The sequence below is a fragment of the Pontibacter virosus genome, from assembly GCF_003096355.1.
Taxonomy (GTDB): domain Bacteria; phylum Bacteroidota; class Bacteroidia; order Cytophagales; family Hymenobacteraceae; genus Pontibacter; species Pontibacter virosus.
On the sequence record NZ_QEKI01000014.1, the window covers coordinates 57,672 to 115,342 of the forward strand.

The following is a 57,671-nucleotide window of genomic DNA, read 5'->3' on the forward strand; positions in this document are numbered from 1 at the left end:
TTCGATCGATTTCTGGCGTGTACTGGCAGTTGACCACAAGGGCGAGCGCCTGCTACTTTACGCTGAAATGAAACTTCCCGGCGAAGCTTGGCTGCAATTTAAAATTTGCCGCGAAGCCGATGGCAACTACCTCGAGCAGTTGGCAGCCTTCCGTCCGGATGGGCTGGCAGGCAGGCTTTACTGGTATGCAATGCTACCATTTCATTTTATCATTTTTAAAGGAATGGCGCATAACATCATACACTACCAAGAGTCGCTAAAAAATAAAACTTTGCCTCCGGTACAACATTCTCAATAATGTACAAACAATAGATTTCATAATATAAAACTATCGCTATACTTAAGAGTATACTGCAATGTCCAGACTCAGATGACTATCCTTTCTGCGAAGACATTTTACATTTATACCTTTGCCTTATAACTCTCAGCGACAAAAATATTTTAACTTTGCCCCTCTCTAACCAAACAGACCTAATGGAGGCCATAAAAGAAACGAATTTCTCCTTCGCCGGGCAGACCGGTTTTTATAGAGGCAAGGTACGCGACGTTTACTATTTTGAGGACCGCTTAGCGGTAGTAGCCACCGACCGTATTTCGGCTTTCGATGTGGTGTTACCGCGGGCTATACCTTACAAAGGGCAGGTACTGAATCAAATAGCAAGCATAAACCTTAAATCTACTGCTGATCTGGTACCAAATTGGGTACTGTCGACGCCAGACCCGAACGTAACCATTGGATACCGTTGCGAGCCTTACAAAGTGGAGATGGTGATCAGGGGTTATCTGGCAGGCCATGCATGGCGCGAATACAAAGCTGGCAAACGCAGCGTTTGCGGTGTAGGGCTGCCAGAAGGGCTGCGCGAAAACGACAGATTGCCGGAGCCTATCATCACCCCAACGACCAAGGCCGACCAAGGGCACGACGAAGACATCTCGCGTGAAGAAATTTTATCAAAAGGCATTGTATCTGAGCAAGAATATATTAAATTAGAAGCTTATACCCGGGCGCTCTATGCGAGAGGCACGGAACTTGCCGCACAGCGCGGACTGATACTGGTGGACACCAAGTATGAGTTCGGCAGCTACAACGACGAGGTATACCTGATTGACGAGATCCACACGCCGGACTCATCGCGCTATTTTTATCTGGAAGGATACGAGGCGCGTCAGCAGAACGGCGAGTCGCAGAAGCAGCTGTCAAAAGAGTTTGTGCGTCAGTGGCTGATCGACAACAATTTTCAGGGCAAAGAAGGGCAAACCGTGCCTGAAATGACCGATGAAGTGGTGCACAGTATTTCTGACCGCTACATTGAGCTTTACGAGGTTTTCACGGGACAGCCTTTTCACAAAGAAAGTTACGATAATGTGCTCTCACGCATAGAGAATCACATCGTAGAAAACATTTTTAACGAGAAAAATTAGAATTATTAACGTGGATTTTGGTACATTCGCGTTTAAATCCTTTACTGGTAGATCTATGAAGTACACGATTGATAAGAAAGAAAACTACACGATTATCACGATAGACGAGAAGAAACTGGATACTTCAATCGCTCCGGATTTAAAATCTGAGTTCGTGAAATTGAATGCTGAAGGGATCACCAACCTGATTCTTGACCTCAATAACGTAAAATATACCGACTCTTCAGGTCTGAGCTCTATCCTGATTGCGAACAGACTTTGCAACTCGTCTAACGGTTTGCTGATTCTGACTAGCCTGCAGGACCACGTGATGAAACTGATCACAATCTCTAAACTGGAGTCTGTGCTTAACATCCTTCCAACGGTGGAAGAGGCGATCGACCGCGTGTTTCTGCACGAGATCGAGCAGGACCTGACCAACAAGGAAGACTAGCAAAACCTACTTTGTGGATTTCGAACTCAGGATACTTGGCAGTTCGTCGGCCACACCCTCGGCAAACCGGCACCATACCGCCCAATTGCTGACCATCGACAATCAGCTTCATCTGATTGATTGCGGAGAAGGAACACAAATGCAGCTGATGCTTTACAAGATAAAGCATCAGCGCATTTCTAACATCTACATTAGCCACCTGCACGGCGACCATTACTTTGGTCTGGCAGGTCTGCTTTCTACCATGCACTTGCAGGGCCGCCCACAGCCACTGCATCTCTTCGGCCCTCCTGGCCTCTCCGAAATTCTCAGTCTTCAGCTTAAGTACTCCGGCACTAATCTATGCTACAAGCTCGTTTTCCACGAGCTGGACACCGGCCTTTACCGCAAAATCTATGAAGATAAGAAAATCACAGTGCACACCATCCCCATGGAGCACCGTATCCCCTGCTGTGGTTTTCTGTTCCGCGAAAAGCCCAAGCCGCGTCCGCTCATCAAAGAAAACCTCCCCGGCTTCCTGACGCCGCCACAACTCGTGCGTTTGAAATGGGGGGAGGACGTACGCGACGAGCAGGGAAATGTACTGGTGCGCAACTCCGTGGTAACACTGGAGCCCAAGCGCAGCCGCAGTTATGCCTATTGCGCCGACAGCAGGTATAAGCCCGACCTGCTCCCCTACTTGCGCGGCGTTGATCTGCTTTACCACGAAGCCACCTTTACGGATGAGCTGCGTGAGCGGGCACACTATACTTTCCACAGCACTGCCCGACAGGCCGCCGAAATGGCCGCCGCCGCACAGGTACGCCACTTGCTGCTCGGTCACTTTTCAGTACGCTACAAAGACCTCACGCCCCTGCTCGATGAGGCTAGGGAGATCTTTGCGAAAACCGATCTGGCAGTAGAGGGTAGTATTTTCTGCGTGCAGGAGTAAGTCCAGTTACTCCCATCGTCTGCGGAATTGTTAATCGCAAAAATTCCTATCTTGCTGCACCATTTCTATACCTATGGCGGCAACCCCATCCCTCGAGAAAAAACGCACCAACCTGTTCCTCGTCCTGAGCGGCATCTTTCTGGCCAATGCCCTGCTGGCGGAATTGATCGGTGTGAAGATCTTTTCGGCCGAAGCACTGTTTGGTTTACAGGGAGCCCAGATCGGGATCATGGGCGAGAAGTTCGACTTTAACCTCACAGCTGGCGTCATCATCTGGCCTGTCGTGTTTGTGACCACCGACATTATCAACGAGTATTTTGGCAAGTCGGGTGTGAAGAAAGTCAGCATCCTGACGGTGGTTCTGATACTCTATGCCTTCCTGGTCATTACGATCGTGACAGGTCTGCCGCCTGCCGCTTTCTGGCTGGATCTTAACAACCAGGATGCAGCCGGCAATCCCTTCAACATCGACTATGCCTTTAACTCCATTTACCGGCAAGGGCTGGGCATCATCATTGGTTCGGTAGTGGCCTTTCTGATCTCGCAGTTTCTGGATGCCACTGTCTTTCATTGGCTGCGTGGCTTTACGGGCAGCAGTAAGATCTGGCTGCGGGCCACAGGCTCAACGCTGGTATCACAGCTGATCGACAGTGTTGTGGTGCTATTTGTAGCCTTCTATATTTTCGGAAACTGGCCGCTTTCGCTGGTGATGTCAGTGGCGGCAATCAATTATATTTACAAATTTTTCATCGCCCTCGCCCTCACACCGGTGCTATACCTAGCACACTATCTAATAGACGGTTACCTCGGCCGCCGAACCGCCGAAACCTTGATAGAGACAGCCGCCGAGGAAAGCAAAGAATAGCCTATGTTATTTAATATTTGCTTTTAAATTGAATACAGCCGTATCTTTGCAGTCTTGCAATACAAAATGGCTGCACACTTAGCACATACACAGATTTTCATAACGGGGTACGTCCTGCACGACCTCTAACAGTCGCCATTTCCGAAACCGGACCTGTGTAAGTCCACCCTATACCTTATTTTTTTCTACTTAATTTCAAAGGGACATCTATGTTCAGAGGCATCCTTTTGGTATTCCTCGGAGCGTGTAGCTTCGGCATACTATCCACATTCGTAAAACTAGCCTACCAAGAAGGCTATACTCTGGGTGACGTTACAGGCACGCAGGTCTTCTTTGGCTTTGTTATACTTTGGAGCATCGTACTGGTACGTCACCTCATGGGCCGCCGCAATTTGGGTGTGTCAGCGATGAACAAACTAAAACTGGTAGCTATGGGTACCAGCACGGGTTTGGTGAGCATCTTCTATTACAAATGTGTGCAGGCCGTGCCGGCCTCTATCGCGATCCTGCTGCTGATGCAGTTTACCTGGATCAGCCTGCTGCTGGAGGCGGTGATCAAACGCAAAATGCCCCAGTTCTCGCAGGTCATCATGGTGCTGCTGGTGCTGCTGGGCACAGCCATGGCAGGTAGACTTTTCTCAGGCGCTATACCTGATTTTGACCTGGCGGGTGTCGGCTACGGACTGCTGGCGGCTGCCTGTTATTCGGTTTTCCTGATGATCAACGGAGCAGCTGGTAACAACCTGCACCCGACTACCAAAAGTGCCCTTCTATTGACGGGTGCCACCATATTGGTGTTGAGTATTTTCCCTCCCATGTTCCTGGTTAATGGGGCTTTGGGAGATGGCCTGTTTAAATGGGGGCTGCTGCTGGGTGTATTTGGCACAGTCATTCCGCCACTGTTCTTCGCCTACGGTATACCTCGAACCGGTTTAGCGCTAAGTGCCATCCTGAGCTCAGCGGAATTACCGGTGGCGGTAGCTATGTCCTACCTGGTGCTGCAGGAAGAGGTATGGACGGTGCAATGGCTGGGTGTGGCGCTGATTCTTGTAGCCATCATCGCGAGCAACCTGAACAGGTTATACCAGAAACAGAAAAATAAAAAGTTGGCAACAGCTTAACCGATACAAGATTGATTGATTGTTTTTTTTACTTAACCCGAGCAAGCCTATGATGTAATTGACTTTGAACAATAAGATTTGATTTGATTTTTTTGAATGGCTGGGTGCCCGCTCTCACGTGATGCGCCTGGTCATTTGCTTTTATATCGGAACAGGTAGCGAATGGCCAGCCAAGTGGTGCAATTTACACGTGTCCTTTACTTTGTCCCAACTCCTACGCCCTACTTTCGTATCTCACATCCTGGCACCAAGCCATGCGATTGACATCCCTGCGTTGCCTTCGCTACAGCACAATAAATTATATTTTCAACAGTTAAAACAGAAATAGCCCGGTCGAAAACGCGCTTCTGAAAAACTGGTATATTTTCTGATAGGATCAGCCCGAACGACAAACACGAAACGACATGAAAGCAATAATCGCACTTTTCGTCCTATTCTCCCTCACCCTGGGTTTGCAGCAAGTACAGGCACAGTCTGGCAAAAGCTACAAGGAGTGGCTGGAGGAAAACCGTGCCGGCGGTAAGAAAACAACAGCGAAAGCTCCGGCGAAAGGCAAAGCCAAACCAGCCAAAGCCGAGGCAAAGCAGCCTATAGAAGAGGCACCTGCTCCTGCACTCGCATCGCCTAATGGCACCTTCAGAGGGACATTGGCCTGCAAGGACTGCCAAGGCATTAAAACGGAACTTACGCTGAATGGCGACTCCAAAGGTTCGTTTACAATGAAGCAGGTATACATGGGCAAACCGGCAGAGAAAAGTGTGGTGAACAGCAGCGGCAAGTGGTTCCTGGCCAAAGGCAACAAGCAAAACCCTGATGCAGTGGTGCTACAGCTTATCCCTACCGCCGGCGACATCGATCCGATGTATTTTCTGCAGGTGAGTGACACGGAAGTCAAGCTGCTCACCAAAACACAGGACGAGATAGAAAGCTCAAAAAACCACTCCCTCAAGAAACTTTAAAGTGCCAGGTATAGAATTGTAGTAGTCGGGCTAGGCGTGTTATCAGCAATTTGCGTTATTTTGCAGCTGTAAACCATTATCCCGACTATGGCACGATACCTTACGGGCATTCAGAGCACAGGCCGTCCGCACTTGGGCAACCTGCTGGGTGCTATCCTCCCAGCCATCGAGCTTTCGAAGGCTTCGCAGGAGCAGGCGCTTTACTTTATAGCCGACCTGCACTCCCTTACCACCATCCGCGACCCGCAGGTGTTGCGTCACAACACCTACTCGGTCGCCGCCGCCTGGCTGGCCTGTGGCTTCGACACTGATAAACACATCTTATATCGCCAGTCGGACGTGCCGATGGTGACTGAGCTCAACTGGTACCTCAACTGCTTCGCTCCTTTCCCGATGCTGGCCAATGCGCACTCGTTTAAGGACAAGTCGAGCCGCAGAGGATTAGCTGATGTGAATGCCGGTCTGTTCACCTACCCGGTGTTGATGGCCGCTGACATCCTCATGTATGACGCCAACATTGTGCCGGTAGGCAAAGACCAGGTGCAGCATCTCGAGATCACCCGCGACATTGCCAGTTCGTTCAACCACATCTACGGTGAGACTTTCGTGCTGCCGGAGGCGAAGACCGACGAAACCGTGATGACCGTGCCGGGCATTAATGGAGAGAAGATGAGTAAGTCTTACGGCAACATCATCGATATATTTGAAGCCGACAAGCCGCTGCGCAAAACGATCATGAGTATTGTGACGGATAGCACCCCGCTCGAAGACCCAAAAGATCCGGACGAGGATACCACCTTCAAGCTTTACAGTCTCCTGGCCTCTCCGGAAGAAATTCTGCAGATGCGCCACAACTACCAGAATGGTGGTTATGGCTACGGCCATGCCAAGCAGGCGCTCTATGAACTGATTGTGCGCAAATTTGCCAAAGAACGTGAGCTGTTCAACTACTACATGAACAACCTAGCTGAAATCGATAAAAAACTGCTGGAAGGCGCTTCAAAAGCAAAAGCCATTGCCACGCCGGTATTGGAGCGCGTGCGCCAGAAACTGGGCTACTAAGCGCTATACCTGTCAAAAATAAAAGCGGCTGCTGAAATTGATTCAGCAGCCGCTCTTCGTTTATACCTATACCTTAGGCTCCTATGCCGATCGGGCGGTCGTTGCGCGACCACTCGCTCCAGGAACCCACATAGAGCGTCGGTATACCCAGGCCGGCATAGTCCATGGCCAGTGCTGTGTGGCAGGCTGTGACGCCAGACCCGCAGTGCACCACCACATGTTCCATATCGCGACCGTCCAATGCAGCTTCGTATTTCTCCCGCAGCCTTTCAGGGGATAAATAGGTGCCATCCGCAGCGAGGTTTTGCTGAAAAGGGATGTTCACAGCCCCCGGAATATGCCCGGCCACCAGATCAATCGGTTCAGTCTCCCCACGGAAGCGAGCAGCATCGCGCACATCCACCACCAGGTAGTTCGGGTCCTTGACAGCCTTTGCGACTTCCTCCATTGTGATGGTTGGCAGTTCCCAGGCCTTGAATGGGTATGGCTCAGCTGGCTTTGCTTGCTCACTTGTACTGCTGACAGGTATACCGGCTGCCACAGCGGCCTGATAGCCACCATCGAGCACCTGCACTTGTGCATGTCCGGCAGCCCGCAGCATCCACCAGAATCGGGAAGCAGCGTTTGCCCCGTTCATGTCATCATACACCACCACGTGGCTGCTATGAGCTATACCTAGGTGGCCAAGCAGCTTTGCAAATTTTTCCGGTTCAGGCAAAGGGTGCCGTCCACCCTGGGCTGCGTCAGGTTTGATGTCCGCCAGGTCTTTGTCCAGGTCAATATGCAGGGCCCCTGCCAGGTGCTCCTGTTCGTATTTGGTGCGGCCATTGGGACCGGAGCGGGCATCAATTAAAATCAGGTTACCTTTATGCAATAGTTCAGATAGTTCTTGTGCAGTGATGAGTGGGGACATAGTGAATTGATTTAAGAGGATAATACTCCTGTATTTATATTACTAAAGATAAGTAAGTCGTGTTCGATTTACACACCAAATTGACTCAGATGATGATCAGCGTATTTATATTCCAAAATACCAATTCGCTCCTTCGTCATTTTTCCCAAACGCTAATTCGCCTTATACTTTACCTAAAAAACCTTGTTTATAGGCTGGCTATCCTTCCCCAAAATCCATCCGTTCCAATAGGTGTGGTGGTCAACCATTTGGTTAACATTCATTTTCCCCCATTAGGCGCTACCGTCAGCAGTTACGGAAGCTATTCTGTCAATGATCTTGTCCCGGGAGCGCTTATTAAAAATTGATTTCACTTTCTGCTCGATTTCATGGCTTTTACTTTCTTCAGGTTTGGGTCGGCTACAAATTTCCCGTATTCTGCTGTTTCCGCTCCGTAGATGGCAATTTTTCCTTCGTTGTTGCAATGGACGCCGAAACCGTAAGTTTTTGTCAAAGGCGAAGCTCTGAAACAGGCTTGCCCTTTCGAGAAGAATTGTGCTCTTGCCTGCTCATATTTAGCTTCGGCCAAATCATTTCTGTCAGCAAAAACCTGAAATAATATATCGTCAGAAGTATAATGGTACGGATGCTTAGTAAGCAAATCATACTGCATTTCGGCGACAGTCTTCTTCTCGCCTTTTGATGCAGGTCTTATTCCACAAACCGTTTTGGTGTCTTCCGCCACTTCAATAAAAGTGTCAAAGTAATTTGTGGTATGTACTTTCATTTTAGTTTGATGTGGGTGTTTGGAGGCCTCTTGTAAGCGGCGGCCGAGTCTGATGTTTACAAAATGCCAACCACTGGCATTTTTATTTTTCTTGTTTTTTGCAGGTTATGAACCAGAACTTTTGTGAGGCCCTGTTTCCTTTATGCTTGGCGGGTTCATCTATCTCTTTTGCTTCAATTATCCCATACCTGCCAAATTCTTTTTCTACAGAATCTGAATCATAGAAGAATAGCTGAACACCATGCTTCATTTCAAATCTGTCCTTGCTTAATTCTTCCCCTTCCCCATAAGCAGCATCATTTTTTGAAATTGCAACAAAGACCATGTACCCATTGGGCTTCAGTTGCTTGTAACAGTCATTAATCAACTTAGCCCTTTCTTTTTCACTTAACAAATGAATTAAAGCGTAACAGAAAATCCCGTCGTATACCTCTTGGTCAAACGGCATCACACTAACTGAACCTTGATAAACTTTCACATCATCTCCGTAGTGCTTCTGGGCCAGTTCGATGGCGGTTTCTGAAATTTCTATCCCAGTTACCTTAAATCCAGCATCGGCGAAGATTTTCGCATTTCTGCCGTAACCAAACCCGGGTATCAGAATTTTATTGAGCCTGTTTTCTCTAAATAAGTTCAGGGCTGCAATTGCAGAGTCAGCAGGTTCAAATCCCCACATTGTTTGTTTATCTCTAAAACTTGACTCCCAAAATTCTGCCATCATATTTCCTGTGAAATCAAATAAGACGATGATTCTCCTTACTCGTAGCTTACCGTCTTGTATAAACGACGAGGAGGCTATCGGCCGCTTTGGCGTTTATACCTTGTTGTAGTGCGTTGTTTTTAAAGTATGTTGCTGGTATATTTTCCTATACCTTTCAAATTAGCAACCCCGTCTTCTCTTTCCGCAAGAGATTTTAATTCCTTGCAAAAGTTGTCTATTGCGTTTGGCTCTAAAATCAATTCCATGGAGAGTTTGTCTTTTTCTTCTTTTCTGTATTCAGTAGGGACATTCTCTTCCATCGTTATTTGCACGCCGCATTTTCCTGTTGGGCCAATTTTGTAGAAGTCCATTTTGAAGAAAGCATAGCTATCCTTTTCTCCACAAGAATGAGTTACTGTATCCTTATTGAAAGGGAATCCATCAAGTTCATGTGCAAACTTGAGCAATGAATTTGATACTTCGTAAACTTCTGTTATTCCCGAATATCGCCCGTTACTTGCAGATGCACGCAACTCAATCAAATGCTCGTCTTTCCAGATAACTTCAAGTGTTAATTTGTTTTCATTCATTTCTTTACAATGCACTACAACTACCTACTAGCAGGAATACCTACTCCCACTATCTGCACTATGTGTAGAGTTTCATTGCCACCTCTTTTACTCTAGTTCTACTTAGGGTCGTCTTTCGTTTCCATACTTCCATAGCACAATACTAATATAGTTTTAATTCTATAGATCTACAAGCGAAGCATTTATGTTGTCCACTATGAAACTGTGAATACCGGTATAGGCTTAGTTTCTAACCATCTGGCAGGTATAAGGAGCTAGCATATACCTTCGGGCTGAATCAAAAAAAACCACACGCACCCTTGACACCTAAGAGCACGTGTGGTTTTATCCCGAAGCAGACCGCAGCCTGCTATTTTCTTCTAAAGCGATACCTTACTCGGCTTTCCAGAGCTCCCGCTCCTGGTCGCCGATCAGCACTACGAAACGGGCAGGATTGGCAGTCAGCACCAGACGCATCTCTACTCCCGGAAACTCATCCGACTCCACCCATACGCCTTCGCGCTCACCATCCGGGGTTACATGGTTGCCGTTCAGGGAGCTGGGCAGGTAGGCAGTTGGAAGCAGGATGTCCGCGTCGGAGCGCAGTTTACCGTGTACTTCTTCCAAAGCATCTTCCAGGTAATCGCCGTACTCCTCATTGAAATCGTCTTCCATGTCGTGGAGTTCCTCTTCCATATCGTCGTAGCGCTCGTCGTTGTAGTCCAGCGCATTCAGTTCTTCTTTCTTGCTGATGATAGCCACCAGCGAACTGTTTAGTGCATTTGCGTTCATAGCGTCGTTCTGTTTTTTACAAAGTTGGAAACATGCCTTAGTAATTGCAAGAATTAACAATGATAATTTGCTGCGGCCCTTACTGGGTTTTGATAAACGTATAAAAGCTGTATTTTTACACAAAACATCTTTTAAACCATACCTATACCTATGGCAACAGATATTCTGCCCCTGAACGGCACCGACCATATCGAGTTTTATGTGGGTAACGCCAAGCAGGCCGCTCACTTCTACCAGACGGCTTTCGGCTTTAAGCTGGTAGCCTATGCCGGCCCCGAAACTGGTGTGCGTGACCGCGCCTCTTATGTGGTGCAGCAGGAGAAAATCCGCTTGGTACTCACTACTTCACTGGACCCGAACTCAGATATTGCCCAGCACGTGCACCTGCACGGTGACGGCGTAAAAGTGCTGGCCTTGTGGGTAGACGATGCCGAAGCCTCTTTCCGCGAGACGGTAGGGCGCGGTGCAAAACCAGCCATGGAACCGAAGACCCTCACTGACGAGCACGGCGAGGTGAAAGTAGCCTCTATCCATACCTACGGTGACACCATCCATACCTTTGTGGAGCGCAAAAACTACAACGGCGTGTTCATGCCGGGCTATGTGCCGCGTCAGAGCGAGCTCGACATTGAGCCGGTTGGCCTCAAGTATGTAGACCACTGTGTGGGTAATGTGGAGTTGGGCCGTATGAACGAGTGGGTGAAGTTCTACGAAGATGTGATGGGCTTTAAACTGCTCCTTACCTTCGACGACAACGACATCAGCACCGAGTATACCGCACTTATGTCGAAAGTAGTGTCGAACGGAAACGGCTACATCAAATTCCCGATCAATGAGCCGGCAGAGGGCAAGAAAAAGTCACAGATTGATGAGTACCTGGAGTTTTACCGCGGTGCGGGTGTGCAGCACATTGCGGTGGCCACTAACGACATTCTGCATACCGTAGCAGAGTTGCGTCGCCGTGGCGTGGAGTTCCTGCGTGTACCGGAAACCTATTACGAAGACCTGCTCGAACGCATCGGCCACATCGACGAAGACATGGAGGATCTACGCAAACTTAACATCCTGGTAGACCGCGATGACGAAGGGTATCTGTTGCAGATCTTTACTAAACCAGTAGAGGACCGACCAACCGTATTCTATGAAATTATCCAGCGCAAAGGCGCCAAATCATTTGGCAAAGGCAACTTCAAAGCCTTATTCGAAGCCATCGAACGTGAGCAGGCGCTGCGTGGTAACCTTTAGTCCGCAAGCAAAGTATAGCACGGTGTAACCCGTGTTAGACACCACTATTTTGATATATCGATAGCACACCAGTTCTTAAAACCGCTATGCGGTAAACGAGGGACTGGTGTGTTTTTTGTGGGTTTGGAGGTATAGCGGAATAGAGCGAATTAGTGATTTGGTGGGTGATTGTTAGAATCAGGATTTTCAGGATTTAAAGATTTTCAGGATTCTCGCAAATAATTGACACACCCCTGCCCTTCTCGAGGGGGAAATATTTTGCAGCTGTCTATTATAGCTATAAGCCCTGTAGCCCAAACCATACAGACCACTGGCAGGTATAGGAAAACTAACTTGCACCTCAGCTACGAAGCAGAAAGCTATGCCATGTGCACCAGTGACGATTTTTTGTTTGAGCGGTCAGCGAGTTCAAAATCGTCTTGATTTTTTTGCCTACTTTTTTCATCAAGGAAAAAAGTAGGGCCCGCCCGGCCAGGGCAAGCTATGAAACAGAATTAGCTTAAAGTATAGATAGGCGGACGCTACGTCAGATATAGATACAGGTATAAGGTATAGGTATAGGTATAGCCAATACGTTAGCAATATCCTGACACTGGGCCAGAGGCCCCACGATAGCAGACACGAGTGAGGACGCTCGCGCCATACACTATATTACAAACAACATTATCATCAATACATACATTACGAAAAACTATGATTGAACCAGCTATACAGCAAAAAATAAACGCCTGGTTGGGCGGCAACTACGACGAAGCGACTAAATCAGAAATAAACGGCTTGCTCGAGCGTAACGAGCACGAGGCACTGGCCGATGCTTTCTACAAAGACCTCGAGTTCGGCACAGGTGGATTGCGCGGCATCATGGGTGCCGGCAGCAACCGCATGAACCGCTATACCCTGGGTATGGCTACGCAAGGGCTTTGCAACTACCTGAAGCAAAACTTCCCGGGAGAGCGCGTAAAAGTGGCCATCGCCCACGACTGCCGCAACAACTCCGACGTGTTCGCCCGCATTGCCGCTGACATTTTCGCTGCCAACGACATCGAGGTGTACCTGTTTGAGGCTCTCCGCCCTACACCGCAACTTTCCTTTGCCATTCGTCACCTGGGCTGCCACAGCGGCGTGGTGGTAACTGCTTCGCACAACCCGAAAGAGTACAACGGCTACAAGGTGTACTGGAACGATGGCGCACAGGTAACCGCTCCGCACGACAAAAATATCATTGCCGAAGTAAACAAGATCACTTCCATTGATGAAGTAAAGTGGGAAGCAAAATCTGGCAACATCCACATGCTTGGTCAGGAAATGGACGAGGCTTACATGGCCAAAGTGCAGAGCCTTTCCATTTCGCAAGATGCCATCCGTAACCAACACGACCTTAAGATCGTGTTCTCTTCCATCCACGGAACAGGTATAACGCTGGTACCCGAAGTGCTCAAGCGTTTTGGCTTTACCAACGTGCACATCGTAGAAGAGCAGGCCACGCCAGACGGCAACTTCCCGACGGTGGTATACCCGAATCCGGAAGAGAAGGAGGCTATGACCCTGGCGCTGAGAAAGGCCGAGAAAATTGACGCTGACCTGGTAATGGCTACCGACCCGGACTCCGACCGCGTAGGTATAGCCGTTCGGAACCTGAAGGGAGAGTTTGAACTCCTCAACGGTAACCAAACTGGTGCCCTTTTGATGAACTACCTCCTGCTAGCCTGGCAGCAAGCCGGCAAACTGACCGGCAAGGAGTTTATCGTGAAGACCATCGTAACCACCGACCTGATCAAGGACATTGCCGACAGCTATAATGTGAAAATGTACGAGACGCTGACAGGCTTCAAGTACATCGCTGAGAAGATCCGTGAACTGGAAGGAAAGGAGCTATACATTGGTGGTGGCGAGGAAAGCTACGGCTACATGATCGGTGACTTTATCCGTGACAAAGACGCCATCTCTGCCTGCGCCCTAATCGCTGAAATGGCGGCCGTGGCAAAAGACAGAGGCCAGAGCCTGATGGAGATGCTGGTGGAGATCTATACCCAGCACGGCTTCTACAAAGAGGAACTGGTATCGTTCACCAAAAAAGGACAGCGTGGCGCAGAGGAAATTCAGCAGATGATGGCCGACATGCGTGCCAATCCACCTCAGATCATTGCCGGCTCCAAAGTGCTCGAGGTAAGCGATTACAAGCACAGCACCCGCAAAAACCTGATTACGGGAGAAGAGTCGAAGCTGGACCTGGAGAGTTCCAACGTGCTGCAGTACCTGACTGAGGACGGCAGCAAGATCTCCGCCCGCCCATCTGGCACAGAGCCGAAGATCAAGTTTTACATCAGCGTAAACGAACCCCTGGCTTCCAAAGACGATTTTGATGCTGTTGACCAGCAGTTGAACCAGAAGATTGAGCAGATTCTGGTGGATTTGAAGTTGAGGTAAGGTTGATTGTTAAATTGTTGAATGGCCGAATTGTTGGAGGTATAGCTTCCGACAGTTTGGCCATTTTTTATGCTGTCAGCGCTTACTTGCATCAGGGCTACCTATACCTGCTTTGCTCTATAGCTAATGCATTTTGCATTTATAGCAACCTGAATTGTTTTATAGCTTCGCCTGTGCGGCGGGCACTCCCTTTTTGTCTTGACACAAAAAGTAAGCAAAAAGGTCAAGACGATTTTGAACTCGCTGACCGCTCAAACAAAAATTCGTCATTTGCGCACCTGGCGTGGCTACTTCTTTTATAGTCAACGTGCAAGTTAGTCTTGCTATACCTGCCAGTGGTGCGTGTGGTCAGTTTCTACAAGGCTTATACCTGTGAATTGGCAGTTACAGACTCCCCTCCTTAGACAAGGAGGGGCAGGGGTGGTTGGACCCGGTACTTCAGACAGGCATGATCCAGATTTCTCACCGGCGTTCGAAATGACATCATTATACCTGCCAATGACCATTTGCTACAGGGCTTATACCTTAGCAACGGCAAAGTCGGAAGAGTCCCCCTTCGAAGGGGCAGGAGGATGATAATCGCGCACGGCTCCTTCCCCTGTTTTAAGGGGAAGGTTGGGATGGGGTTACAATCGTGCACCAGAATCCCGTTAATCCTCTAATCCTGTAAATCCTGATTCAGACAAGCAATTCCTAAAGACCTCGCGGTGTGCGCAGCTCCCGCGAGTGTCTAAACCGACGATCATAACCATACCTATACCTCTTCAGCCGCTGCCGATCTGTTAGATACCCGCAGGTCTGCAAGACGCTGCGAGGTCAAGTCATCTCCCAAGCTGGCTCTAATGCCCTACCATACACCCAAATTGGGATAGGGCAATCAATGTCCGTACCTTTATAGAAACAAAGTAACAATCACAATGGATATATCATTCTCTCAAATAAGCCACATCATACAAAATCGCAGAACCACTAAACCTGGTAAAATGAACGGGCAACGTATACCTGACGAGCAGATAAAGCAACTACTCGAGCTAGCCGACTGGGCTCCTACACACGGGCACACGGAGCCCTGGCGCTTCAAGGTATACGCCGGCGACAAAGTACAGGACTTCTGCCTGGCGCATGCTGATCTATACAAAAAGCACACGAATGAAGAGAAATACATGCAGCAGAAGTATGACAAACTGCTACACATGGGTGACCAGGCCTCGCACGTGATCGTAGCTTATATGCAGCGTGGTAATCTCCCTAAAATTCCTGCTCTGGAAGAAATAGCTGCCACTTCCTGCGCCATCCAAAACTTATTGCTGGGTGCTACCGCCTTCGGTATAGCGAGCTATTGGGGTTCTGGTGGTATGGCCTATCAACCACCTATGAAAGAAATGCTACACCTGCGCGATGAGGATGTTGTACTGGGCATTCTATACCTGGGTTATGCAGATGAACCTGCAGCAGAGGGTAAACGCACGGTGCCACTGGATGAGAAAGTAGAGTGGATGTAAAATAAAAAAGCCGCTGGCTCTGGGCGCAGCGGCTTTTTTATAATTTTTACCGACACAATGACTCCGGTTAGCAACTCACTAAAGAAGCTGTATTATCAGCAATTGTTAGGAGCTTTCTTTTGTATCCTTTGCCTTTTATCAGTTTAACTTTTGTCTAATCCTTAAAACGGTGGTTCCTCGTCAAAACCTGAGGCCGGGAATCCTCCCCCACCCTTACTGCCGTCGTTCATACGGCTTCCCAGTCTGATAGCGCCTGGTGTTTCCGTGTCGAAGCTGCTGTTCGGCAATGCATTAAAGCCACCGTCACCACCAAAATCAGAGTCCAGGTTCGTGAACTTGGTATACTTGCCAATAAACTTCAGCTGTACGTTTTCCAACGATCCGTTACGGTGCTTGGCAATGATCACCTCTCCTACCCCGGCCGTTGGGTTGCCCATTTCGTCTTCGGTGATGCCATAGTATTCCGGACGGTAGAGGAAAAGCACCATGTCAGCATCCTGCTCAATGGAACCGGATTCACGAAGGTCAGACAGCTGAGGACGCTTGTCACCACCACGGGTTTCCACGGCACGGCTCAGCTGCGACAGGGCAATTACTGGCACGTTCAGTTCCTTGGCCAGCATTTTCATGGCTCGCGAAATAGAAGCAATCTCCTGTTCACGGTTACCACCACCCTTGCCTTCCGCGTTTCCGCTCATCAGCTGCAGGTAGTCGATGATTACCATCTGGATGTCGTACTGCGCTTTTAGGCGGCGGCACTTGGTGCGGAGCTCACGAATGGAAAGACCGGGCGTATCGTCAATAAAGATCGGGGCTTCGGTGAGTTTTGCTATTTTATGATTGAGCTGCGCCCACTCGTAATCTTCCAGGCTGCCTTTCTTGATCTTTTCAGAATCGAGCTCGGCTTCCGAAGAAATCAGACGATTCACCAGCTGCAGCGAGGACATCTCAAGCGAGAAGATCGCCACACCCTTTTTGAAATCAACCGCTGCGTTGCGCAGGCAGGAAAGCACGAAGGCCGTCTTACCCATCGCCGGACGAGCTGCCAGAATGATCAAATCCGATTTCTGCCAGCCGGACGTTACGCGGTCCAGGGCCGTCATACCGCTTGGCACGCCAGTCAGACCGTCGGTCTGCTTGCGTTTCTCTTCCAGTTCCTTGATAGCGGCATGCATCAAAGAGCGCATGTCGTCGAAATTCTTGCGGATGTTCGATTCCGATACTTCGTAGAGCTTGGCCTCTGTTCTGTCGAGCAGTTCGAAAACGTCGGTGGTATCTTCAAAAGCACTTGAAAGCACTTCGGAGGAGATCGAGATCAGGTCGCGCTTGATCGAGTTTTCCGTGATGATACGGGCGTGGTACTCGATGTTGGCCGCCGAGTTCACACGGGTTGTCAGCTGCGTGACGTAGTAAGCACCACCTGCTAGCTCCAACTCCCCGTTTTCGCGAAGCTCGTGGGTTACCGTCAGGATATCGATCGGCTCTGACTTGTCGAACAGGGCCAGGATCGCTTTAAAAATGCGTTGGTGCGCCTCTTTATAAAAAGAGTTGGGTCGCAAAATGTCGATCACCGTGGTAAGCGCATCTTTCTCCAACATCAGAGCGCCTAGCACGGCCTCCTCCAAATCTAGTGCCTGCGGCGGTTTTTTACCCAACTCTGCCACGGCAGGCGCTTTTTTGCTCCAGGTGCCGCGGTTGCCAGTTGGCCGCACGTTCATTTTCATCTCCTCCATACCACAAATTTAAAAAGTAAGCCGCCCAAGTAATCCACAAATTACGGAAGATATCCACATATTAGCGTATAGCTATTTTTATTTAGCCGAGGAATTATAATTTTGTCGGTTCGCTAAATGCATAGCACGGATTATGGAGAGAACGGATTTTAAACACATTCACCTGATTGCCACAGGTGGCAGCATCATGCACAATCTTGCCCTGGCGCTGCATGACCAGGGTATAAAAGTGACTGGTTCGGACGACGAGATCTACGAGCCGGCCAAAAGCCGGCTGGCGGCTGCAGGTATACTGCCGGCTGAGGAAGGCTGGTTTCCAGCAAAATTAGACAACCGCCCGGATGCCGTGATTCTGGGGATGCACGCCCGCGCCGATAACCCGGAGCTGCTTCGCGCACAGGAGCTGGGTATACCGGTCTACTCTTTCCCGGATTTCATTTACGAACTGAGCAAGCACAAACAGCGCATCGTGATCGGCGGCAGCCATGGCAAAACGTCCATCACCTCCATCATCATGCACGTGCTCCAGCATTGCAGCCGCCTGTTCGACTACGCCGTGGGCGCTCAGTTGCAGGGCTTCGACCGCATGGTCAAACTCACGGAAGAAGCTCCGATCATCATCATCGAAGGCGACGAGTACCTTTCTGACCCGATCAAACGTGTACCGAAATTCCACCTGTACCACCACCACATCGGGGTGATCAGTGGCATCAGCTGGGACCACATCAACGTGTTCCCGACGCCGGAGGTATACCGCGACCAGTTTCGCATTTTCGCGGAGATGACCCCAAAGGCCGGTACCCTTATTTACAACCAGGACGACGAGCAGGTGCAGCTGGTGGCCGTGCCGCGCAACCCCGCCGACATCAACTACATTGGCTATACTGCGCACCCGCACAGCATCGTTAACGGCAAGACCATTCTGCACACGAAAAAAGAGGGTGATATAGAGATCCCGCTTTTCGGGGAGCACAACCTCCGGAATATAAGCGCAGCAAAAGAAGTCTGTAAAAAGATTGGTATTAAGGCACCTGACTTTTACGAAGCGCTCAAGACGTTTAAGGGAGCAGCCAAGCGACTGGAGAAACTTGGCGAGAACGAAAAAACCGTGATCTTCCGTGACTTTGCCCATGCACCTTCCAAAGTAAAAGCAACAACCGAAGCCGTGAAAACGCAGTACCCGCAGCGCAAGCTCGTGGCCTGTGTCGAGCTGCATACCTTCAGCAGTCTCAACAAGAATTTCCTGCCACAGTATGCCGGTGCCCTCGACAAAGCCGATGTGCCGATCGTGTTCTTCAGCCCTAAAACGGTGGAGCACAAGCGCATGGAGATGCTCTCAGAAGAAGATCTGCGCAGCGCTTTCGGCAATCCGCAGCTGCAAGTATACACCGACTCATCCGCATTGCTCGAGCACCTGAAAGGGATGGACTGGCAGAACGCCAACCTGCTGCTCATGAGCTCCGGTACTTATCAAAACCTTGACTTGGAGGCGCTCAAAAAAGCGGTTCTTTAAACCACCCAACCATGCAATTGAACCTGAAGCGCCCCATCGTATTCTTCGATCTCGAAACCACCGGCACCGACATCTGCAAAGACCGCATCGTCGAGATCAGCGTGTTGAAAGTGATGCCAAACGGCGAAGAAATACTTAAAACACGTCGCATCAACCCGACTGTGCCGATTCCGCTCGAGTCGAGTCTGATCCACAAGATTTACGACGAGGACGTAAAGGATGCACCTACTTTCCAGCAGGTGGCCCGCAACCTGTACCAGTTTATGGAAGGCTGCGACCTGGGTGGCTACAACCTGGTGCGCTTCGACATACCTTTGCTGGCCGAGGAGTTCCTGCGTGTAGGTATAGACTTCGACATCGACAACCGCCACGTGGTGGACGCCTGCCGTATTTTCCATATGATGGAGAAGCGCACGCTTTCTGCCGCCTACAAATACTACTGCAACAAAACGCTGGAGAACGCCCACAGCGCCGAGGCCGACACCGTGGCCACTTACCACATCCTGAAAGCACAGCTGGAGCGTTATGAAAATACCGTAGTAGAAGTAGCAGAAGGTATAGAAGAGGCTCCTATCCAAAACGATATGGCGCAGCTACACAAGTTCACGTTCGAGAAGTCAGCCGACCTGGCTGGCCGCATTGTGTACAATAACGCCGGACAAGAGGTCTTTAACTTCGGCAAGCACCGCAACGTGCCGGTAGAAGAAGTGCTCAGCAAAGAGCCCAGCTACTACGACTGGATGATGAAAGGCGATTTCCCGCTGTATACCAAAAAGATCCTGACCCGCATTAGATTGAGAAACATGCAGAGTAGCGTGTCTTAGATCTTTATATAGGGCCACTACCCCAAGGATTTACAGGATTAAAAGATTCTCAGGATTTCAGATGATCTAAATCCCAATTAAAAACAAAAAAAGAGCGGGCTGCCAGATAACTGGCAGCCCGCTCTTTTTTTGTTTATACCTTAGACTAATTCTGTCTCGAATTTTTCAACCTCACGCCTTGCAGCAGGTTATTGCCTTCCTGCACCTTGTGGCGGCAGTCGTAACCGGCCGCCCTGATCGAGCACTGACAGCCGGTGATCCGATTGTCCTCGAAGGTGAAGTAACAGAAATCACAGCCAGCGGTGGCTTCGCAAATGTGCTTCACCGACTTGCTGCTCAGGTATAGGCTGTTGTCTGACGCCACATCCAGTTCCAGTGCCATCGAGCGGAAAGAGCCATTGTACATACCCAAACCCACCAGGTAATAGGTAGCAGGAAGCTTCTTGTTGTCCTGCACCTTATGGATTGTCACTTTGTTCACCACAGTTCCGTTGCCAAATTCCTTTATAAAGGGCTGCACCAGCTCCTGCTGCGGTACTACAAAGTCGATCTCGTCCAACACCACCTGTGCCAACAATTGCCCGTCATACTTAGGTCCGGCCTCCTCGTCGAGTGGCACCTCTTCACTTTCCTCCGGAAAAGCTTCGCGGCGCGAACAGCCAGCCGCTACCAGTAGGATCAGAGTCAGGGCCAGCGACCAGCGCAGGCAGGTCAGCAGCAAGTGCCGGCCATTGGCTAAGGGTGATGGAGTCATGTAGGTTTATCGGGTTAGTGTTTATTTCTTGTAGTATTTCATGGCCTCAGGCATATAGCTCTGCAGGTTAGCACGACGTGTACCAGCGCTCGGGTGCGTGCTCAGGAACTCCGGTGGTGCCTGACCGCCTGACTTGGCTTCCATGCGTTCCCAGAAAGGAATCGCTTCCTGCGGGTTGTAACCTGCCATGGCCATAAAGATCAGTCCCAAACGGTCAGCTTCGCTCTCCTGGTTACGGCCATACTTCAGCATGCCCAGCGTAGAGCCGGCACCATAGGCTGTCATCAGTAACTGCTGCGCTACACCCGGCTGTGTACCGGCCAGGGCAGAAAGCGTCTGGCCACCGAACTGCTGCGCCAGTTGCTGGCTCATGCGCTCGTTGCTGTGCTTGGCAATAGCATGGGCAATTTCGTGCCCCATTACCACGGCAAGACCCGTCTCGTTCTGGGCGATCGGCAATATACCGGTGTAAGTCACTGTCTTACCACCCGCCATAGCCCAGGCGTTCACCTGCTCATCCTCGATCAGGTTATGCTCCCACGCGAAGCCCTGCAACTGGTCTGACATGTTGTTGGCAGCCATATACTGCTCCACGGCACGCTGAATACGCTGTCCGGTGCGTTTCACCATGGCCGTAGCCTGTGCGTCGCGCGACAGCTTGTTCTCTTTCAAAAACTGGTCGTAGGCGTCGTAACTCATTTGCATCATCTGCGCGTCTGACACGAGACTCAGCTGTCTGCGGCCTGTGATCGGTACCGTCGTACAGGCTACCATCATCACTGCTGCTATCGAAAAGGCAATTAACTTCTTGTACATAGTTTTAAAATTTAAATGACTCTTTCAAAAAGGCTTTTCAAATTTTGAACCAATTTTTAAGAATCAGAGTAGAGTGGATCGTTTAATATGATAAAATTACTATACTTTAACCGATAAAACAAAGTGCAAACTGACACAAAACCACAGTCTGCCACCTTGTCCGGCATTAAGGAGGTATACGAACGCTGTATTATAAAATGTTGTACACCCTATGTGCACAATAAAGGGAGGCTTCTCTTGTTAAAGTATAAAAAAGGCTCCTACACATTAAGGCTGCACGCGATCAGAAAAAATTGTCCTGAAACAGATTCTTTTTGCAGAATCATGCTGCACCGAAACCGGATATAGCCTATTTTTGAGAATCGATAAAGAAAACTCCCTTAACATTTTATGAAAATAGTAGCCATCGGCCGCAATTATGCCGATCACATAGCTGAACTGAAAAACGAAGTGCCGGACGAACCGGTGATATTCTTTAAGCCCGACACAGCCATTCTCCGTAACAACGAGCCTTTTTACTATCCGGAATACAGCCAGGACATACACCACGAAGTGGAGCTGATTCTGCGCATCGGCCGCGAGGGCAAGAACATCGACAAGAAGTTTGCCCACAAGTATTATGATGCCATTGGTCTGGGTATAGACTTCACGGCCCGCGACCTGCAGGCCAAGGCAAAGGCCAAAGGACTGCCCTGGACGCTGGCCAAAGGCTTCAACGGCTCTGCCCCGGTGTCGGAGTTTCTGTCGCTCGACCAGTTTGAGAGCCTGCACGACATCAACTTTAAGTTGGATGTAAACGGCGCGACCCGCCAGCAAGGCAACTCGAAGATGATGCTGAACACCTTTGATGACATCATCGCATATATCTCCCGCTTCATCACCCTGAAGAAAGGCGATATTATCTTTACAGGTACGCCTGAGGGAGTGGGCCCGGTGCAGATCGGCGACAGATTGGAAGGCTATGTTGAAGATAAAAAACTACTCGACTTTGAAATTAAATAAGCGCCTCGCGCTCCTTTTCGCTTACATTTTCACTACCCTTGCAGCGGACGCCCAACCGGCGCCAGAACAGGGGTACTTTATGTTCCCCATCAAGCCAGGAGTGCGAAACTTCCTATCCGGCTCCATGGGGGAGATACGCGCCACCCACTTCCATGGCGGGATCGACATTAAAACCGACCAGCGCGAGGGCTTGTCGGTATACGCTGCCGCTGACGGGTATATCTCGCGTGTCAAGATGTCGACCTACGGGTATGGTAACATTATCTATGTGACGCATCCGAACGGGCTCACCACTACCTATTCGCACCTGCTGGCCTTCTACGACCCTTTGGCGGACTATATGCTGCAGAAACAGTACGAGAAGGAAACCTTTGAACTAGAGGTGTTTCCCGAAAAGAACCTGTTCCCGGTGAAGAAAGGGCAGATCATCGCCTTGTCCGGCAACACAGGTGGCTCGGGCGGGCCACATCTGCATTTCGAGATTCGTGACTCGGAAGACCGCTTGTACAACCCGTTGCGCTGGGGCTTTAAGGAGATCATCGACACCACGCCTCCAGACTTGTTGGGCTTGGGTATACAGCCACTCAACATTTATGCCCGCATCAACCAGGAGTTTGCGCGTAAGGAGTATACTCCCAAGAAAACCAATGGCGTGCATACCTTGCCAGACACGGTATATGCGCACGGCCTGATCGGTTTTGAGTTACAGACCATCGACCGCTACGACGATACCCAAAACCGCAACGGCACGCAGGACGTGACCGTGTTCGTGAACGACAAACAGGTATACAACCACCACATCGACCGGGTGCCATTTGATCTTTCGAAACAGGTATCGCAACACGTGAACTACAACGTGTACCGCCGCACGGGCCGCACCTTCCAAAAGGCCTATGTGGACTACGGCAACGACCTCCCACTCTACACTGCACCACAGAACCGGGGCAGACTCAACGTACAGGCCGATTCGATATACCATGTGCGCCTGGTAGCTAAAGACACCTACAACAATGCCTCCACCCTCACCTTTGTGGTAAAGGGGCAGAAACCAACTTTCACGCAGGCGACTAATGGCAAGGTGGCCAAGCCACAGCTAAGCTACGAGATCATTGGCAACATCCTGAAGGTAAACGCTTCCGACACGTCGGCTACACCGCGCAACGTGGAGATGGTGGTGAACAACCAACGCCTGATGCTGGTGCCGAGCTATACCAAAGGCGCTGCTTCTGTGAGTCTGTACGACCTGCGTGGCGGTCTGCCGGAGTCGCTCGAGTACTGCGGCACCACGACCCCGCTTGATTTGCAGGCCGCTATACCTTCTGGCCAGGAGCACAGCTTTACGAACCGCGACATGGCCATCCGCTTCGAGAAAGCGAGTTTGTATGATACACTCTACCTGCATGCGAAAAAGGAAGGCGATGTGTATACCATCGGCGATTACTTCACGCCCTTGCACAAGCCCATTAAAGTGACCATTACACCGAGCACGCCGGTTACTGACAAGAGCAAAGCCGCTGTCTATTATCTGGGTCTGGGCAAAGGTCGCGGTATGCTGGGCGGTGTTTGGGACGGCAACAGCATCACTTTTTCAGCTCGGGCGATGGGCAAGTTCAAGGTACTCGAGGATGTAAAAGCCCCAACTATTAAACTGCTCAGTAAGAGCCCAACCCAGATCAAGTTCAGGATCGGTGATGACCTTTCGGGTGTCAACTCATTTCGCTGTGAAGTAAACGGCAAATGGTTGCTGATGAAATACGAGCACAAAACTGCGACCATATACTCCGAAAAATTAGATAAAAGCATACCTTTGTCAGGCAAGGTGGTTTTGAAGGTGAAAGACAATGCCGGTAACGAGGCAGTGTTTACGACAACCATTTAAAATCATAAGCCTTGTGCATTGATTTCTAGCGAAAAGACAACCTGCATAACAGAGTCGTTTCATTCTAAGAAAACAGGCAAAAAACTTACTGTAATTCTGTTAAGAAACTTGGTTGAAATAGAGGGCCCCTTCCCCCGGGAGGTTAAGTTGAAGCTACTTGCTCCCAAGATCCTTACAGGATGACAAAAGAAGTAAAATGAAATGACCCTGACCTGCAAAGGACATAAAGTACCGGATAAAACTGAACAAGCGGGGGCACAAGGTATAGCGTATACCAGCGGCGCCAGCGAAAAACAGAAACCCATGGAACTGAAAATCGGAGACAAAGCCCCAGAGTTTGAGGCAAAGGACCAAGACGGCAACACGGTAAAACTAAGTGATTACCGCGGCAAAAAAGTGATTCTTTATTTCTACCCGAAAGACGACACTTCCGGCTGCACCGCCCAAAGCTGCAATCTGCGCGACAACTACAGCGATCTGCAGCGTGAAGGCTACGAAGTAATCGGCGTGAGCATCGACGGCGAGAAATCGCACCAGAAGTTCATCAGCAAGTACGAACTGCCATTCACCTTACTGGCTGACACCGATAAACAGCTTGTGGAGCAATACGGCGTGTGGCAGGAGAAATCAATGTACGGCCGCAAATACATGGGCACGATGCGATTCACCTTCATCATCGACGAGAATGGCAGCATTGAGGACATCATCACGAAAGTGAAAACGGCCGACCACGCCGCCCAGATTTTGAAAAAGTAACGCAAAGCGCAGTTGTCCAAAAGACGGCTGCGCTTTTTTCGTTGTATATTTGTTCTCTGGAAGAGAGACAAGACCCTTGGATACAGCATGGCAGGTATAGCCTGCCCAAATGCTGTAAGAAAATACACCTGATTGTTAATCTGCATCAACAATTTAACAATCAACAATTTAAAAATTCAAAAATCAACAACTTAACAATTCATAAAAACGTGAACCCACACAACAAAAGCATCGAAGAGCTTAAGGAGATCGCGGCACAGGTTCGCCGTGACATCGTGCGCATGGTGCATGCGGTAAACTCCGGCCACCCGGGCGGCTCGCTCGGCTGCACGGACTATTTCGTGTCGCTGTACTTCCGCGTAATGAAATACAAGCCATCACCATTCAACATGGACGGCGAAGGCGAAGACCTTTTCTTCCTTTCCAACGGCCACATCTCTCCGGTATGGTACAGTGTGTTGGCTCGCGCCGGCTTCTTTGAAGTGTCCGAACTGGCTACCTTCCGCAAGATCAACTCCAGGCTGCAAGGCCACCCGGCTACTGAAGAAGGACTGCCAGGCATCCGTGTGGCGTCTGGCTCACTGGGTCAGGGTCTATCAGTGGCAGTTGGTGCTGCGCAAACCAAGAAACTGAACAAGGACAACAACCTGGTGTACGTGCTGATGGGCGACGGCGAACTGGGCGAAGGTCAGATATGGGAGGCAGCTATGTATGCTGCCCACAACAAAGTGGACAATCTGATTGCCACAATAGACCGCAACTACCAGCAGATCGACGGCGGTACTGAAGAGGTACTGGCGCTGGGTGACCTGCGTCAGAAGTTCGAGGCATTCGGCTGGCATGTACTGGAGGCTGACGGTAACAACTTCGAGACGCTGCTGCCTGCGCTGGAAGACGCGAAGAAGGCTACCGGCAACGGCAAGCCGGTGATGATCCTGATGAACACGGAGATGGGATTTGGCGTGGACTTCATGATGGGCTCACATAAGTGGCACGGCGTTGCACCAAACGACGAACAGTTGGAGATCGCACTTCAGCAATTGGCAGTAGAGCAAGCTTCAGATTACTAAGCATTAAAACACAGAAATGAAAGAGTATACATATACAGAGAAAAAAGACACCCGTTCTGGTTTTGGCGTAGGCTTGCTGGAGCTTGGTCGCACCAACCCGAACGTAGTAGCCCTTTGCGCTGACCTGATCGGTTCGCTTAAAATGGACGCCTTCAAAAAGGAGTTTCCAGAGCGCTTCTACCAGGTAGGTATAGCCGAGGCCAATATGATGGGTCTGGCAGCCGGTATGACGATTGGTGGCAAGATTCCTTTCACAGGTACCTTCGCCAATTTCTCGACGGGCCGCGTGTACGACCAGATCCGTCAGTCAATCGCCTACTCAGGCAAGAACGTGAAGATATGCGCATCGCACGCCGGTCTGACACTGGGTGAGGACGGTGCCACGCACCAGATTCTGGAAGATGTGGGCATGATGAAAATGCTGCCGCACATGACTGTGATCAACCCATGCGACTTCAACCAGACCAAGGCCGCGACCATTGCGATCGCCGACTACGAAGGTCCGGTATACCTGCGTTTCGGTCGTCCGGCCGTTCCAAACTTCACCCCTGCCGACCAGAAATTCGAGATTGGCAAAGCGGTGATGCTGAACGAAGGCACAGACGTAACCATTCTGGCAACAGGTCACCTGGTATGGAAAGCTATTGAAGCAGGTCATAAACTGGCTGAGAAAGGCATCAACGCCGAGATCATCAACATCCACACTATCAAGCCACTTGACGACGAGGCCATCCTGAAATCAGTAGGCAAGACCAAGTGCGTGGTAACGGCCGAAGAGCACCAGATGAACGGTGGTCTGGGTGATTCGGTAGCGCAGCTGCTGGGCCGCCAACTGCCTGCCCCACTGGAGATGGTAGCTGTGAACGACTCCTTCGGTGAGTCTGGTACGCCAGATCAGCTGATGGAAAAGTATGGCTTGAGCACCGAGAACATTGTGGCTGCTGTCGAGCGTGTGATCAGCCGCAAGTAATACCAAGGGTTATACCTTATATTTTTTAATAAAACAGAAGAGGCTGTACTGTTAAAGTGCAGCCTCTTCTGTTTTTATGCATTATATTGCATATTCAGACAGGTATAACCGCCCTGCCCCTGCTGCCTGATACGTGGAAGACAAAGAGATCTTAGAAAAATTCGCCAACCCTGATAGCCGCAACCTGGCCTTTAACCAGCTTGTCCGGAAGTACCAGCAGAAAATCTACTGGCACATCCGGAAAATGGTGATCGACCACGACGACGCAGACGATCTCACACAGGAAGTGTTCATCAAGGTATGGAAGAACCTGGAGAATTTCAGGCAGGATGCGCAGCTTTATACCTGGCTTTACCGTATCGCCACCAACGAGTGCCTTACCTTTCTTTCGAGCAAACGGAAAAAATTCTTTTTGCCCATAAACGACGTTGCTGCCGAGCTTACCGAGAAGATCGATTCTTCACCAAATATTGACGGAGATGAGATACAGCTCAAACTGCAAAAAGCACTGCTGAAGCTGCCTGACAAACAAAGGCTGGTTTTCAACATGAAGTATTACGACGAGCTCAAATATGAGGAAATGTCCGAGATTCTGGGCACTTCGGTTGGCGCTTTGAAGGCCTCTTACCACCACGCCGTGAAAAAAATTGAAGAATTTATTAAACGGGATTAAACTATAGTGCTCTATCGCTATCTAACTGATAAGTACATGAACCATGAAAAACGATTTTAAACTAAGCGACCTGCCCAAGCGCAACATCTACGAGGTGCCGGAAAAGTACTTCGACAGATTGCCTGCTCAGATCATGGAGCGTACCGCCGGTGCTGGGTATAGCCCCGCTCCCTGGTATGCCGCCGCCTGGAAGCCGCTGCGTTTGGCACTGGCTCCCCTGATGCTGGTATTGGTGCTGGGTGTGCTTTACTTTGTTAATCTGAATAATAAGGCGGATCAGCCAATAGCAAACCTGGCCAGTATTCAGGACGAAGATATACTGAATTACCTGAGCACTTACGCTGTGCTGGAGAGTTCTGATTTTGCCGAGTTGAGAACAGTTTCAGAAAATGAGATGACCTCTGAGTTTCTGAACGTGAGTTCCAAGGCCGCCGAAGAAGAGCTAGAATACTACCAACTGGATACGATTGACTATTAAAGCACCGATGAAACGATTACTGATTTTATTTCTCTTTTGCGCCTTAACCCTGGGCGGCACTGTGGCCATGGCCCAAAATGGTCGTCCACAGGACAGAAGAGAAAATGTGGAGGCCGCCAAAGTGGCCTTCCTGACAGACAAGATGGGACTGACCGCAGAGCAGTCGCAGAAGTTCTGGCCACTCTACAACGAGTACGAGACCAAGCGACGCGACCTTGTGCGCTCCTACCGCAGCGGCTATCGTGAAGACGTGGACCAACTAAGTGAACAGGAAGCGAAGAACCGCCTGGATGGCATGTTCAGCACCCGCGAAAGAGAGCTGGAGTTGGAAAAAGAATACGTTGCCCGTTACCAGCGCGTAATCTCTTCGAACCAGATCATCAAACTCTACCGCAGTGAGCGGGAGTTTACGAAGCTCCTCCTCAAAAAGCTGGAGGCCAGCAACAAAGCACAGTAGTTTTTTGAATAGATAATTATAGTGAGAACAGCAAAAGGACCTGGCATTTTGCCTTGTTTTTTTGGACAAAAAGCCCCTGCTATACGTTAGCAGGGGCTTTTGCCTTTATCATATCCAGACTTAGTAAGCCTCCAAGAGGAAGCTGATATCATCTGTAGGTTTAAACTCCATGGCAGGCTGTCCCTGCAAAAAGATGCGTGCCGGGTGCGGCCCCAGCAGGCTGATTCTCTCCCCTACTATGCGCAGCATGCTACCTTCACGCAACCCTACTACAGGCTGGCGGTTGTGCACATGAAACTCCTGAATACGGGTCTCGCGCGTTTCGCCCATGTGTGTGGAATCAGGCAACGGATCCAGGTAATGCGGATTGATGTTAAAAGGCACTAGTTGCAGCGCATCGAATGACTTTGGGAACACGATCGGCATGTCATTGGTGGTGCCGATGGTTTTGCCGGCCACGTTGGTGCCGGCGCTGGTGCCCATGTACGGCATGCCCTGCTCCACCCGCTTCTGCAACGGCTCAATCAGTTTGTTGGCATAGAGTTGGCGCAGCAGCAGAAACGTGTTGCCACCGCCGATGAACACCGCCTCCGCCTGTTCTACAGCCGCAACCGCGCTCTCCGCCTCGTGCACCCCGCTTAGCTTGATGCCCATTGCTTCAAAGGCCTCACGCGCTTTGGCCGTATAGTCGGTGTGGGAAATGCCGCCGGGACGAGCGTAAGGTATAAACAGGATGCTCTTGCGGTCACCCAGCAGTTCTTGTATCTCGCTCTGGCAATGCTCCAGGTAGCCCGTGCCGTGGGTAGTGGAGGTACTTACTAAAAGGATATTTTTCTTTGGTAAGGCTTTTCTCATGTGTTTTGATTTTGAATGATACGGGTTGCGTATACCTGCAAAAGTATCAAATTTCGGCAAACCCTCGCCCATGCCGCCCCGCAAACAACCGCTGTACCTGCACCTGCTTTAAATGAGCGCAGCAATTCCTGTATGATAGCGTGGCTGTACCTTTAGGTTTTGACTCTGAGTTTGATCGTTTCGAGATAAGGGTCCAGAGAAGCCTTGTTGGTGAGGGCGCGAACCAGCCCGATGGTTTTCAGATCGTACAGGAACCAGACCTCCACATAGTAGTTATGAAACCAGTACAAATCAATTTTGCACCACCCCCGAATAATGTGATGCAGATAGCGCCCCTGCTCAAACACCATAGCGGCCTGCTCCCGGAGCGAAAGCGAATTAAACTCAGTAATACTCAACATAAAAATCTACTCCATACCTTATACAATGAAAAAAGGCTGCCGGGGCAGCCTTTTGGTTAACGAAAATATCAGCGGTTTTGATATCAATTCAAATGAAGGGTGTACAATTCAAATCTGGCGGAGGCAAAACTCCAGTGTGAAGAAGATGGATGGATCTCCACGCCGTCCTCATCCATGATGGTCACGGCAAAGCCGTCACCCTGGTTGAGGGGCTCAGTAAAGTGCTTCACAGGATACACTCTCCCTTCCTCTATCCACTCTTCCGGTTCGAAAGCCGGCATCGACGCATCCACACACTTCGCGTAGACGGACATATAGCTTGGGGGAACAAATAAATTTACCATGTGTATGTAACGTTTTCAGAAAGATAAATAATTCCTGCCAATCAGGAAACATTGTCCACATTAATTTTAGTGGAGGCCTGCAGAAGAATCAACACAAAAAGTATGCCTTTGTTTCGTAGTATAAACCTAATTGTAGCAAGTCATCCTAGGCCAGCATTTTGGCAGCAAAATCATCCCCATTACAATTAATACATGACAATCAGCCAAGTCAGAGCTGAATATACTGGCTCGCTGCAGCCAATTGCCACGACAGCCGTAGTATAAATGCCGCTTGTTGTCATTCGAAAACAAAACATGATGTATGCCTATGGAAACTACTTATCGTACCTCGACTTACGGTAGCAAAGAAGCTTTTGCGGTTGCGCCGGGAGTTTGGGGACTCAAAACCGTCTTTGTCAATCTCTTTTTTGTGGCCACGCCTGACGGCTCGTGGGTACTAGTGGATGCCGGTGTGTACGGCGCTGCCCCTAAGATCAGAAAAGTGGTGGATGAACTCTTCGGTGGGAACCGTCCTAAAGCTATCCTGCTCACACATGGCCATTTTGACCACATTGGTGCCCTGAAGGAACTGGCCCGGGAATGGGAAGTGCCCGTGTACGCCCATCCGCTGGAGATGCCCTACCTGAATGGAAGGTCGTCTTATCCGCCACCAGACCCAAGCGTGGGCGGCGGCGGTATGGCCTATATGTCGTTCCTATACCCTAAAAAGCCAATTGATATACACGAGTACCTGGAGTTTCTGCCAAACGATGGTTCTGTTCCGGGTCTGCCAGACTGGCGCTGGATTCATACTCCGGGCCATACACCCGGGCACGTGTCCTTCTTCCGCATCAGCGATCGGGTGCTGCTGGCGGGTGACGCCTTTATCACACGTGATGGTGAGTCGATGCTGGCCGTGATGACACAGAAGCGCGCAGTGCATGGCCCACCCAAATACTATACCTCTGACTGGGGGGCTGCACATCGCTCTGTGGAAAGGCTAATGGAGCTTAACCCAAGTGTGGCGGCAACCGGTCATGGATTGCCAATGGAAGGGGCACAACTCATGCATCAGTTAGAAGAACTGGTAAAGGATTTCTGGTCGGTGGCGGTGCCAGGCCACGGCCGCTACGTGCACGAGCCCGCCATTGCCGATGAGCAGGGTGTGCTCTCTGTGCCCCCAGCCCCTGACAATACCATACCAAAGGTGATTGCCGCGACTGGTATAGTGGCACTGGCAGGTGTTGCGCTGGTAGCCTACGCCCGTCGCAACAGAGGCAACAACCTAAAACAGCATGAGCGTGCCATGCGGGAGCGTCCGTTCTCACACAACAGACCCTTGCAGGGAATTCCGCCTTCGGTGCCTGCAACTTTAGACGAAGACGATCCGCTGGCGCACACCAACAATTACCCATAGACGGGAAAGGCCAGGAGCAAACGCTTCCGGCCTTTCTTTTATCCTTGATTGATGGTTCGTATATTTTATTTACCCCTTCCGGAGCCGCTTTTCTTGCCGCCTCCGTCCTGTTTATTCACGGTTGCCCAGGCGCGCTTCTCGGCTTCTTCCTGGCTCACGCCTTTCTTTTCGTAGCTTTCCTCGATGTGCTCCGCCTGGCGCTTTTGCTTATCTGTGTATGAAGATTTATCTCCTTGTGGCATTTGATCCTCCTTTTTTAAAGTCAAACATCTAAAGCCGGGCTTTTTTACCGGCCCCTCCTATTGTACGCAAACCAGGGGATTATGAATAAGCAGAAAACAGAAATGGCACTGTCAAACCTACCAAAATGCATAACTTTGCAGCATGGTATCTTTGAGACAGCTGTTTTTGCAGCACCAGGCGCAGACGAGCGACTTTCCGCTGATGATCGAAGTGGAGAAGGCAGAAGGAATTTACATGTACGGGAGCGACGGCCACCGCTACATCGACCTGATTTCAGGTATAGGTGTGAGCAACGTGGGGCACCGCCACCCGAAAGTGCTGCGAGCCATCCACGACCAGCTCGACCGCTACATGCACCTGATGGTGTACGGGGAGTTTGTGCAGGCGCCGCAGGTACAGCTGGCCCATGCCCTCAGCGGCACATTGCCTGATCGACTTAACAACACCTACCTGCTCAACTCCGGGGCGGAGGCTGTGGAAGGTGCCTTGAAATTGGCAAAACGCCATACGGGCCGCACTGAACTGATCTCATGCTACAACGCCTACCATGGCTCTACACAGGGTGCCCTCTCCATGAACGGCAGCGAAAGCTTTAAGAATGCTTTCCGACCGCTCCTGCCTGACGTGCGCCACATCCACTACAACAGCATCGCAGACTTGCAGCATATAACAGAGCGCACGGCCGCGGTTTTGATAGAGACTGTGCAGGGAGAGGCTGGTGTTCGTGTTCCGGAGAAGGATTACCTGAAGCAACTGCGAGAGCGCTGCAACCAAACCGGCACACTGCTGATTCTGGATGAGATCCAATGTGGCTTCGGCAGAACGGGCACCTTCTGGGCCTTTGAGCAGTTCGGTATAGAGCCGGACATACTAGTCTGCGCCAAAGGGATGGGAGGCGGCATGCCCATAGGTGCTTTCATCGCACCGCAGGAAATCATGGCCGCTTTCAAAACCGACCCAATTTTGGGCCACTGCTCTACCTTTGGCGGTCACCCGGTCAGCTGCGCTGCTTCCCTTGCCACGCTCCAGGTTATTCAGGAGGAAAACCTGCTGGCAGGCGTTGCACAAAAATCCAAACTCATCAAGCAGCTGCTGGTGCACCCTCGCATCAAAGGCATCCGCAACCAGGGGCTGATGATGGCGGCAGAGTTTGAGTCGTTTGAGGTGTTGAAGGCTGTGATCGATCAGGCCATCCTGAACGGTGTGCTCACCGACTGGTTCCTGTTCTGCGACAACTCCATGCGCATCGCACCGCCCCTCACTATTACTGAAGACCAGATTCGCGAAGCCTGCCAGATCATTCTGAGGTCTATTGACGAGGCTTTGGCCTAGCCTGATATACCTGGGCAGGGCTGACAGAAGACCGCCCTGCCCAGGTATAAAGGGTTTGCACTGCAAATATTTTCCTGCCAGCGACCATCAGGAGCGGCTTTGTCACGTAAAAGCCGTTGCTACACCTTACATCCGGTGTACTTCCGATCGTCCTCTATGGAAATAGCCATTGTACTGACTTTGCTCGTGATAGCAGTTGTGCTTTTCGCAACCGAGAAGGTGTCCGTTGAGTTGGTCACCCTGCTCATGCTTATCATACTGGCAGGTTTGCGCATCATTAGCCCTGAGGAGGCCTTCGCCGGGTTCAGCAGCGACTTCATTATCATCATCGCCTCCATCTTCATCCTCAGTGCCGCTCTGGAAGAAACCGGCATACTTGACTTTGCCGTCGTCCGGCTCGTGCGACTGGCACAGCAGAGCAACAACCTTATGCTGCTCACCATCATGCTGGTTACGGGCGTGGTGTCGGCTTTTATGAACAACACCACGGTAACGGCTATGTTTATTACACCGTTGGTGGGTCTCTCCAAGCGCATCAACATGAGTGCGTCGAAGCTGCTGATGCCGCTGGCCTATGCCGCTATTCTGGGAGGCACCTGCACGCTGATCGGTACCTCTACGAACGTAGCGGTGAGCGGCTACATTGCCAAGGCTGGTCTGGAACCGATCGGGCTGTTCGAGATTTCAGGGATAGGCGTTGTCATCTTCGTGGTGGGCATGATCTACATGATGACCATCGGGCAGCGCATGTTACCCAGCCATGCCGACCAGGAGCTGGCCGAAGAGTATAAGCTGCAGAAATATGTGACCGAAGTGGTGGTATTGCCCGACTCGCCACTCGTAGGGCAGCTGGTTTTTACCTCCGACCTCACCACACTGAACCTGCGCATGCTCAACGTAATCCGCGCCAAGGAGAACTTCCTGCCTGACTTCCGTACCCGCATTCGCGCCAATGACATTTTGCTGGTGGAAGGCGATGTGGATACCCTCATGAAGGTAAAGGAAACCAAGGGGCTGCAGATCATGGCGGATGCCCTTATTTCCGAAGACCTGGAAACAGAAAATATCCGTCTCGCGGAGATTATGATCACACGGCAGTCCAACCTGATCAACCGCACCATCAAGGAGTCGGAGTTTCTGCGGCGCTTTGGTCTGGTGGTGCTGGCGGTGTCGCGGCATGGCGAAACGCTGCGCAGTAAAATAGGCAGTATAGAACTACACATGGGGGATGTATTGCTGGTACAGGGAGCCCCCGAGCGCTTTGAGCAGGTACGGAATTCGAATCACATTGCTGTGCTCGACGAGTTTGAACCGGTGTTCTACAAGAAGAAAAAGGGCCTGATCGTGATTACCAGTTTTGCATTGGCCATACTGGCAGCTACCCTGCAACTGCTCCCGCTCTCTATCGCTTTTCTGTCGGCGGCTGTCGCCAGCATTCTGCTGCGGGCTATCAGCACCGAGAAAGCCTACAACGCTATCGACTGGCGCTTGCTTATACTCATAGGAGGTATGACGGCCTTTGGTGCCGCCATGGAAAACTCCGGCGCTGCCGAGTTCCTGGCACATGGCATTGTGCAGGTGATGGAGCCCGTTGGCGGCAAGATAGGTATATTGGCGGGCTTTGTGATCCTGACCGTGATCCTCACCCAGCCCATGTCGAATGCGGCGGCGGCACTCGTGGTTATACCTGTGGCCTTGCGTGCTGCCATGGAGCTTGGCGCAGACCCGCGTGCCTTTGCCATCGCGATCATGCTGGGGGCCTCTGTGTCGCTGGTTACACCTTTTGAGCCGGCCTGCATTCTGGTATACAGTCCCGGCAAGTACCGATTCTGGGATTTTATACGGATCGGCACGCCGCTCACGCTCCTGCTCGTGATCGTTATCCTTGTATTGGTACCTGTGTTCTGGCCTATGTAGTGTTGCTTATTGCAGACCGCTGAGCGTGACGATCACAACTGCAAAAAAAGCGGCAGAGAGCCCTACGGCTAATATCAGCTTACCCGCTTGCATGGCCACAATTTTTTCGGAGCGTGGCAGCCAGAGATAGTTCAGGCTCAGGTTGAGCAGGTATACCATGATCGTGAGCAGAAAGCTGATGAACCAGAAGGCGAAAAAGCGGAGGATGAAATCTTCGGAAAGTAAAGTAGCCTCGTAGGAAATGAGGTGTAGCTCGTGGGCAAAAAAGAAGTAAGCCAGGAGTAACAGAGCGAGCGCATAAGTTCCTAAAATGGCCCCGTTCCACACGCGCAGGTTTTTCATGTAATCGTATTTAGTAATTCAGGAAGGACTGTGCATCCTCCCGTATCTGTTCACGTGACAGTCCGTCTTTTACACCGATGGAGATTCTGCGAACCAGCACTCCGACAATAGACTTCTTGAAACCGAGCCGCACAGCCATGTTGACGCAGAACTCCATTTCATTTTCGTCTACAATACCATCGGCCAGCATCATTTCTACCAGGTCGTAGATTTGGTCAAAGCGCTCCGTATCGTTAGAGGGCAGTTGTGGCTTTATGGATTGCACGTTCGAAAGCAGGTTGCGCACCTCACTCGATTTCATGCCGTGCCGCTTGCCGATGGAGATGATGAACTCCATTTCGGTGGGATCTACGTGACCGTCCGCTTTGGCCAGGGCACCAAGGTTGGTGATGTGGCTCTTTAATTTTTTCTCTGCCTCGCTCTCAAAAAAACTAAACATACGGCTCCCTTTTGACAAGTATACAAATTAATAACAAATTAATAATAAAAGCACTGAGTTTTGTCTATCCCCAGTCAGCTTATTTTGCAGCAGTTACAGTAGAAACGTTTTTTACTTGTTTTAAGTCTGCAGACGGTAGTGCATTTACATACGGTTTCTGCTATCTTATTAGTTATCATTTTGTGTTCTTTTTTTATTTCCACTTAAATCAACAAATGGCTACCTTGCGAATTCATTAACTCCGCCGCGCATACTGCGGCGATCAGTCGAACTAGGCCGGAACCCGGCTTCCACAGGGAACACAATAAACAGCAACTCTTTATGAAGAGGATTGGAGTATTTACATCAGGAGGCGACGCACCGGGCATGAATGCCTGCATAAGGGCGATCGTACGAACGGCCGTCTACAACGGATTGGAAGTTTACGGTATCAGAAGAGGATACAGTGGCATGATCAAAGGCGACATTTTTAAAATGGAGTCTTTGACAGTGAGCAACATCATACAGAAGGGCGGCACGATCCTAAAATCGGCGCGCAGCAAGGAATTTGCAACCAAGGAAGGACGCAAGGCAGCCTATGAGCAACTAAAAGCACACGGTATTGAGGGCCTGGTAGCCATTGGCGGTGACGGTACCTTTACCGGAGCCAACATCTTTTACGAAGAGTACGGCATCCCTACCATCGGGGCACCGGGCACGATCGACAACGACCTCTATGGCACTGACTATACCATTGGTTACGACACGGCCGTGAACACGGCCCTCGATGCCATTGACAAGATCCGCGATACGGCCGACAGCCACGAGCGTGTGTTTTTTGTGGAAGTGATGGGCCGCGACTCAGGCTACATTGCCATACCTTGCGCCATTGGCGGTGGTGCTGAGATTGTGATGATCCCGGAAACGGATACGTCCATTGAATATGTAATTGACCAGTTGAAGGCTGGCTGGAGCAGATCGAAAACGTCATTTATTGTGATCGTTGCCGAAGGTGACGAAGAAGGCAGTGCCACAGAGATCGCGGCCAAAGTGTCGGAGCAGGTCCCGGACATGGATGCCCGCGTGACAATACTAGGCCACGTGCAGCGTGGTGGCGCTCCCTCCGCAGCCGACCGCATGTTGGCCAGCCAACTAGGCATCGCCTGTGTGGAGGGGCTTTTGGAGGGCCGTACCAACGAAATGGCCGGTATCATCAACAGAGAACTCGTTTACACGCCTTTCATCGAAACCATCACCAAGCAGAAACTGATTAACCCGAGCTTCACCAAAATGGTGGATATTCTGTCGATTTAGGTATGCGATAATTACAAAACAGCGAAGCCGGCAATAAAAATAGCCGGCTTCGCTGTTTATATACCTACGACTGTTCAGTTTGCTGCATCTGCTCTTTGATGAAGCGCAGCATTTCGTTCCACTGCTCCGGATGAAACCAGGTATAGTCGGCATGCTTGTGAAACCAGGTGAGCTGCCGTTTGGCATAGCGCCGGCTGTTTCGTTTTAGCAGACGCACTGCTTCCGCCCAATCATAATGCCCCTCCAAAAAGTCGAAAATCTCTTTGTAGCCAACTGTTTGCAAGGCGTTGTGATCGCGGTATGGGTATAGGGCCTTGGCCTCCTCCAGCAAGCCCTGCTCTAGCATCAGGTCCATACGGTGGTCTATGCGTTCGTAAAGCTCCTGCCGATCACGGTTCAGCCCGATCTTAATGATATGAAAAGGCCGCTCCCGGGCACCTGCTTTCCGGAAATCAGAATAAGCCTGCCCGCTCGAGAGGCAAACTTCCAGCGCCCGTATAACACGCTGCGGATTAGCCTTGTCTATCCGCTCGTAATACGCAGGGTCGAGTTCCCGCAACTGTGCCAACAACGGCTGTAGCCCCTCCTGCTGGTAGCGGGAGGTCAGGCTGTCACGCAGGGCGGGGTCTGTTTCGGGCATTTCGTCCATCCCATCGGTTACAGCCCGCACATACAGACCGGAGCCCCCTGTCAGGATTACGGCCTCGTGTTGCAGGAACAGCTGTTCGAGCAAAGTCAGCACATCCTGTTCGTAAGCACCGGCATTGTACGTCTCCGTGATCGGGTGCGAGTCCACAAAGTGATGGCGTACACCTTGCTGCTCCTCTGCAGTCGGTTTGGCGGTGCCGATCGACATCTCCTGGTAAAACTGGCGGGAGTCAGCTGAAATAATATCGGTGCCAAAGTGCTGCGCCAGGCGTACGCACAGGTCGGTTTTACCCACGGCAGTAGGGCCTACTACCACTATCAGAAAACGGGGGACTTGCGCTGCAGGCATGGTCGGGACAGACAATTTACATCGTGAATTTGCCACAAATTAACTCCCTTTCTTTTTATTCAGGAAGCAAAAGTGCCTTTGCTTTTGTTTTTTTACTAATTTATGGGTTTAAACGAGAACTGATCCACACCAGATGCCATTGATACCTAGCCGACAATCTACTGACAACCAGACAATACTGGCCGAAAACCTGCTACAGGTGCTCAGTCAGCTATACCCTGCAGACCACGCCTTGCTTGTGGCCTCTGCCATGGGAGAGCTACTGGCTGCCAACCCCAAAGCCGAAACGATACTTTCTGTGGAGCAGGGCACCGCTATTCGTCCGCTGATTGGCCTGGCTGATGAAGATGATTTTGCTGACTTCAAGGTTTCTTTGGCCCAGCAGGATAAAGTGTCGGGTGAAATAAAGGACCGTCAGGGCAATCTGTGCACCTTCCATTGTCAGCAGCTGCAGTTTCAGGGGCAGCCATTTCTGTACTTCGATATTCCGGAGAGCGTGGCCACCGAAGCCAGCGACTCCAGCTACCATAACCTGTTTGACGATAGTGCCGAGCCACTCTTCATTCTCGATCGTGATGGTTTTTTTATCGACATAAACCAGAGCGCCTCGGATCTGGTAGCGTTGAAAAAAGAAGACATTATCGGCAAGTCTCTTTTCAAGCAGTTTGAGCTTAACCTGTTTGAGCGTGTTGCCCTGCGCAACCAATTGCAAACTACCCTGAAGGGTGAGCCGCAGCGCTTTGAGTGGTGGCTTCGTGAAACAGACCAGGAACTGATGCCTGTGGAGATTAGCTTAAAAAAAGGCAGCTTCAATGGCCAGACGGTAATCTTCGGTTCTGCCAAAAACCTGTACGAGGCAGTTGGCGCGGAGCGCAACGTGCGCTTCCGTAATCATCAACTCGAGTTTGTCAACCACCTGATCACCAACCTGTCTGGCTCCGAGAGTCGCGAAGATGTGCTACGTTCTACCCTGAACGAGCTGCTGGACAAGACCGATGTTATTGGCGGTGCCGTTTATACCTATGACGCCAAGGCAGGCAAGGTACTGCTTTCTTTCAGCACTGGCGAAACACTTGCTGCCAGTCTGCCAACCTCTATCGCGCTGCCCCAGGCGCAGGCAGAGCGGCTCATCCAACCTGACCGCCAACAAGCGCTGCACGACACGATACAACAGCTGGAAGAACTGCTGGGCCAGCACCTGACGGTGCTTCCTGTCAGCTCGGAAGCAGGACTGACGGCGCTGATGCTGGTATGGCCGGGGCACGATGCTAAAATCACCCAGTCGTTTATGTCGCTGCTCGACTTTATCGGGGGCGCCATTGGCAACTATATAGCCAAGCACGACCTGCAGCTTAAGCTCTCATATACGGAGGATAAATATAAGATCATGTTCGAGTCTACTTACGACGCCATCCTGCTCTTCCGGGATGGCATTGTAGTAGACTGCAACGAGAAGGCGCTGGAGTATTTCCGTTGTACGCGCGAGGACCTGGTGGGCAAGACTCCGGTTGATTATTCGCCGGAGTATCAGCCTGACGGTATGCGCTCAACTGAAAAAACTGCAATGCTGAACGAACAGCTGATGGCGACAGGAAAGCCGATAACGGTGGATTGGAAAAACATCCGCAAGGACGGCACCACTATGGATACCGAGCTCAACCTGAACCGGGTGATGATCGACGGCGCTTACCACATACTGGTGTTTAAGCGGGACATCACCGAACGCAAGCAGGTGCAGAGCTCGAAACGCCGCGAAGAGATCGCCCGCGAGTCGATGGCCCACTTCCGAAGCTTCCTGGAGAAGGTAAACCTGATCTACTATAGCCTCGACAAAGACGGTAACATCGCCTACGCCAACGATTATTTCCTGACCTACGTGGAGTATAGCCGTGAAGAACTCATCGGGCAGAATTTCTATGAACTGCTCGTACCAGAGGCCGACCGGGAATCCCGCTTTGCCGACTTCAGGCGATCCATCGAAACCAGGCAACTGAACTCTTACTACGAGCGTGATCTGATCACCAAGTCAGGACAGGTGAAGACTGTGCGCTGGAACTGCATGTTTGAGTACGGACCGGAAGGCGAGCTGATTGGCCTGACCAGTGTAGGCAAGGACATGACGGACAAGCGCATCGCCATGGAAGCCCTGAAAGACAACAAGATCCGTCTGCAGGACCTCTTTGATAACGCGCACGACCTGATCCAGAACATCTCGGTAGACAACAAGTTCATCTTTGTGAACAAAGCCTGGAAAGACCGCCTCGGCTATACCGACCACGACATTGAGTCGCTCACGCTCAACGACATCGTGCACCCTTATTACAAGGCCAAGCTCATTTACCAGCTGCGTAACCTCTACAAGGGCGAGAACGTGAACAAGATGGAGACTGTGTTTCTGACCAAGGCCGGCAAGCCGGTGCACCTCATCGGCTCCATCACCTGCAGCTGGCAGGACGGCCGTCCGGTGGCAACGCGCGCCATCCTGCACGACATCACCGACCGCATAAAGGCAGAGCGCCTGCAAAAGGTATACTACAGCATCGCCAACCTGGCCATTAGCAGCAAGGACCTGAACTCGCTCTACTCGGCCATACACCGCGAGCTGAGCAAGATCATCGAGACGCGCAACATTTACATTGCCCTTTGCGACGATAGTCACCGCCACCTACACTTTGCCTACCTGGTCGACCAGTTTGTGGACAAGTCCTCTAAAACACAAATGCGACGGCAGTTTTCGCATGGCCTGTCAGAGTACATCATCGAGACAGGCAAGCCGCTGTACATGCAGAAGGAAGAGCTGCTGGAACTGGCCAGAGAGCAGGACATCACCTTACACGGCGCCATACCTGAGGTGATCCTTTGCTCCCCGCTGGCTATCGGCGATCGCATTATTGGGGTGATCACGCTGCAGGACTACCAGGATCCGAACGCGTATGTGCACACCGATATCGAGATCCTGCACTTCATATCCAACCAGGTGGCGCTAGCCATTGAGCGTAAGCGCAACGAAGAGCAGATCAACAACCAGAACGCGCGCCTCAACGCCATTTTTGAATCCGGGACGCACCATATGTGGTCTCTCAACCGTGAGTTTGAGCTTACTTCTTTCAACAAGAACTTTGCAACCGCCTTCTTTAACCGAAGCGGCCAGGAATTGGAGCTTTACACCAAGCTCAACGGTACCAACGTGGTGAACTTCCATGAAAACTCCTTTGAGTTCTGGAAAGAAAAGTATGTGCAGGCCTTTAAAGGGCAGCCGCAGCACTTCGAGATACACCTGCACAATCCGGAAAGCTGGCGCGAGGTATACCTCAACCCGATTTACCTGGAAGACGGCAGCTTTGAGGAGATATCAGGTATAGCCCTTGATATCACGGATAAGAAGCGCTCGCAACTGGCGCTAGCGCAGAGCGAGGTGAAGTTCCGCAGTATATTCGAGTCCTTCCAGGATGTGTACTACCGCACCACCATGAGCGGCGCGTTTGAACTGGTCAGCCCGTCTGTTTACAATTTGCTGGGGTATAATGAAAATGAAGTCCAGCATATTTCATCAGAACAACTGTATGCCAATGCAGCTGACCGTGCGCTGGTTAAAGAGCGGGTACTGGACCAAAAAAGCATACGTGACTTCGAGATAGAGATGATCTGCAAAGATGGCTCTACTAAAACTGTACTGCTTGATGCCCGCCTGACCTACGACCAGGAGGGGAATCCGGCAGGTATGGAGGGGGTGCTCCGCGACGTGTCGGAACTGAAGCGCACCCAGGTGGCCCTGCTTAAAGCCAAAGAAGAAGCGGAGAACCTGCTCAAGGTGAAAACACAGTTCCTGGCCAACATGAGCCACGAGCTGCGTACGCCGATGAACGGCATCATCGGCATGATCGATTTGCTGAGCCAGATCGTGAACGATGAGGAGCAGAAAGAGTACATCGACACGCTGCGTAAATCCTCCGATGCCCTGCTTGCGATTCTGAACGACATCCTCGACTTGTCTAAAATGCAGGCGGGCAAGCTCGTGCTGCACGAGAGTGGCATGGATGTGCACGACACGCTCAACAAGATACACTCCCTCTTCGCGAACCGTGCCCAGCAGAAAGACCTTAACTTCACCTATACCGTTACACCGGAAACACCGCGTTACGTGCTCACCGACGAGACACGCTTCCTGCAGGTATTATCGAACCTCACTTCCAACGCCATTAAGTTTACGAACGAGGGCGAGGTAAGCATACACGTAGATGCTGAGCCGTTGAAAAATGGCAAGGAATTCAGACTGAAGGTACGCGTAAAAGACTCCGGTATAGGTATAACCGAAGATGACCAGCGCCTTCTCTTCACCGACTTTACGCAGCTTGACAATTCTTCTACCAAAACCTTCGGCGGTACGGGTCTCGGTCTGGCCATTTCGAAGCAGCTCACGCACCTGCTCGGTGGTGATATTGGAGTAGAGTCCAAACCAAACGATGGCAGTATCTTCTGGTTCACGATAAAAGTGAAAAAAGCCAACAGCGAGGAAGTGGAGGCGCAGTTGCAGCGCATGCAGCTGCAGAATGCCGAAGCCGAGGTGCTGGATTTCTCGCCTTACGTGCTGCTGGTAGACGACAACCAGATCAACCAGAAAGTGGCCTTTAAGCTGCTTGAGCGCCTGGGTTGCCGCACTGATGTGGCGTCTAATGGCTACGAGGCCATCGACAGAGCCCTTAACAACGGCTATAATATGGTGTTTATGGACATCCAAATGCCAGAGATGGACGGTGTGACAGCAACGACCATCATCAAAGAAAAGCTGGGCAAGGACTGTCCGCCAGTAGTGGCCATGACAGCCTACTCTATGCGCGAAGACGCTGATAAGTTCATGAGCCAGGGTATGGACGATTACATCTCCAAGCCGGTTAAGAGCTCCGATCTGTACAAAGTGATCATGAGGTGGCACGAGCAGAACTGGAAGCGCGATGACACCGGTGGGTTGACTGCGGCAGTAGATGATGCGTCGGAAGCAGACGCTATACCTGTAATTGACCTGGCCATAACAGAGCAGCTGATAGAGATCGGTGGGCCAGAGTTTGCGCGCCAATTGTATGTAGAGTTTGAGCAGGAAGCCGGCGAATTGCTCGAAGAGGCCAAAAAAGAGTTGGAGGTACAACAATACAAAAGTATTTTAAGTACATTGCATCAGCTAAAGGGAACCGGCTTTACACTTGGCATCAACCAGGTGGCCGAGCTAGCCAAAATCCTGGAGCATGATATTAAACATGACCAGTACGATAACGTAGAAATTAACTTCGCAAAGCTGCTGGCCCAATACGAAAACTACCGCAAAACTTATAAAGAGATCATTTTATAGTTTATTAATCCCATGGCAGAAAACAAGACCATCCTGATTGCAGAAGACAGTTCTGTGATCCTGAACCTGACAAAGAAAATCCTGGAGCTTCAGAACTACAAGATCCTGACCGCCAAGAACGGCAGTGAGGTGATCAAGCAGGTTGAAAACAACAAGATCGATGCCATCCTGATGGACCTGAACATTCCGATCAAGAACGGCATGGAATGCTCTAAGGAAATCCGCGCGCACAAAGACCAGCAGATCTCCAACATTCCGATCATTGCGGTAACAGGCAACGCCAACAACTATACCATGGAAGACTTCAAGGAAGTGGGCATCAACGAGTACCTGCCAAAGCCGCTTGATTTCGACATGCTGGTTCAGACTGTAAAGAAGCACACCGGAGAGTTGTAGATGGAGCTGAAGTACACGCGGCCATTTTTAAATAAGCTGGAGGATATTTTTGCGGAGTCGGATTTTGTGCTGCGCTACGAGAAGGGGAATTTTAAAGCGGGCTACTGTGTGCTCAAAGACATGAAGGTAGCTGTCGTGAACAAGTACTTCAGTCTGGAGGGAAAGATCAACTGCCTTTACGACATTCTGAGAACCATTACGGTGGATGAAAGCCTGCTGAGCGAGAAGAACCGACAGCTTTATCAGGACATCCGCGACCAGGAAAGAACCAATTGAAAGTAACGCTTTTAGGCACGGGCACTTCGCAGGGCGTACCGGTTATCGGTTGCTCCTGCGAAGTGTGCCGTTCTGTTGATTACAGGGACAAACGGCTTCGGGTATCGGTGCACCTGCAGGTAAACGGCAAGAGCATCATCATTGACTCCGGTCCCGATTTCCGCCAGCAGGTGCTGCGCGAGCGTATCCGCACGCTCGATGCCCTGGTATTCACCCACGAGCACAAAGACCACACCGCCGGCCTCGACGACATCCGCGCCTACAACTTCTCTCAGCACAAAGACATGCCCCTCTACGGAGAAGAGCGCGTGCTGGAGCAGCTAAAACGAGAGTTTGCCTACATCTTTTCAGGTATACAGTACCCCGGCATTCCGCGCGTAGAACTTAACCCGATTACCGAAGAACCTTTCGAGGTGGAGGGTGTCCGTTTTATACCGATCCGGGTAAAACACTACAAGCTGCCGGTGTTCGGCTACCGGGTGGGTGACTTCACCTATATTACCGACGCCAACTACATTTCAGAAGCGGAGAAGGAAAAGGTGCGTGGCTCTAAAGTAATCGTGCTGAACGCCCTGCGCCAGGAACCACACATTTCACACTTTTCGTTGCAGGAAGCCGTTGAGCTGCTCGAGGACCTGCAACCGGAACGCGCTTACCTGACCCACATCAGTCACCTGCTGGGCTTGCATCGTGAGGTAGAACTCACCCTGCCCGACTTTATCCGGCTCGGTTACGATGGTCTGCAGATTGAGGTATAAATGCATCAGAACTACTACTTTTTAAGGCAACTTTCCGGGCAGCTACGCAAGCAGTTAGTGGGGATGGAGGTGATGACCTGCTTCAGTCAGAACAAGGATGAACTGGTCATTGGCTTTGCGGCCGGAGAGCGGGAGTTATACATCCGAGCCTCCCTCACGGCGCACTTTTCATCGCTTTCTTTCCCGACCGAGTTTAAGCGGGCCAAGGCCAACACCATCAACCTTTTCGGTGAGTTGCTAGGGAGAACCGTGCAGGATGTGGTGCAACACCTCAACGAACGCAGCTTTTACCTGAAGTTGAGCAAGGGTTATATCTTGCTGTTCAAACTTTTCGGCAACCGCTCCAACATCGTGCTGTTTCGGGGCGAAGAGCCGCTCAAGCTGTTTCACAAGAAATTCGGTGCTGACCTGGAGCTGAACCCGCTACAGATGGACAGGCCCATTCGGCAGAACTTTGAAGCTTTCGCAGCGGCCGATGGCAACCTCCGTCAGGTATACCCGACCTTCGGCGACCTGCCTGCCCTATACCTGGAGCAGCAAGGGTATAGCACCGCCTCACTCGAAGAAAAATGGGAGCTGGTTCAGGCCATGCTCGAACAACTCGAAGCACCAGAAGCATACTACCTGATCAGGCTGAACGGCAAACTGCGACTGTCGCTGCTCCAGTTGGGTGAAGTAGTCCAGGTATACGACAACCCAATGGAGGCCTTAAACGGTTTCACGCGCAGTTACCTGAGCGAGACGGGCTTCGAAAGACTCTTTGAGCAGACCCAGCAGCAGCTCCTCAAGAAGCAGCGCGCCACGCAGGCTATACTGGAGCAGACAGAAGCTCGTCTGCATGAACTGCGCCACGGACGCTCTTACTCCCAGATCGCCGACATCATCATGGCCAATCTGACCAATATTCCTCCCCGTGCCACCGAAGTGGAGCTCTACGACTTTTATACCGACCGCCAGCGAAAGTTTAAGCTCAAGGCCACCGAAACACCCCAGAAGCAGGCCGAGCGCCTATACCGCAAAGCCAAGAAACAGCACGTGGAGGTAAGCCAGTTGGAGGAGCGGCAGGAGCGAAAACTCGAAGAAGCCATAGTGCTGGAAGACGCGTTGCAAGCGCTGGAGGAAGCCAAAAATTATAAGGCGCTCAAGCTATACCTGAAAGAGTACGCCCATCTGCTCACCACCAAACAGCAAGCCCAGCAGGAAGCGCCTTTCCGTCTGTTTGAAACGGAAGGATTTAAGATTTTGGTCGGCAAAAGCGCCCAAAATAACGATCTGCTCACGCAGCGCCATACCTACAAAGAAGACATCTGGCTGCACGCCAAAGATGTGTCAGGCTCGCATGTGGTGATCAAGCACCAGGCTGGCAAAACGGTGCCTGTCACCGTGCTCGAGAAAGCCGCCCAACTAGCCGCCTACTACAGCAAGCGCAAAAGCGACTCGCTTTGTCCTGTGCTCTATACCCCCAAAAAGTGGGTCCGCAAACCCAAAGGCGCACCCGCCGGTGCCGTGGTAGTGGAACGGGAACAGGTGATGCTGGTGAAGCCGGAGAATCCGTTTGAGCGGAAGGTATAGATGCAGGATCTTTAGTGCTTGCCTGAATCAGGATTTACAAGATTAAAGGATTGACAGGATTTTCGTGCATGATTGACATTCCCCGCCCCTCCCGAACCAAGTCCGGGATCTTCGACTTCAAAGGGTGACTTTGCTATACCTGAAACAATTGCAAAAGACATAAAAAAAGCCCCATTCAGTTAAGAACAGAGCTTTTGATGTGCGCGCGGGGAGATTCGAACTCCCACACCCGAAGGCACCACCCCCTCAAGATGGCGTGTCTACCAGTTTCACCACGTGCGCAGCTGATTAGGTTTGCAAAAGTATACTGCAGAATTGAGAATTGCAACAGACAGGCTTCCACAAGTCCATTTTTTTAACACAGGCTACGCTATCCTGTTAAGGTCTATACCTTATACCTCAAACAGTCAGGCCGATAGCTACTGCGGCAAGGTATAGCGAATGCCCAGGAAAAACCGCCGGCCCTGCATGGGGGCGTAATTGTACTCCGTGTCGAAGCTGTAGCCGTGCGGGTTATCGACCTCTACCTGCCGATCAAATGGGTCGAAGGGACGCATGAGCGGATGCTTAGGCATAAAGTTCAGCAGGTTTTTTACACCCCCATATAGTTCCAGCCCCTCTCCCACGGCCTTCGTGGCTTGCAGGTTCTGCAAACTAAACCAAGGCGACTTCTCTGGCCTGAAATCATTTTCCTGAACTGGCAGGTACATCGGCCCTTTCACACTGCCTGTGTAGTCCAATGTGAGGCCGAGCTGCCTGAGTTGGTACGAGACAGTGAAAGTGCCCGAAAAACGGGGGGCATGTAATTGCGGAATCCGCTCCTCCCCTTGCTCAGGAGTACGCTGTACCTGATATACATCCATCAGGGTGACGCCAGCGTGCAGGCGAAGTGGGAATGTAAAGGCCAGTTCTGTGTTCAAGGCTATACCTTTGGAGATGGCGTGCCCGCTCAGGTTGTCGTAGAAGATCTGCGTGTTGCTAGTCAGAAAATCAGCAACGATTTTGTTCGTGAAATAGGTATAGAACACCGCCCCCTCCAGGTTCAGAAAACCACTGCCAAGCGGAATGTAGCGCTGGTAATTCAGGTTGGCGTTGTAAGACTGTTCCGGTTTCAGCTCATTCCGGATAATCACTTCGCGGGCGCCAGTGAGGGCAGCATGGTCTTCTGTGAACAGATTGACCACGCGATAGCCATTGCCCATGCTGAGTCTAAAGATATTGTCTTCGTTTGGAGCCCAACGCATGCTCAGGCGAGGAGAGAAGATGCCACCGTGTGCCGAGTGGTAGTCGTAACGCAAGCCGGAGAGCAGGGTGAAATTATCGGTGGCTTTATACTCATGCTGCGCAAATGCTCCGGGCAGCGAAATGCGATCCGGTTTGTTTTCAGCAGACACCCCCTCACCGTGCTGCGTGGCGGGCGTACTGTCATCGTACCAGGTATAGCGGTAGGTGGTCCCGAGCAGCAGTTTATGTTTTGCCCCCAGGTTACGGTCCCATACCAGTTGCCCGAAACCTACGCGCTGGTGCCCTTTGTAAAGTGTCGTGCCGTAGGCGGCGTTCTGCTGATGATCATTGTAAGAAAAGCTGATTAGCAGGTTCTCAGGTATAGGCAACTGGTAGTTTCCCAGCACTTCGTAACGACTGGTATAGACTGACTCACCGTATACCTGGTCGCCGCCCCGGTGCTTAGGCTGCCATGGCATCTCCCCACCAAAACGGTCTTCATAGTAACAGCGGGCCGCCAGGTTAGCTACCCGGTTTTCCGGACGGTTCAGGCTCCATTTGTTGAACATCGAAAAGCGATGCTGCAGCGGTATATCCGTAAAGTTATCCCCGTTCACATCGCGCCGGTCAGCAAATCGGAAATAATTGGTGCTCAGCATGGTCGAGATACCGTTCCATCGCTTGCTATACCCGATGTCTGCATTCAGCTCCCGGTGCGAGGTATAGAATAAATCGGCAGAAAGGCGTGGCGCCGTGGCTGGACTTTTGGTGATGATGTTGATGAGCCCCGCCACCGCTTCAGAGCCGTACAAAGTAGAGGCTGGCCCCTTCACTACTTCCACCCGCTCAATCAGACTGTTGGGTATTCCGCTCAGCCCGTATACCGTGGACAGGGCACTCACAATTGGCATCCCGTCGATCAGCACCATGGTATAGGCCCCCTCCATCCCGTTGATGTGGATGTCGCCGGTGCCGCATACGCTGCAGTTGATCTGGGGCTGCACCCCGTTCACGATCTCAAGCGCCTCAAAAATTGCCGGTGTCGGGTTTTTCTGAAAATATTTCGGAGTATAAACCTCCACTGGTACAGGCGACTCCAGCAAATAAGTCTCCCGCATGGTGCCTGACACTACTACTTCGCGCAAACGAGCATCCTGCGGCTGCAGATGTGCTTCGACAACAGTTATTTCACCTGCTTTTACAGTCACCGACAGATTCTGCGTCCTAAATCCAATTGCGGACACACTCAGTTTCTGCACTCCTACGGGCACTTGTTCTAACTCAAAATACCCCTTTTCATCAGCAGTGGTCCCTGTGCTGGTTCCCACAAGACCGATGCTGGCAAAGGCAGCGGGCCCCTCTCCTGCCATTACCTGCCCCTTTATTATGCCGATCTGGGCCAGAGTTATATAAGGAATGGCTGCTAAGATACAAACCAGGTATAGGTGTTTCATCTCTCTTACTAATCTTAAACTATAATACGAGGCAAACTTAAATAAAAGTTTAGATTTACTTATACTTAATTTTAGATAAGCCTAAAAACATAAATTATATCTTGCTGTTAAGCTAACATTACTACTACAATGCTTTGGTACTGAAATGCTTGTGCGAGCAAGTCTGAAAAAATGAAAAACATTTAAGAAGTACCGAAACCATATGCATAGCGAACAATGTTGGTTTAGCACAACAGCGCATAAAGTTTTAAGGACGTTGGTGGCCTCAAGCTTAAGTTTCGCATTTAAAGTTTGGACTATTTCCGGGGTATACCTAAATTTATACGTTCATTAAGAATAGTTATATTACAATATTTAGCCAGGGAGTGTATGAGTGTAGAGATAAAAGGACTATCCAAAGCGTATGGCAACAAACATGTATTGCAATCGCTTGACATGACAATAGAACAAGGCCAGTGCTACTGCCTGTTAGGAAAAAACGGCGTTGGCAAAAGTACCTTTCTCAACAGCATTCTCGATCTCATAAAGCCTGATAGCGGCACTATTTCGCTTTTTGGAAAGGATTACCTGAGCAACCCACTGGAGGTGAAGCAGGACTTGGGCGCCCTTTGCGAAGACAATCCTCTGATAGAGGAGTTCACGGGCTTGGAGTACCTCAACTTTGTGGCGAAATTGTATAAGTTGCCTGAAGACGAAGCGCAGCAGCGCATCAACAGCCTGACGAATTACTTTTTCACGGAGCGTGAGTCGCTGCACAAAAATATTGCGGGCTACTCTACCGGCATGAAAAAGAAAGTGGGCATCGTAGCTGCCATCCTGCACAAACCACGCGTGCTCATCCTGGACGAGCCCTTCACGGGCCTCGACCCGATCGCCGCCCAACTGCTCGTGAAGCTGATCCGCAACTACAGCACGCCAAGCCGCGTGGTGCTTATCTCGTCGCATGACCTGAACTACGTAGAGCGTGTGGCCACGCACATTGGGGTACTGAATGACGGACAGTTGATGTATAACGGGTCGGTGCAGGAGTTCACCATGAACGGCGAGGCGCTGATCGATCAGGCCTTGTTCCAGCTACTGCTCCCGCACCACACTGCCGCAGACGCCGACATCGACTGGATGTTGAATTAGTGAAGAGTTAAAAGTTATACAACTCATAACTCTCAACTTTTAACTAAAAAAATGGATCTGATTTTATATTCCTGCAAGGCAAGACTGAACAGCTATTTCCGGCAAAAGAAAATGCAACGGGTGCTCCTGCTTGCGCTGGGCATTGTGCTGTCGGCTTTCTACGCCTGGCTGATTACGTACCTGCTGCAGCAGGCCCGTGAAGGCGGACTGAATATGGATGTCAGCCAGATGCTGGGCTATACCAACCTGCTGCTGCTGTCTTTTACGATATTGCGTGGCTTTTTCCCGGCCTACATCCCGAAAGCAGATTTCATTAACCGTATTTACCCCATTAAACCGCTCAAGCGCTTCTGGACTGAACTGATCGTAGAGTTGGTGTCCCCCTTCTACTTTGTGCTGCTCAACTTCCTGCTTTTGCTCTGCATGATGTCGCCTGACTATACGGCGTTGCACCTTGCGCAGAGTTTCCTTGTATTTCTGACAGCGCACATAACACGACGGTCACTACAGGTCTTTATTGAGCGGCGCATTAACTGGCGTGGCAGTGCGTTTTGGGGAGCTGTGATCATGGTGGGTGCTTTTATAGCCCTGGAGGCTCGTGCGCCCATGTTTGAGCCTGTTGATTCAGTGATGATGTTGGTAGTGCACCTGGCCTCGCTGGCTTCTTTCATGCTCGCGAATTACCTGTTGGAGCAAGCGGCCTACGAGCCAAAGCGTCGCACCGTGAACTACAGCAACGATGCCCGTCGTAGCCTGGGCTGGCGCCTCTTCAAAAACCACAAAATGGCGAAGCAACTGCTCCTGTTCGGGCTGGGCTTTAAGGTGCTCATGCTCGGCATTGACGCAACGGTATACTCTGCCAAGGGCATCCACATGCTCGACAAGAACGCATCCCTCTGGTTGTTCGTGGGTCCGCTCGTGATCTATACCTACGTGTTCAACAATGTATGGGGCTTTTATAAAAACCTGTGGCTGACAACGGAACGCGCTACCGGAAGCTACAAAGAATTTCTGAAGGCCAGCCTGCTACCGCTACGCATGCCCATTTTGATAGACGCGGCCATTGTCGTGCTGTATGTAGCTTTCTTTAACCACGAGCAGGCGACCTTTATTTTGCTGATGTACGCTGCCGCTGTCCTGGTGTTGACTCCGATTGGTATCATTGCTTCCTTCACAAGCCCTAAAATGGTAAAAGGCGGCATCCTGAGCTTCAGTGCCAAGACCTCATACCTGTACAGTTTCATCTCCATCCTACTGCTCGGTTTGCTGTTTCTACCGCTCCTACACCCGATGCTGTACATGGTGTATCCGGTGGTGATTGCTTTGACCATTTTTGCCATGGTAGCAGTTTTGCAGGAGTATAAGCAATACAAGTACAAGCTGTTTGAAACGCTTTACAAAACAGAATAAATCCACACAGCGAACTAAGTATACAGTAGTATTGTCATTGCAATAGCCTGACACACCCCACGGGCAAACTATATCAGATGGAATTCGATTATGACAAATTTTTAGTTGAACTGCAGATGCAGAATCTTTCTAAAGAAGAGGCTGCTCAAGTGGTTTACAAGGAGATTCGCGATGCTGAGAATCAGAAGGCTGGCTTTCTGGACCAGGCCACCGAAAATCCGGATTTTTTCACCTACATCGGCAGTCAGGTTGACAGCTACATTACGTACCTGAAAGTGCTACACAACAAGATAGCGCCACAGGGCCATGTTGCTCCCGACGAGCAGGTATACCAACCAGACATGGCAGTTATTAACCGTACTTTGGAATTGGTGCATTACCTGGAGAAAGTGGAGCAAGACAAGCTGGGAAGAAATGAAACAGCCACCCAACAGACCAATCTGAATATGACCAGTGCCGATATTTGAATACCTTGTATGGGTAAAACAAGAAAGGCTTTCTACGTTTCGTAAGAAGCCTTTCTTGTTTGTGATCCCGCTGGGATTCGAACCCAGGACCCATACATTAAAAGTGTATTGCTCTACCAGCTGAGCTACAGAATCAGTACTATTTGTTTCCCGTGTTGGGAGTGCAAAAGTAGGGCTTTTTCCTTAATTCGCAAACCTCCCTGTCTATATTGGTTATCTGTATACAACGCTCCAACGGCATTTTGGTTTAATCTACCTAAGCATCAAAGCTTTAACTGGTTGGTGAAATTTGTGTTTCATCGAAAATAAAATAGCAAGTAAACTTAGTCAGAAGCACTTTCACACTGAAAGATTCGGCTAAGCAGGTAGCAATTCGCTCAGGTCAAACACATCCACTTCCATTTTCGCCTGCAGCTCCAGATTCAAAAACATTCGGTTAGATTTAGGCGTGATATCCTGCACCCGCACTTCCTCCACTGCCCCGGTTAGCTTAAGCCCCTTCAGCTCCATACCTGTTTCCAGCATACCGTTTGCCTTGGTCAGTTCGCCCGCAACAATTTGCTGCACGTTTACCCTGGCCTTCTGAATGATCTGGTTGTAGGCAACCTTGTTGACCAGCACCTCGAGCGAGGAATTATAGAAGCGGCTGGAAGTCTGTGCCTGCATATTGAACCTGCGGATGTATACCTGCTGCGTGGCGTTGTCGTAGCCCGGAGTCGCCTGCACATACAGGTCCACGTTGTCGCGCTTGAGGATGGTTCTTAAAATCCGGATCCTGACCCTTAGAATAATGTCACCTGTTCCGGAGCTGCTGCCGGCCAGCCCGACATCCAGAATCTGTGCGTATGGAGTTGCATTGGTATCTTCTGAGGGCTTGGGTATGTATTCCCCCACCAGCTGCTTCCTGAGTACACTCTCTAAAGCAGGGTAAGAAATAGTAACCGGCACCTGAATTTTGACAAAGTTTTCCATGTATAGACTTTAGGTAAGCTAAGGCATTTAAACTCGAAATTCCCCAAAGGGTTTGAGATACTTGAAAACGGTAAAAACAAAAAAAGCCTCAAACACAGGTTTGAGGCTTTTTAGAAGTGATCCCGCTGGGATTCACACCAAACTCAAAACCTCTATAATTAGCTATTAAAGACATATTTTAGACTGCTGTTAGTGAAGATTCAATGGTTTTTAGTGACATATTAACTATATTTGAATGTTTTTATATAGTTGTAATTTAGACACATAGCCAAATATGAGTTTTACAGTCAAAGGTTCACTAACAGCTAAGAAAAATAAAAATGGTCTACACCCCTTAACCATTCGCTACACGATTGGTGGAGTTCCGCACAATATATCACTAAAAACCCCAGATGGCAAAGTTATATCTGTCGACAAAAATGATTTTGACACAGAATCTGGTTTGATGAAAAAGACAAAATCAAACTACAATGTTCTGAACAATCTTATTAGAACCCACTCACAGGTGTTGGAAGACGTAGCGGCAGCCTCTCCCGATAAATCTTTTAAAAGAGTCAAAGATTTATATCTGCATAGATTGGAAGAAATCAAAGCCGAAGAAGTTAGGCAGGCTGCCATCGAACAACGAGAAAACACAATCGTTAAGGCAAAAAAACTCCATTCTATTTTTAGTGCTGAAGAGGCAGTTGAGAAAAAAAAGGCGCTCTCCAAAACCCTCACTGAGCTTGATAGAGAGTTAGAGCAATATAAAGCCGAGGGAGTTATAACAGAACTCAATGAGGAAGAAGTTGAGTTTAAAAAACTATTGTTAGAATTCCCCAAAATGTATGAAAAGCAACCATGTTATGGGCAATACAAATCATGGGTATCTAACTTGATAGAGTTTAGTCAACAGACCAATACGCCTCTGTTATTTTCTCAATTAGACTATGATTTCTATAATAAATATGGCACCTATCTCATGTTTAATAGAATGCCCAAAAAAGTAAAAATGGTAAATAACACTTTCGGTGGGCAAGTAAAAAAGTTAAAACAATTCATCGACTGGTGTATAGAGATTAAGAAGGTTAAGAATGTTAATCTTATATACAAAAGTTATGATGTTTATAGAAAGTCAAAGGACACCATAATCTATTTAGAGGATTCCGAAATAGAGCTGCTCTACAATGAGTACAGGCAACAAGTATCAGATGCTAAAAAGCGCATGATTGATTTGACAGTATTCCAATGTTGCACAGGTTTAAGATACGGAGACATATATGCATCCTCATGGGTTGTTAAGAACATTAACGGACGTAAAGTACTGACTGGTGAGACCGAGAAGAATGAGGGGAATTATGTAATTCCCTTTGAATTAGACAGCCGCATCGAAGAAATCTTGGAGAGGTATGATTATAAAATGAACCATATGGTTGAGGGAGTTTATAATAGAGATATAAAGCCATTATTGGGGGAGTTTTATAAACATTACGACTTATATCAAGAACCAATGGCGTATGTGAAAGAGAGATTTGAGGAAAGAGAAAAATTGGTTGATTTTAAACATAATCTATTTTCATCCCACTGTAATCGTAGACGTTTCATCAATTATTGGAAGCTACAAGGTTTTGAAGACCAAACGATATTAGATATGCTTGGGAGTAAAGACAGTGAAGTACTACAAGGGTATAAGAAAAAGGACGTATCAACTACCTCGAAAGTAATTACCACGAAACTTTATCAAATTCGAATGTTATCGGCTATGAAAGAAGAACAACTAAGCCTCCAAGATTAAAAATATAGATTGATAATGCTCATGTCGTTCCAGCAGCGTGAGCATTATCTGATATCTAAATCTGTTTAAACATAACGTCTGAGAGGTCAAAACAATGGTAGCGGTTGTAGATAGTGGCACCTTTTCTTTTTAGGCGCATGTTGAATACTCTAATTGCTTGTCTACCTGGTTCTAATTCCAGAAGCTTCTCAACGTCATTCGCAGCGACCGTTAGACACATCTGGTCTCAATAACCAGGTTTAGGTAATGTGAATGAAAATGGTTGTTCAAAAAAATTAACCCTTTCTCCCTACTGGTAAAACATCATGAAATTTTTCGTTATTTTAGCGTTTGCTTAAATGATAAACTGACATAATGAAAATCACCTGTATAAGAGAAGAAGCGGACGAAAGCCAAATAAAAAGGTGCAAGGAGCGTGTAACAGAACTCAGCGGCTCCTTTGATGAACTATCCCAAGGGCTTGAACTGGCAGGCAACAATGTGAGGCTGAAGATACTCTTCCTGCTCTATGAGGAACAAAGACTCTGCGTGTGCGATATGAGCGATGTGCTTGGCATCACCGTTTCTGCCGTGTCGCAGCACCTGCGCAAACTCAAAGACCGAGACCTCATTAAGCCCCGAAAAGAAGGCAAAACTATCTTTTATTCGCTCACCCCGCAGTACGAGCAACTGCTCAGACCATTCTTCAAGCTGCTGGAAGGCAACAAAATATTCGAACTGGCATGAAATCAAATAACAGATTCCTCGGCTTAGGCGTGCTGAGCGCACTTGCAGCCTCCCTTTGCTGCATCACGCCCCTGTTGGCTCTGGTTGCTGGCACCAGCGGTCTGGCATCGTCATTCGCATTCCTTGAGCCGTACCGCTATGTGCTGATGGGGGTCACCGTGCTGGTTCTCGGGTTGGCGTGGTATCAGCGGCTACGGACATCCAGTCAAGACGACTGCGGCTGCGAAACGGACAGGAAAGGCTTTTTCCAGTCAAAGACCTTTCTGGCGCTGGTTACAGCCTTCGCTGCCGTGATGCTTGCCTTCCCCTCCTTCTCCCATGTCTTCTACCAATTCCCGAAGCAGGAAGCGCAGACACCAGTAGCAGGCATCAACATGAATAGTACTGTGGAGTTCAAAATCAGCGGCATGACGTGCAGCGGATGTGAGGCGCACGTGGAGCAGGAGGTGAATGCGCTGAACGGTATCTTCAGGGCGAAGGCATCCTATGACAATGGCAATGCCGTGGTAGAGTACGACAGCACCAAGACCAGTGTATCAGCCATCAGGGAAGCCATTCTGAAAACTGGCTATAAGGTAACAGACCAAAAGGAAAGATAGCAATGAAACGACAGTTTGACCTAATCATCATCGGGGGAGGTTCCGCTGCATTTGCCGCAGCCATCAAAGCGAACGAACTCCAACTCTCAACGCTTATGGTGAACGGGGGCTTGCCTTTGGGCGGCACATGCGTGAACGTGGGCTGCGTACCTTCCAAATTCCTTATCAGGGCAGCCGAAAGCGTGCGGCATGCCATGCACTCTCCGTTTGATGGGGTGCAGCCAAAAGGGGCTGAAATCGCCTTCAAAAGTATTATCCAGCAGAAGAAGGCACTTGTGTCGGAGATGCAGAGCCGCAAGTATCTAAGCCTTCTGGCAGACCTGCAAAACGTGACCGTGCTGGAAGGGAATGCTCAGTTTGTGGACAAGAATACCATAACAGTAAAGGGAGAGGTATATGAAGGAATAAAGATAGTTATCGCTACTGGCTCCACTACGGCTCTCCCATCCATTGAAGGTCTTTCAAATGTTCCGTACCTGACCAGTGACACGCTCTTTGATGTGGAAGAGCAGCCAGAGTCGCTAATCGTCATAGGTGGTGGCTACATCGGCTTGGAGATAGCGCAGTTATATAACCGCTTAGGCACTAAGGTCACTGTTGTGATGTCATATGACAGAGTGCTTGTAAAAGAGGGTCATGACATCACGGATGAACTGACAAAGCACCTGACCGATGAAGGCATAGAGATAAAAACGGGTGCTGCCATCAAGCGTGTTTGGCAGGAAAACAGTATTGTTAATGCTGAACTTGAGTACAACGGGCAAGTCCATCACCTCGAAGCCTCACACGTTGTCATTGCGACAGGAAGGAGAGCAAACACTGAGAACTTAGGCTTGGAGAAGGCTGGCGTGGTAACAGGCAGAAAAGGGCATGTGGTAGTTAACGAGTACCTTGAAACGAATGTGCCGAACATCTATGCCATCGGTGACGTGAACACCCTCCCGCAGTTCGTTTACACAGCCGCCTATGAAGGCACAACAGCGGTGGGAAACGCCTTCCAAGGGGCAAAGATTGAAGTTGATTACAACGTGCTGCCGTGGGTGGTGTTTACAGACCCTCAGGTGGCAGGCGTGGGTATGGACGAGCGACAGGCAGAAGAAAGAGGCATCCCCTACGAAGCAACCGTTATGCCCTTATCGGAGGTTCCCCGCAGCATTGCCGCCCTGGATACACGTGGCTTCATCAAACTGATTCGCAACACCGAGACCGACCATTTGTTGGGTGCCAGGATAGTGGCTCCTGAGGGCAGCGAGCTAACAATGGAGTTGAGCCTTGCCATCAAGTACAATATTACGGTGAAGGAACTCGCCTCGGCTCTCCACCCGTACCTGACGCTGGCAGAGGGCGTGAAGCTGGCAGCCATGTCCTTTACAAAAG

General features: G+C 50.2%; 54 protein-coding genes and 2 tRNA genes (2 of these 56 cut by a window edge). 37 read left to right on the forward strand and 19 right to left on the reverse strand.

Annotated elements, in window-relative coordinates; all coding sequences use genetic code 11:
• The 8 genes from C8E01_RS17015 to trpS form a co-directional block, all read left to right on the forward strand.
• Window positions 1-298, forward strand: the 3' portion of a protein-coding gene (locus C8E01_RS17015) for an SDR family oxidoreductase (RefSeq protein WP_116544665.1). The gene continues 1,187 nt to the left of window position 1, outside the view; 298 of the gene's 1,485 nt are visible here — the last part of the coding sequence; its start codon lies beyond the left edge, outside the window; its stop codon occupies window positions 296-298.
• A gap of 176 nt (window positions 299-474) precedes the next feature.
• Window positions 475-1,422: a phosphoribosylaminoimidazolesuccinocarboxamide synthase gene (locus C8E01_RS17020; RefSeq protein WP_116544666.1), complete on the forward strand. Its 948-nt coding sequence runs from the start codon at window positions 475-477 to the stop codon at window positions 1,420-1,422.
• A 55-nt stretch (window positions 1,423-1,477) separates the two neighbouring features.
• Window positions 1,478-1,855 carry an STAS domain-containing protein gene (locus C8E01_RS17025; protein ID WP_007657896.1) on the forward strand — a complete coding sequence of 126 codons (378 nt, stop codon included), beginning with the start codon at window positions 1,478-1,480 and terminating at the stop codon, window positions 1,853-1,855.
• Between the two features lie 13 nt (window positions 1,856-1,868).
• The gene (locus C8E01_RS17030) at window positions 1,869-2,786 is read left to right on the forward strand and encodes a ribonuclease Z (RefSeq protein ID WP_116544667.1); all 918 of its coding nucleotides are present in this window, start codon (window positions 1,869-1,871) and stop codon (window positions 2,784-2,786) included.
• A gap of 73 nt (window positions 2,787-2,859) precedes the next feature.
• Window positions 2,860-3,651, forward strand: a complete 792-nt coding sequence (locus C8E01_RS17035) for a queuosine precursor transporter (protein WP_116544668.1) — start codon at window positions 2,860-2,862, stop codon at window positions 3,649-3,651.
• Window positions 3,652-3,860: 209 nt separating this feature from the next.
• Entirely contained in the window at window positions 3,861-4,772 is a 912-nt protein-coding gene (locus tag C8E01_RS17040; protein WP_116544669.1) for an EamA family transporter, read from the forward strand.
• 404 nt (window positions 4,773-5,176) lie between these two features.
• Window positions 5,177-5,731, forward strand: a complete 555-nt coding sequence (locus C8E01_RS17045; protein ID WP_116544670.1) for a copper resistance protein NlpE — start codon at window positions 5,177-5,179, stop codon at window positions 5,729-5,731.
• An 87-nt stretch (window positions 5,732-5,818) separates the two neighbouring features.
• A complete protein-coding gene (trpS, locus tag C8E01_RS17050) occupies window positions 5,819-6,793 on the forward strand; it encodes a tryptophan--tRNA ligase (protein WP_116544671.1) in 975 nt (324 codons plus the stop codon).
• Between the two features lie 73 nt (window positions 6,794-6,866).
• Here trpS and C8E01_RS17055 read toward each other — a convergent pair whose 3' ends face one another.
• The 5 genes from C8E01_RS17055 to C8E01_RS17080 all read right to left on the reverse strand — a co-directional run bounded on the left by C8E01_RS17055 (window position 6,867) and on the right by C8E01_RS17080 (window position 10,533).
• Window positions 6,867-7,706, reverse strand: a complete 840-nt coding sequence (locus C8E01_RS17055; RefSeq protein ID WP_116544672.1) for a sulfurtransferase — start codon at window positions 7,704-7,706, stop codon at window positions 6,867-6,869.
• Window positions 7,707-8,055: 349 nt separating this feature from the next.
• Window positions 8,056-8,472: a DUF6157 family protein gene (locus tag C8E01_RS17065; RefSeq protein ID WP_116544673.1), complete on the reverse strand. Its 417-nt coding sequence runs from the start codon at window positions 8,470-8,472 to the stop codon at window positions 8,056-8,058.
• A gap of 82 nt (window positions 8,473-8,554) precedes the next feature.
• Window positions 8,555-9,193 carry a class I SAM-dependent methyltransferase gene (locus tag C8E01_RS17070; RefSeq protein ID WP_243409650.1) on the reverse strand — a complete coding sequence of 213 codons (639 nt, stop codon included), beginning with the start codon at window positions 9,191-9,193 and terminating at the stop codon, window positions 8,555-8,557.
• A 119-nt stretch (window positions 9,194-9,312) separates the two neighbouring features.
• On the reverse strand, window positions 9,313-9,762 hold the full coding sequence (locus C8E01_RS17075) for a hypothetical protein (protein ID WP_116544674.1): 450 nt from the start codon (window positions 9,760-9,762) through the stop codon (window positions 9,313-9,315).
• 372 nt (window positions 9,763-10,134) lie between these two features.
• Window positions 10,135-10,533, reverse strand: coding sequence for a hypothetical protein (locus C8E01_RS17080; RefSeq protein WP_116544675.1), 399 nt, complete (start codon window positions 10,531-10,533; stop codon window positions 10,135-10,137).
• Window positions 10,534-10,683: 150 nt separating this feature from the next.
• Between C8E01_RS17080 and hppD the strand changes: the two genes are divergently transcribed.
• The 3 genes from hppD (at window position 10,684) to C8E01_RS17095 (ending at window position 15,707) form a co-directional block, all read left to right on the forward strand.
• Entirely contained in the window at window positions 10,684-11,778 is a 1,095-nt protein-coding gene (gene hppD / locus C8E01_RS17085; RefSeq protein ID WP_116544676.1) for a 4-hydroxyphenylpyruvate dioxygenase, read from the forward strand.
• Between the two features lie 693 nt (window positions 11,779-12,471).
• The gene (locus C8E01_RS17090) at window positions 12,472-14,205 is read left to right on the forward strand and encodes a phospho-sugar mutase (RefSeq protein WP_116544677.1); all 1,734 of its coding nucleotides are present in this window, start codon (window positions 12,472-12,474) and stop codon (window positions 14,203-14,205) included.
• A gap of 917 nt (window positions 14,206-15,122) precedes the next feature.
• Window positions 15,123-15,707 carry a nitroreductase family protein gene (locus C8E01_RS17095; RefSeq protein ID WP_116544678.1) on the forward strand — a complete coding sequence of 195 codons (585 nt, stop codon included), beginning with the start codon at window positions 15,123-15,125 and terminating at the stop codon, window positions 15,705-15,707.
• A gap of 161 nt (window positions 15,708-15,868) precedes the next feature.
• On the opposite strand, the gene dnaB is transcribed toward C8E01_RS17095, so the two are convergent.
• A complete protein-coding gene (gene dnaB / locus C8E01_RS17100) occupies window positions 15,869-17,440 on the reverse strand; it encodes a replicative DNA helicase (RefSeq protein WP_116544679.1) in 1,572 nt (523 codons plus the stop codon).
• A 133-nt stretch (window positions 17,441-17,573) separates the two neighbouring features.
• Here dnaB and C8E01_RS17105 point away from each other — a divergent pair, with 133 nt between their 5' ends.
• On the forward strand, window positions 17,574-18,953 hold the full coding sequence (locus C8E01_RS17105) for a UDP-N-acetylmuramate--L-alanine ligase (RefSeq protein WP_116544680.1): 1,380 nt from the start codon (window positions 17,574-17,576) through the stop codon (window positions 18,951-18,953).
• 11 nt (window positions 18,954-18,964) lie between these two features.
• Entirely contained in the window at window positions 18,965-19,777 is an 813-nt protein-coding gene (locus C8E01_RS17110; protein ID WP_116544681.1) for a 3'-5' exonuclease, read from the forward strand.
• Between the two features lie 145 nt (window positions 19,778-19,922).
• Here C8E01_RS17110 and C8E01_RS17115 read toward each other — a convergent pair whose 3' ends face one another.
• Window positions 19,923-20,531, reverse strand: a complete 609-nt coding sequence (locus C8E01_RS17115; RefSeq protein ID WP_116544682.1) for a hypothetical protein — start codon at window positions 20,529-20,531, stop codon at window positions 19,923-19,925.
• Window positions 20,532-20,552: 21 nt separating this feature from the next.
• Window positions 20,553-21,347 (reverse strand): M48 family metallopeptidase, encoded by a 795-nt coding sequence (locus tag C8E01_RS17120; protein WP_116544683.1) that lies wholly within the window; start codon window positions 21,345-21,347, stop codon window positions 20,553-20,555.
• A 390-nt stretch (window positions 21,348-21,737) separates the two neighbouring features.
• Here C8E01_RS17120 and C8E01_RS17125 point away from each other — a divergent pair, with 390 nt between their 5' ends.
• The 8 genes from C8E01_RS17125 (at window position 21,738) to C8E01_RS17160 (ending at window position 28,632) form a co-directional block, all read left to right on the forward strand.
• Window positions 21,738-22,349, forward strand: coding sequence for a fumarylacetoacetate hydrolase family protein (locus tag C8E01_RS17125; protein WP_116544684.1), 612 nt, complete (start codon window positions 21,738-21,740; stop codon window positions 22,347-22,349).
• Window positions 22,336-24,228, forward strand: coding sequence for a M23 family metallopeptidase (locus C8E01_RS17130; protein WP_116544685.1), 1,893 nt, complete (start codon window positions 22,336-22,338; stop codon window positions 24,226-24,228). Before C8E01_RS17125 ends, C8E01_RS17130 begins: the two co-directional genes overlap by 14 nt.
• A gap of 303 nt (window positions 24,229-24,531) precedes the next feature.
• Complete coding sequence (gene bcp / locus C8E01_RS17135; protein ID WP_116544728.1) at window positions 24,532-24,984, forward strand: thioredoxin-dependent thiol peroxidase; 453 nt, start codon at window positions 24,532-24,534, stop codon at window positions 24,982-24,984.
• Window positions 24,985-25,193: 209 nt separating this feature from the next.
• Window positions 25,194-26,054: a transketolase gene (locus tag C8E01_RS17140; RefSeq protein WP_116544686.1), complete on the forward strand. Its 861-nt coding sequence runs from the start codon at window positions 25,194-25,196 to the stop codon at window positions 26,052-26,054.
• A gap of 16 nt (window positions 26,055-26,070) precedes the next feature.
• A complete protein-coding gene (locus tag C8E01_RS17145) occupies window positions 26,071-27,024 on the forward strand; it encodes a transketolase family protein (protein ID WP_116544687.1) in 954 nt (317 codons plus the stop codon).
• 133 nt (window positions 27,025-27,157) lie between these two features.
• On the forward strand, window positions 27,158-27,697 hold the full coding sequence (locus C8E01_RS17150; protein ID WP_116544688.1) for an RNA polymerase sigma factor: 540 nt from the start codon (window positions 27,158-27,160) through the stop codon (window positions 27,695-27,697).
• A 43-nt stretch (window positions 27,698-27,740) separates the two neighbouring features.
• Complete coding sequence (locus C8E01_RS17155; RefSeq protein WP_116544689.1) at window positions 27,741-28,175, forward strand: hypothetical protein; 435 nt, start codon at window positions 27,741-27,743, stop codon at window positions 28,173-28,175.
• A 7-nt stretch (window positions 28,176-28,182) separates the two neighbouring features.
• Window positions 28,183-28,632: a hypothetical protein gene (locus C8E01_RS17160; RefSeq protein WP_243409653.1), complete on the forward strand. Its 450-nt coding sequence runs from the start codon at window positions 28,183-28,185 to the stop codon at window positions 28,630-28,632.
• A gap of 120 nt (window positions 28,633-28,752) precedes the next feature.
• Here the strand turns inward: C8E01_RS17160 and pepE are convergent, their stop codons facing one another.
• The 3 genes from pepE to C8E01_RS17175 all read right to left on the reverse strand — a co-directional run bounded on the left by pepE (window position 28,753) and on the right by C8E01_RS17175 (window position 30,202).
• On the reverse strand, window positions 28,753-29,487 hold the full coding sequence (gene pepE / locus C8E01_RS17165) for a dipeptidase PepE (RefSeq protein ID WP_116544730.1): 735 nt from the start codon (window positions 29,485-29,487) through the stop codon (window positions 28,753-28,755).
• Between the two features lie 152 nt (window positions 29,488-29,639).
• Window positions 29,640-29,888, reverse strand: coding sequence for a hypothetical protein (locus C8E01_RS17170; RefSeq protein ID WP_116544690.1), 249 nt, complete (start codon window positions 29,886-29,888; stop codon window positions 29,640-29,642).
• Between the two features lie 83 nt (window positions 29,889-29,971).
• Window positions 29,972-30,202, reverse strand: a complete 231-nt coding sequence (locus C8E01_RS17175) for a hypothetical protein (RefSeq protein ID WP_243409654.1) — start codon at window positions 30,200-30,202, stop codon at window positions 29,972-29,974.
• Window positions 30,203-30,539: 337 nt separating this feature from the next.
• Here C8E01_RS17175 and C8E01_RS17180 point away from each other — a divergent pair, with 337 nt between their 5' ends.
• The gene (locus C8E01_RS17180) at window positions 30,540-31,628 is read left to right on the forward strand and encodes an MBL fold metallo-hydrolase (protein ID WP_116544692.1); all 1,089 of its coding nucleotides are present in this window, start codon (window positions 30,540-30,542) and stop codon (window positions 31,626-31,628) included.
• Between the two features lie 65 nt (window positions 31,629-31,693).
• Here C8E01_RS17180 and C8E01_RS21715 read toward each other — a convergent pair whose 3' ends face one another.
• Window positions 31,694-31,870: a hypothetical protein gene (locus C8E01_RS21715; protein ID WP_165820676.1), complete on the reverse strand. Its 177-nt coding sequence runs from the start codon at window positions 31,868-31,870 to the stop codon at window positions 31,694-31,696.
• 142 nt (window positions 31,871-32,012) lie between these two features.
• Between C8E01_RS21715 and C8E01_RS17185 the strand changes: the two genes are divergently transcribed.
• Entirely contained in the window at window positions 32,013-33,203 is a 1,191-nt protein-coding gene (locus C8E01_RS17185; RefSeq protein ID WP_116544693.1) for an aspartate aminotransferase family protein, read from the forward strand.
• A 156-nt stretch (window positions 33,204-33,359) separates the two neighbouring features.
• Window positions 33,360-35,120: an SLC13 family permease gene (locus C8E01_RS17190; RefSeq protein WP_116544694.1), complete on the forward strand. Its 1,761-nt coding sequence runs from the start codon at window positions 33,360-33,362 to the stop codon at window positions 35,118-35,120.
• A gap of 6 nt (window positions 35,121-35,126) precedes the next feature.
• Here C8E01_RS17190 and C8E01_RS17195 read toward each other — a convergent pair whose 3' ends face one another.
• Both C8E01_RS17195 and C8E01_RS17200 read right to left on the reverse strand, forming a co-directional pair.
• Window positions 35,127-35,462, reverse strand: a complete 336-nt coding sequence (locus tag C8E01_RS17195; RefSeq protein WP_116544695.1) for a hypothetical protein — start codon at window positions 35,460-35,462, stop codon at window positions 35,127-35,129.
• A gap of 10 nt (window positions 35,463-35,472) precedes the next feature.
• Window positions 35,473-35,901, reverse strand: a complete 429-nt coding sequence (locus C8E01_RS17200; protein ID WP_116544696.1) for a tellurite resistance TerB family protein — start codon at window positions 35,899-35,901, stop codon at window positions 35,473-35,475.
• Between the two features lie 321 nt (window positions 35,902-36,222).
• Here C8E01_RS17200 and pfkA point away from each other — a divergent pair, with 321 nt between their 5' ends.
• Entirely contained in the window at window positions 36,223-37,194 is a 972-nt protein-coding gene (gene pfkA, locus C8E01_RS17205) for a 6-phosphofructokinase (protein ID WP_116544697.1), read from the forward strand.
• A 64-nt stretch (window positions 37,195-37,258) separates the two neighbouring features.
• Here pfkA and miaA read toward each other — a convergent pair whose 3' ends face one another.
• Entirely contained in the window at window positions 37,259-38,191 is a 933-nt protein-coding gene (gene miaA, locus C8E01_RS17210; protein ID WP_116544698.1) for a tRNA (adenosine(37)-N6)-dimethylallyltransferase MiaA, read from the reverse strand.
• A gap of 133 nt (window positions 38,192-38,324) precedes the next feature.
• On the opposite strand from miaA, the gene C8E01_RS17215 reads away from it, so the two are divergent.
• The 5 genes from C8E01_RS17215 to C8E01_RS17235 are packed head-to-tail and all read left to right on the forward strand — an operon-like array spanning window position 38,325 to window position 46,537.
• Entirely contained in the window at window positions 38,325-43,535 is a 5,211-nt protein-coding gene (locus tag C8E01_RS17215) for a PAS domain S-box protein (RefSeq protein WP_116544699.1), read from the forward strand.
• 12 nt (window positions 43,536-43,547) lie between these two features.
• A complete protein-coding gene (locus C8E01_RS17220; protein ID WP_116544700.1) occupies window positions 43,548-43,931 on the forward strand; it encodes a response regulator in 384 nt (127 codons plus the stop codon).
• Window positions 43,932-44,207, forward strand: a complete 276-nt coding sequence (locus tag C8E01_RS17225) for a hypothetical protein (protein WP_116544701.1) — start codon at window positions 43,932-43,934, stop codon at window positions 44,205-44,207.
• Window positions 44,204-44,965, forward strand: coding sequence for an MBL fold metallo-hydrolase (locus tag C8E01_RS17230; protein WP_116544702.1), 762 nt, complete (start codon window positions 44,204-44,206; stop codon window positions 44,963-44,965). Before C8E01_RS17225 ends, C8E01_RS17230 begins: the two co-directional genes overlap by 4 nt.
• On the forward strand, window positions 44,966-46,537 hold the full coding sequence (locus C8E01_RS17235) for an NFACT RNA binding domain-containing protein (RefSeq protein ID WP_116544703.1): 1,572 nt from the start codon (window positions 44,966-44,968) through the stop codon (window positions 46,535-46,537). It begins immediately after the preceding gene.
• Between the two features lie 200 nt (window positions 46,538-46,737).
• On the opposite strand, the gene C8E01_RS17240 is transcribed toward C8E01_RS17235, so the two are convergent.
• Window positions 46,738-46,819: transfer RNA gene (locus tag C8E01_RS17240), tRNA-Leu, on the reverse strand.
• 137 nt (window positions 46,820-46,956) lie between these two features.
• Window positions 46,957-49,215, reverse strand: a complete 2,259-nt coding sequence (locus tag C8E01_RS17245) for a TonB-dependent receptor (RefSeq protein WP_116544704.1) — start codon at window positions 49,213-49,215, stop codon at window positions 46,957-46,959.
• A gap of 369 nt (window positions 49,216-49,584) precedes the next feature.
• Between C8E01_RS17245 and C8E01_RS17250 the strand changes: the two genes are divergently transcribed.
• The 3 genes from C8E01_RS17250 to C8E01_RS17260 all read left to right on the forward strand — a co-directional run bounded on the left by C8E01_RS17250 (window position 49,585) and on the right by C8E01_RS17260 (window position 52,223).
• On the forward strand, window positions 49,585-50,346 hold the full coding sequence (locus tag C8E01_RS17250) for an ABC transporter ATP-binding protein (RefSeq protein WP_116544705.1): 762 nt from the start codon (window positions 49,585-49,587) through the stop codon (window positions 50,344-50,346).
• 51 nt (window positions 50,347-50,397) lie between these two features.
• Window positions 50,398-51,756 (forward strand): hypothetical protein, encoded by a 1,359-nt coding sequence (locus C8E01_RS17255; RefSeq protein WP_116544706.1) that lies wholly within the window; start codon window positions 50,398-50,400, stop codon window positions 51,754-51,756.
• 77 nt (window positions 51,757-51,833) lie between these two features.
• The gene (locus C8E01_RS17260; RefSeq protein ID WP_116544707.1) at window positions 51,834-52,223 is read left to right on the forward strand and encodes a hypothetical protein; all 390 of its coding nucleotides are present in this window, start codon (window positions 51,834-51,836) and stop codon (window positions 52,221-52,223) included.
• A 62-nt stretch (window positions 52,224-52,285) separates the two neighbouring features.
• On the opposite strand, the gene C8E01_RS17265 is transcribed toward C8E01_RS17260, so the two are convergent.
• Both C8E01_RS17265 and C8E01_RS17270 read right to left on the reverse strand, forming a co-directional pair.
• Window positions 52,286-52,358, reverse strand: a tRNA-Lys gene (locus C8E01_RS17265).
• Window positions 52,359-52,580: 222 nt separating this feature from the next.
• A complete protein-coding gene (locus tag C8E01_RS17270; RefSeq protein WP_116544708.1) occupies window positions 52,581-53,195 on the reverse strand; it encodes a DUF4403 family protein in 615 nt (204 codons plus the stop codon).
• A gap of 274 nt (window positions 53,196-53,469) precedes the next feature.
• Between C8E01_RS17270 and C8E01_RS17275 the strand changes: the two genes are divergently transcribed.
• The 4 genes from C8E01_RS17275 to merA all read left to right on the forward strand — a co-directional run.
• Window positions 53,470-54,969: a phage integrase SAM-like domain-containing protein gene (locus C8E01_RS17275; protein WP_116544709.1), complete on the forward strand. Its 1,500-nt coding sequence runs from the start codon at window positions 53,470-53,472 to the stop codon at window positions 54,967-54,969.
• A gap of 354 nt (window positions 54,970-55,323) precedes the next feature.
• On the forward strand, window positions 55,324-55,695 hold the full coding sequence (locus tag C8E01_RS17280; RefSeq protein ID WP_394342110.1) for an ArsR/SmtB family transcription factor: 372 nt from the start codon (window positions 55,324-55,326) through the stop codon (window positions 55,693-55,695).
• The gene (gene merTP, locus C8E01_RS17285; RefSeq protein ID WP_116544711.1) at window positions 55,692-56,294 is read left to right on the forward strand and encodes a mercuric transport protein MerTP; all 603 of its coding nucleotides are present in this window, start codon (window positions 55,692-55,694) and stop codon (window positions 56,292-56,294) included. Before C8E01_RS17280 ends, merTP begins: the two co-directional genes overlap by 4 nt.
• Before the next feature lie 2 nt (window positions 56,295-56,296).
• Window positions 56,297-57,671 carry the 5' portion of a mercury(II) reductase gene (gene merA, locus C8E01_RS17290; RefSeq protein WP_116544712.1) on the forward strand. It continues 32 nt past the right edge of the window, so 1,375 of the gene's 1,407 nt are visible here — the first part of the coding sequence; its start codon is at window positions 56,297-56,299; the stop codon falls past the right edge of the window.

Bases quoted from the DNA above. Each gene is read 5' to 3' on its own strand.
- C8E01_RS17020 (WP_116544666.1), top strand. From the start codon at position 475: ATGGAGGCCATAAAAGAAACGAATTTCTCCTTCGCCGGGCAGACCGGT.
- C8E01_RS17025 (WP_007657896.1), top strand. From the start codon at position 1,478: ATGAAGTACACGATTGATAAGAAAGAAAACTACACGATTATCACGATA.
- C8E01_RS17035 (WP_116544668.1), top strand. From the start codon at position 2,860: ATGGCGGCAACCCCATCCCTCGAGAAAAAACGCACCAACCTGTTCCTC.
- C8E01_RS17040 (WP_116544669.1), top strand. From the start codon at position 3,861: ATGTTCAGAGGCATCCTTTTGGTATTCCTCGGAGCGTGTAGCTTCGGC.
- C8E01_RS17045 (WP_116544670.1), top strand. From the start codon at position 5,177: ATGAAAGCAATAATCGCACTTTTCGTCCTATTCTCCCTCACCCTGGGT.
- trpS (WP_116544671.1), top strand. From the start codon at position 5,819: ATGGCACGATACCTTACGGGCATTCAGAGCACAGGCCGTCCGCACTTG.
- C8E01_RS17055 (WP_116544672.1), bottom strand. From the start codon at position 7,706: ATGTCCCCACTCATCACTGCACAAGAACTATCTGAACTATTGCATAAA.
- C8E01_RS17065 (WP_116544673.1), bottom strand. From the start codon at position 8,472: ATGAAAGTACATACCACAAATTACTTTGACACTTTTATTGAAGTGGCG.
- C8E01_RS17070 (WP_243409650.1), bottom strand. From the start codon at position 9,193: ATGATGGCAGAATTTTGGGAGTCAAGTTTTAGAGATAAACAAACAATG.
- C8E01_RS17075 (WP_116544674.1), bottom strand. From the start codon at position 9,762: ATGAATGAAAACAAATTAACACTTGAAGTTATCTGGAAAGACGAGCAT.
- C8E01_RS17080 (WP_116544675.1), bottom strand. From the start codon at position 10,533: ATGAACGCAAATGCACTAAACAGTTCGCTGGTGGCTATCATCAGCAAG.
- hppD (WP_116544676.1), top strand. From the start codon at position 10,684: ATGGCAACAGATATTCTGCCCCTGAACGGCACCGACCATATCGAGTTT.
- C8E01_RS17090 (WP_116544677.1), top strand. From the start codon at position 12,472: ATGATTGAACCAGCTATACAGCAAAAAATAAACGCCTGGTTGGGCGGC.
- C8E01_RS17095 (WP_116544678.1), top strand. From the start codon at position 15,123: ATGGATATATCATTCTCTCAAATAAGCCACATCATACAAAATCGCAGA.
- dnaB (WP_116544679.1), bottom strand. From the start codon at position 17,440: ATGGAGGAGATGAAAATGAACGTGCGGCCAACTGGCAACCGCGGCACC.
- C8E01_RS17105 (WP_116544680.1), top strand. From the start codon at position 17,574: ATGGAGAGAACGGATTTTAAACACATTCACCTGATTGCCACAGGTGGC.
- C8E01_RS17110 (WP_116544681.1), top strand. From the start codon at position 18,965: ATGCAATTGAACCTGAAGCGCCCCATCGTATTCTTCGATCTCGAAACC.
- C8E01_RS17115 (WP_116544682.1), bottom strand. From the start codon at position 20,531: ATGACTCCATCACCCTTAGCCAATGGCCGGCACTTGCTGCTGACCTGC.
- C8E01_RS17120 (WP_116544683.1), bottom strand. From the start codon at position 21,347: ATGTACAAGAAGTTAATTGCCTTTTCGATAGCAGCAGTGATGATGGTA.
- C8E01_RS17125 (WP_116544684.1), top strand. From the start codon at position 21,738: ATGAAAATAGTAGCCATCGGCCGCAATTATGCCGATCACATAGCTGAA.
- bcp (WP_116544728.1), top strand. From the start codon at position 24,532: ATGGAACTGAAAATCGGAGACAAAGCCCCAGAGTTTGAGGCAAAGGAC.
- C8E01_RS17145 (WP_116544687.1), top strand. From the start codon at position 26,071: ATGAAAGAGTATACATATACAGAGAAAAAAGACACCCGTTCTGGTTTT.
- C8E01_RS17155 (WP_116544689.1), top strand. From the start codon at position 27,741: ATGAAAAACGATTTTAAACTAAGCGACCTGCCCAAGCGCAACATCTAC.
- C8E01_RS17160 (WP_243409653.1), top strand. From the start codon at position 28,183: ATGAAACGATTACTGATTTTATTTCTCTTTTGCGCCTTAACCCTGGGC.
- pepE (WP_116544730.1), bottom strand. From the start codon at position 29,487: ATGAGAAAAGCCTTACCAAAGAAAAATATCCTTTTAGTAAGTACCTCC.
- C8E01_RS17170 (WP_116544690.1), bottom strand. From the start codon at position 29,888: ATGTTGAGTATTACTGAGTTTAATTCGCTTTCGCTCCGGGAGCAGGCC.
- C8E01_RS17175 (WP_243409654.1), bottom strand. From the start codon at position 30,202: ATGTCCGTCTACGCGAAGTGTGTGGATGCGTCGATGCCGGCTTTCGAA.
- C8E01_RS17180 (WP_116544692.1), top strand. From the start codon at position 30,540: ATGGAAACTACTTATCGTACCTCGACTTACGGTAGCAAAGAAGCTTTT.
- C8E01_RS21715 (WP_165820676.1), bottom strand. From the start codon at position 31,870: ATGCCACAAGGAGATAAATCTTCATACACAGATAAGCAAAAGCGCCAG.
- C8E01_RS17185 (WP_116544693.1), top strand. From the start codon at position 32,013: ATGGTATCTTTGAGACAGCTGTTTTTGCAGCACCAGGCGCAGACGAGC.
- C8E01_RS17190 (WP_116544694.1), top strand. From the start codon at position 33,360: ATGGAAATAGCCATTGTACTGACTTTGCTCGTGATAGCAGTTGTGCTT.
- C8E01_RS17195 (WP_116544695.1), bottom strand. From the start codon at position 35,462: ATGAAAAACCTGCGCGTGTGGAACGGGGCCATTTTAGGAACTTATGCG.
- C8E01_RS17200 (WP_116544696.1), bottom strand. From the start codon at position 35,901: ATGTTTAGTTTTTTTGAGAGCGAGGCAGAGAAAAAATTAAAGAGCCAC.
- pfkA (WP_116544697.1), top strand. From the start codon at position 36,223: ATGAAGAGGATTGGAGTATTTACATCAGGAGGCGACGCACCGGGCATG.
- miaA (WP_116544698.1), bottom strand. From the start codon at position 38,191: ATGCCTGCAGCGCAAGTCCCCCGTTTTCTGATAGTGGTAGTAGGCCCT.
- C8E01_RS17215 (WP_116544699.1), top strand. From the start codon at position 38,325: ATGCCATTGATACCTAGCCGACAATCTACTGACAACCAGACAATACTG.
- C8E01_RS17220 (WP_116544700.1), top strand. From the start codon at position 43,548: ATGGCAGAAAACAAGACCATCCTGATTGCAGAAGACAGTTCTGTGATC.
- C8E01_RS17225 (WP_116544701.1), top strand. From the start codon at position 43,932: ATGGAGCTGAAGTACACGCGGCCATTTTTAAATAAGCTGGAGGATATT.
- C8E01_RS17235 (WP_116544703.1), top strand. From the start codon at position 44,966: ATGCATCAGAACTACTACTTTTTAAGGCAACTTTCCGGGCAGCTACGC.
- C8E01_RS17245 (WP_116544704.1), bottom strand. From the start codon at position 49,215: ATGAAACACCTATACCTGGTTTGTATCTTAGCAGCCATTCCTTATATA.
- C8E01_RS17250 (WP_116544705.1), top strand. From the start codon at position 49,585: ATGAGTGTAGAGATAAAAGGACTATCCAAAGCGTATGGCAACAAACAT.
- C8E01_RS17255 (WP_116544706.1), top strand. From the start codon at position 50,398: ATGGATCTGATTTTATATTCCTGCAAGGCAAGACTGAACAGCTATTTC.
- C8E01_RS17260 (WP_116544707.1), top strand. From the start codon at position 51,834: ATGGAATTCGATTATGACAAATTTTTAGTTGAACTGCAGATGCAGAAT.
- C8E01_RS17270 (WP_116544708.1), bottom strand. From the start codon at position 53,195: ATGGAAAACTTTGTCAAAATTCAGGTGCCGGTTACTATTTCTTACCCT.
- C8E01_RS17275 (WP_116544709.1), top strand. From the start codon at position 53,470: ATGAGTTTTACAGTCAAAGGTTCACTAACAGCTAAGAAAAATAAAAAT.
- C8E01_RS17280 (WP_394342110.1), top strand. From the start codon at position 55,324: ATGAAAATCACCTGTATAAGAGAAGAAGCGGACGAAAGCCAAATAAAA.
- merTP (WP_116544711.1), top strand. From the start codon at position 55,692: ATGAAATCAAATAACAGATTCCTCGGCTTAGGCGTGCTGAGCGCACTT.